The following is a 57031-nucleotide window of genomic DNA, read 5'->3' as shown; positions in this document are numbered from 1 at the left end:
GCCGGTATCGGCGGCGATGCGGTCGAGATAGCCCGAGACGATCTGTGCGGCGTTGGAGCGCCTCCCGTCGAACACCGCCTGTATGGTTGCGGGGCGGCCGGCGGTGACGTCGCGGCTGAAATTTTCGTCGAAGGCGATCGCGGCTATAACCTTGCGCGTGTCGATCGCGCGAGCGAACTCCTGCGGCGAACGCACGGCCACGATGCGGCGGACATTGGGGCTGCCGGCAAGCCGCTGGGTGAACTCCTGGCTCCAGACCCCGCTGTCGCGATCATAGATGGCGATGTCGATATTCTTGACCTCGAGCGTCGTCGCGAAGCTGAACAGGATGAGCTGGAGCAGCGGCGGCACGACGAGCACGATGCGCGCGTGCGGATCGCGCAGCACCGCGAGCAGCTCCTTGATGATGATCGCGCGGATGCGGGCGAATTTGGGGCTCATGCGATCCTCCGGCGCGTGGCGCGCACCGCGAGCGTGAAGAACAGGAGGCCGAAGCCCAGCATCGCCGCGATATTGGGAAGGAAGAGGCTCCAGATATCGCCCGCGACGAACACCGTCTGGAGCGGCGGGATCAGGTAGCGCGCGGGCACCGCATAGGTCAGATACTGGATCCATGTGGGCATCGAGGAAATCTCGAACAGGAAGCCCGAGAGCAGCATCGAGGGCAGGAAGCCCGTGATGAGCGCGACTTGGCTTGCCACGAACTGGTTTTTGGTGGCGGCCGAGATGAGCAACCCCTGACCCAATGCGGGCACCAGAAAGGCCGATGCGATGACCAGCAGCGCGAGCGGCGAGCCGCGAAAGGGCACGCCGAAGACGAAGATCGCGAGCAGCGTGCACAGCGTCATCGAGCCGAGACCGAGCAGGAAATAGGGGATGACCTTGGTCGCCAGGAACTCGCCCATGCCGATGGGCGTCGCCATGATCGCCTCCATCGTGCCGCGTTCCCATTCGCGCGCGACAACGAGCGCGGTGAGCAGCGTGCCGATCATCGTCATCACGATCGCGATCGCTCCGGGGACGAGAAAATAGCGGCTGGCGAGTTCGGGATTGAACCAGAAGCGCCCCTCGATGCGGATCGGCTGCACTGGTGGGCGCGTGCCGCGCTCGGCCGCCTGTGCGATCGCCCAGTTGGCGCGCACGCCCTCGGCATAGGCGGCGACGAAACCCGCGGTGTTGGGCAGCGCGCCGTCGGTGACGACCTGGATCGCGGCATTGCCGCGGGTGCGCGCGACCTTTTCGCCGAAATCGGGCGGGATAACGATGATGCCGCGCACACGACCGGCGACGAGATCGTCCTTCAGCGTGTGGACGTCGCGCGCCTCCTTCACCTCGAACCAGCGCGAGTTGCGATAGGCGGCGGCGAGGCTGAGTGCGGGGGCGCTCGAATCCTGGAGCGCGAGGCCGACGCGCGTCCGTGTCGTGTCGAGCGAAACGCCGTAGCCGAAGAGGAAGAGCAGCAGCAGCGGCAGCACGAAGGCGATGAGAAAGGTCGAAGGATCGCGCAGGATCTGGAGCGATTCCTTGACGAGCATCGCGCGGAAGCGGCGGGGGTTGAAGGCAGTGCTCATGCTGCTTTCCTCCTTCCCCCTTGATGGGGGAAGGATGTGGAGACTTGGCGGCTTTGCCGCCTAGGCGGCGTGGACGAATTTGATCCAAAGCCGGATGGCAGCGAGATGGACCATGCCGAGGAAACTTGAGGGCGTTTGATCGTAGCGGGTGGCGACGGCACGATTGATTTTCAGCTTGCCGAACATTCGCTCAATGCCGTTTCGCTGCCTGTAGAGCTGCCGATCGTGCTCGATCCTTTCTCGGCGATTGGAGCGCGCCGGGATGACAGCCTGTATGCTGCGGCTCGCGAGATCGGCGCGAATGGCGTTGGTGTCGTAGCCTTTGTCGGCCAGCAGAGCCGCCGGAGCGCGGTCCGGCAGGCGGATCAGCGTGTCATAGGCCGTGCAGTCGGCGGCTTCACCACCAGTCAGGTGGAAGGCGACGGGGCGTCCTCGGGCATCAGCCAGACAGTGAAGCTTACTGGTGAACCCGCCCCGCGAGCGGCCAAGAGCGCGTCGACAAGTCCCCCTTTTCCGCCCGCTGCCGAGACATGGGCGCGAAGGGTGGTGCTGTCGATGCTGTAGTGTCCGGTGTCGGCCATGATCTCGGCAAGCGTCACCGACACGGCCTCCCAGACCCCGGCCTCGCTCCAACGACGGAACCGCCGGTAGATCGTGTTCCAATTGCCGTATTTTGGCGGGACATCGCGCCAAGCAGTCCCACAGCGCAGCCGCCAGAGTATGCCGTTGACTATCGAGAGATTCTGCTCAGGCCTGCGGCCGCGCCCTCGGTTCTCTGGCTCGATCGGCAGCAGACCCTTCAGAACGCGCCATTCTGCTTCGCTCAGATCGCCCCGGCTCAAACCTGCCTCCAAAAGGCAGCCTTGAATCAACCCACACCGTCCACGTCAACCAATTCGTCCACGCCGCCTAGTCGAAGCGGGATGAGGGTGATGTTTGGCATTGAATGCCATGTCGGGCATCACCCTCATCCAACTCCGCCTAACTCGCTCCGCTCGTAAGGCTGCGTATCCTTCTCCCATCAAGGGAGAAGGGAGGTGGAGCGTCAGCATCACGCCGCCTCCTCGCGCAAGCGGTCCGACTGCTCGATCAGCGCGATGAAGGCGTCCTCCATCGTCGGGTCCTCAAGACCCGCCTCGGTGGCGACGCGCGCCTTGAGCTCATCGGGGGTGCCGATCGCGATCTCCTCGGCGCGGTAGATAAGCGCAATGCGGTCGCAATATTCGGCTTCGTCCATGAAGTGCGTGGTGACGAGCACGGTGACGCCGCGTTCGACGAGGCCGTTGATGTGCGTCCAGAATTCGCGGCGGACGATCGGGTCGACGCCAGAGGTGGGTTCGTCGAGGAAGAGCACCGGGGGCTCGTGCATCACCGCGCAGGCAAGCGCGAGGCGCTGCTTGAAACCCAGCGGCATCGCGCCGCTGTTGGTGCCAAGATAGTCGCGCAGGTGAAAGATTTCGGTGACGCGCTCGATCGCCTCGGCCTGCTCCGTGCCCGTCAGGCCATAGACGCCCGAGAAAAAATCGAGATTCTGGCGGACACTGAGATCGCCATAGAGCGAGAATTTCTGCGCCATACAGCCAAGCTGCTGACGCGCATCGGCGCGCGCGGTTCTGAGATCATAGCCCGCTACGTGTCCGTTACCCGAACTGGGGGTGAGCAACCCGCAGAGCATCTTGAAGGTGGTCGACTTGCCCGCGCCATTGGGGCCCAACAGTCCAAATATCTGGCCGCGCGGGATCGTGAAGGTGATGTCGTGCGCGGCGGTGAAGTCGCCGAAGCGCCTGGTAAGCCCCTCGGCGACGATCGCGGGCTCGTCAGTTTCGGGAATGGTGCGGTAATGCGCGGCGAGTGCGCTCGTGCCCGGCGGGCCGCCGCCAAGAATGTCGACAAAACTGTCCTCGAAGCGCGGCGGCGCGCGGTCGACATGCGAGCCCGCGGGCGCGCCGAGCGCGGTAGGCGAGGGCGGCTTTGCGCCGGGCTTCATGACGAGGCGGAGCGAGGCGCCCTGGATCGTCCCGTCGGTGACGTCGTCGCGATCGAGCGCGCGTTCGAGCAGTTCGCGGCGCCCCTCGGCGCCCGTGAACATGCGGAAGGTACGACCTTCGACCTTGCCCGTGAGATCGTCGGGCGGGCCCTGATAGAGCAGCTTGCCTTCATTGAGCAGGAAGACGGTGTCGCATTTCTCGGCTTCGTCGAGATAGGCGGTCGACCAGAGCACGCCCATGCCCTCTCCGGTCAGTTCCTTGACCATCGCCCAGAGCTCGCGGCGGGAGACGGGGTCGACGCCGACGCCGGGCTCGTCGAGCAATAGCAGCCGCGGCGCGCGGATCAGCGCACAGGCAAGGCCGAGCTTCTGCTTCATCCCGCCCGAGAGTTTGCCCGCAAGCCGGGAGCGGAAGCGCTCGAGATCGGTGAAATCGAGCAGCCGGCGGAAATTCTCGTCGCGCTCGTCGGCGGGCAGGCCGCGCAGATCGGCGTAGAGCGTCAGGTTCTCGATGACGCTGAGGTCTTCGTAGAGGCCAAAGCGCTGGGGCATATAGCCGATCATCGAACGGTCGGTGGCCGTCGCGGGGTGATCGAGCGCGGTCACTTCGCCCGCGTCGGGATCAAGCAGGCCGCAGAGCAGGCGGATAAGCGTGGTCTTGCCCGCGCCATCGGGGCCGACCAGCCCCGTCATCTTCCCCGCGACGATGTCGATGTCGACATCATCGAGCGCCGGCGGCGCTTCGGGGGCGAAGCGCTTGACGACGCCGCGCGCGCTGGCGACCGTCTCCATGGTTCAGCTCTTTGCTGGCCGGGCGTCGGGGATCTTGACCGTCACGGGCTGCCCCTGACGGAGCGCATCGTCGGGATTGGTGACGATGATGCGCAACCGGTAGACGAGATCGGTGCGCAGATCCTCGGTCTGAACCGATTTGGGCGTGAATTCAGCGGTGGGGGAGATATAGCCGATCGTGCCCTGATAGGTCCTGGGGTTGCCGTCGCTGGTGACAAGCACCTTCATGCCCGGCGAGATGCGGCCGAGATCGGGCTCTGGAACATAGGCGCGGACGCGCATCGGGCGGTCGATCGTGAGCGTGAACACAGCCTCGCCCGGCTGGACGATGGCGCCGGGTTCGCGTGCGCGGGTCAGGATCGTGCCCGTCGAGGGCGCGGTGATCGTGGCGTCGGCAAGGTCGGTCTTCGCCTTGTCGCGCTGCGCTACCGCTGAGGCGCGCTGTGCGCGTGCGGCGTCGATATCCTCGCGGCGCGCGCCCGCGCGCTGGAGCGAGAGCGCCTGTTCGGCAGCGCGGAGCTGCGCCTGCGCCGAGAGATATTCGGCGCGGCTGGCGTCATGGAGCGCCTGGCTGACCGCGCCCGTCTTCACGAGGTCGGAGCGCCGCTGATAGTCCTCGCTGGCTTTGGCAAGCGCGGCCTTTGCCGCCGCGACCTGCGCGGCTGCCTGCGCAATGTCCTGCGGGCGGTTGCCCGTGACGCGCTTGTCGAGTTCGGCGCTGGCGACGCCGATCTGCGCCTCGGCGGCATTGAGTGCGTCGGTCAGCGGGCGGGCGTCGAGGCGGGCGAGGACCGTGCCTGCCGCGACCTTGCTGCCCTCTTCGACGGGCATCTCCGCAATGCGTCCGGGAACGCGGAAGGCGAGATCGACCGACCGGATGTCAACATTGCCACCCAGCGTCAGTTCACCGCTGTCCCGGTCGAACAGGCCGAAGCCCTTTGTCAAAATCGCCACAATTATGAGCGCCGCAACGATGACGATCGGGATCAGACGACGGCGGTTCATGCTCGGTCTCCGCGGATATTTTCGAGAATGGCGATGGTGTGCGCGCGCACGGTGTGGCGAATCTCGGCGGCTTCGACGGACGTAACGTCGGTCCAGCCCGTCACGCGCAGCACCGTGGCGCGCGCGACGCGAAAGACGAGAACCTGGCCAAACAGCGCAAGCGCCTTCACGCGCGCCTCCGCTTCATCGAAGCGGCCACCCCCAATGCGTTGGAGGAGACTGGTGACAAGATCTGCGCGCTGCTTCATCAACTCCGAATAGAGGATGTCGAAGGCGGGGCCGGGGTTCATCTGCTCTCGTACGATGAAGCGCGCCCAGGGGGTGCTGCGGTCGCTGGTCATCAGTTCCGCGAAACCGTCCAGGATGCGCGCAATCGCCTCGACCGCACCGTCAATGCCGGGGTTGGCGTGGAGAAACGCTTCGGCTGCGGCGCGTGATGCCTCGGTCCCTTCGCTGACCTGTCGTGCAATATGGTGCGCGGCCGCGAGATAAAGCCCTTCCTTGCCGCCATAGTGATAGGTGATCGACGACATCGCAGTCTCTGCCGCAGCGGCGATCGCCCGCGTGCTGGCGGCTTCGAAACCATAGCGTCCGAACTGGTCGATCGCGGTGTCGAGCAGCCGATCGTCGATCGGCGGTTTTTCGAGTCGCTTGCGCATGATGTGATATTAGTTCGTTCGAACGAACAAATCAACGACGATGGCAGTTCAGAGGTTTCTTCAGTGCATCGCGCGCAAAATCGGGTGCCCGGAGTACCCCGGCGAAGGCCGGGGTCAAGGAGTTCCAAACGCCGAGCGCTGCCGTGACTGGACCCCGGCCTTCGCCGGGGTACTCGGTGGACGGATTTAGGGCGAAGTGCTCGAGGCGCTTGCGAAACCGGATGCGTCTTCCATCAGGATGCTGTTGGAAGCTTCTCTGCAATCTGTTCGAGCAGATGGATGAGCAGTGGCTTGTTGAATTCGCCCACCACTTCGTCAAGCCAGCGGCCGTGCTGATGCGCGTGGACGGTAAGCTGCGCCAGATAGTCTTCGCCCGCGGGAGTCAGCTTGAGAAGAAAGGCACGCCGATCGATCTCTGAACGGGTGCGCGTGATCGCTCCTTGCTGCTCCAGTGTCTTGAGCGCGGGCGTAAGCGTGGATTTGTCGCGGCCGGTTGCCTGGCTGAGCGCGGTCTGATTCAGTCCGGGATTTTCACCGATGATCGTCAGAATCGTGAAATGGCCGGGGCTGAGATCGGCGCGATCGACGAGGCTCGCAAATGCCTGGAATGACGCGTCCTGCGCGCGGCGCAGATGATAGGCCAGATGATCCGCGAGCAGCCCCAACCTTACATCGCCCGACCTTGCCGCGGGCGCGGTCTTCCCTTGTGTCGAAAAAGTCACCCTGTCTGTTCCCCCAACAGATTGCGGTCGCCCACCGGTCGCCGCGCTTGTGCGCGACCCCCTTTCCCGGCTGGCGTCCGCTTCAATCCTTCGCAGAAATGACGGCCCGCACAAGCCCGTCAATCAGTAATTCGCATGCGATCATGGTGTATGGCCGAACAGACACGAACGATAAATTTGAGCCTTCCACTGCAATCCGACGCGGCTGATGCAGCGTCCACCGTGAAGCGAGCCAAATCACGGTTCATCCGAATTCCTAAATCCTTTCCATGCGTTGACTTGTCATGACGCCACGTGATGTTGCGCCGCAGCATTGTTGTGTAACGGAGTATCTCATGGCGCAAATCCGCAAGGCCGTCTTTCCCGTCGCTGGCCTCGGCACTCGCTTCCTGCCCGCCACCAAGGCAACTCCGAAGGAGATGCTGCCGGTCGTCGACAAACCGCTGATCCAATATGCGGTCGAAGAAGCGCTGGAGGCCGGTATCGAGCAGATGATCTTCGTAACGGGGCGCGGAAAGAGTGCGCTTGAGGATCATTTCGACATGGCGTTCGAGCTCGAAACGACGATGCGTTCGCGCGGCAAGGCAATGGATCTGGTGGAAGGCACGCGGCTGGCGCCGGGCGCGATCACCTATGTCCGTCAGCAGGAGCCCTTGGGATTGGGGCATGCGGTGTGGTGTGCCCGGCACATCATCGGCGACGAGCCTTTTGCGGTGATCCTGCCCGACGATTTCATGGTCGGCAAACCCGGTTGCCTCGCCCAGATGGTGGCCGCCCATGCGCGCGTTGGCGGGAACATCATCTGCGCCGAGGAAGTCGATCCCGCGCGGACGGGAAGCTATGGCATATTGACGCCGGGCAACCGCACCGGCGCGCTGGCCGAGGTCACGGCCATGGTCGAGAAGCCCGCGCCCGCGGATGCGCCGTCCAATCTCGCAATCGTGGGGCGCTATATTCTCCAGCCCGCGGTGATGGAGGCGCTCGCCGACCATCAGCGCGGTTCGGGCGGAGAGATCCAGCTCACCGATGCGATGGAGAAGGTCATGCGCGACCAGCCTTTCCACGGATATACCTTCCAGGGACGGCGCTACGACTGTGGTGACAAGGCGGGTTATGTCGAGGCTACAATGGCGATGGCGCTCGCCCGCCCTGAACTTGCGGCCACAGTGCGCGAATTCGCCGCTTCGATCATAGAGACGCGTGTGGCCGCCTGACGCGGATGGCCTAAGCACCCCCCTGTTCAGTTCCCGCCTATCCCGTTAGCCTGTCAGCATAATAGGCTGCAGGCGAACGACAAAGGGAGGAAGGGCGATGGCGGATCAGGGGCGGAACACGACCGAATCGATCGATCGGCGCACGATGATGAAAGCGGGGGGCGCGGCGGTCGCACTGCTCACGCCCGGGCTGGCACAGGCAGCCTCCGCCGATGCCGATCGTGCGGCGGTGCTCAAGGCGATTGATGCCGATCAGCCGGCATCGGTGCAGCGGCTCGCCGACTGGATCAAGCTCCCTTCGATCGCCGCTGAACAGCGCAACATCGACGAAGGCGTCGCGCACATGATCGCGCTCGCCCGCGATACCGGCTTCCAGACGGCGAAAGCCATCCCGACCGGCGGCGTTCCCTCGGTTTTCGCGACGCTCGATGCCGGCGCGAAACATTGGGTGGGCGTCTATTTCATGTACGACGTCAAGCAGTTCGATCCCGCCGAATGATCCTCGCCTCCGCTAGAGGCGCGGCTCGTCGACCGGCCCGGCCTCGGGCAGGTGATGGTCGGCCGCGGCGCGGTAAACCAGAAGGGGCCCGAAATGGCGTTCCTCGCCGCCGTCCGTGCCTTCAAGGACAGCGGCAAGAAACTGCCCGTCAACATCGCCCTGATCGCCGAGGGCGAGGAGGAAATCGCCTCGCCTAATTTCTCGAAAGCGATCAGTCATCCCGAGGTGCTGCCGGCGCTGCAGCGTTGCGTCGGCGTGTTCATCCCTTCCGCCAGCCAGTCGCCGGACGGCAACAGCACGATCACGCTGGGCGCGAAGGGGGCAGTGGAGCTCGAGCTGATCTCGAGCGGCGAACGCTGGGGGCGGGGCCCGACCAAGGACATCCATTCGAGCAACTTTGCGCGCGTGGACAGCCCCGCATGGCGGCTGGTGCAGGCGCTCGATACGCTGATGAAGCCCGATGGCCATACGATCGCGGTCGAGGGCTGGTACGACAATGTCCAGCCGCTCTCCCCGCGCGAAAAGGCGCTGATCGCCGAAACCGCAAAGCGCACCAGCGAGGCGGAGGTGAAGAAGCAGCTCGGCGTGAGCCGCTGGATCAACGACGAGCCCTGGCAACGGGCGCTCGAACGTCTTGCCTCGCAACCCACGATCAACATTCAGGGGCTCGTCGCAGGCTATACTGGTCCTGGGGGCAAGACGATCCTGCCGCATCGGGCGGTAGCGAAGATGGAGTTCCGCCTGACGCCCGCGATGACCAGGGAAGAGGCGATCACCAAGTTCAACGCCCATCTGAAAAAACACGGATTCGATGATCTCGAGGTCAAGGTGACCGGCGGCTACGGCCCGACCAGCACCAAGGAGGACAGCGCGCTCGTCCGCGCCGAAAAGGCGGTGATGGAGCGGCTGGGGGTTGCCTACACGATCATTCCCCGCAGCGCGGGCTCCTGGCCCGGTGTGATGTTCTCTGGACCGCCGCTCAACCTGCCCGCCGCGCAATGGGGCATGGGTCACGGCAGCGGCGCGCATGGCCCCGACGAATATTTCCTGATCAAGAGCACAAATCCCAAGGTCATGGGCATGGCGGAGGCCAGCAAAGCCTATGCCGAGCTGCTCTATGAAATCGCCAATCAGGCTTCCATCCGCGCGTGATGCCGGTGCCGTAAGCTGGCTATTTCGCGGTCCGGATCTTTTGTGCGGACCGCTCGGGCACCCATTTGATCCTGGGAATCTGCTTTCCGCCCGCGACCATCAACGGTGCTCCGGGGGCGTCGATGTCGGCGTTGTGGATTTCGATGATCGCAGGCGCCTTGGTATCGAACAGAAAGACGGGCGCCTTGTTCGCAGGATCGGCACGGACCACGGGGCGGTCGATCACGTAGCGCGCCTCGGGCCCGTGGAACGAGAAATGCGCGGGGCCGCCAACGCCTCCGCGCCACCTCGGATTCTCGCTCCGGCAGCGCTCCAGCCGGCCATTGCCCCACAGGCGAAAGTTGCGCTTGTTGTCGTGCGCCGTGCAGCCGATCAGCATTGCGTCGCTCGATTTCAGGTCGAAGCCGCCGTCGCTGCAACCGCTCGCGACGCAATCGAGATAGCGGATCGCGCGGTTGCCGCGCTCGTCGGTGAAGCCGTCGCCGTTCCAGTATTTGTCGCGCGGGCGCGCGCTTTCGGCGAAGCCGTGCGCCTGGACACGGCGATAGATGATATCGTGCGCCTCGTCGTCAAGCGCGAAGCCGACGCAATAATTGGCGCCGTTTGAACCGCCATAGGCGACAACGTCTTCGATCAGGCCGTCATGCGATGTGTGGCGGATGCGCGTCATGCCGCGCTGGAGGTCACGCGCGGTGATGCGCCGGAGCACGAAGCGCGTCAGTGGCGCGGGCGGCGCACCCTTTGCAGCGGTGTTCTCAAGGAAGCGATAGAGCCGCGCGGCTTTCACATCCTCAACGATCAGCCCATTGACCGGCTTGTCGACGATGACCGCGCCATTGCCCAGATCGACAAAGCGGGCCCCGCGGATCCTCTGTCCCGAGCGGACGCGCTGGCCCGGCGGGCCGGTATTTCCGGGTTGAGCGAATGCGGTAACCGGCGCCGCAACCGCTGCGGCCAGGATCGCACGTCGGGTAAACTGGGTCATTTCACATTCCCTGCATGGTGACGCCGGCCATCAGGCGATGACGCGCAAACTCGCGGCCGGGAAAGGTGCCGGCGGCGTCCTGATCGCGAAAGTCGTACTGCATGCGCAAGGCATAGCGCGGGCCGAGCTTGTAATCGGCCGCCAACATGGCGCCCCAGATGTCGTAGCGGCGGTCAATGTCCTGGAAATCGTCATGCTCATAGTTCGCACCCGCGCTGAGGATGAGGTTGCGGAACACTTCGTAATCGGCCTGGAGCGACGCCGATGTCGCGACATAGGCGCCTGTGCCGATGGTCGATGCTTCCTCGACACCGCGATTGGCGTTAAGCGTCCAGGTGAGCAGCGGCGTCATGAAATATTCCAGCTTCGCGCGCGCGGCCAGCCCTTTCACGGTGTCATAGGCGGGACTTTCGAAATCCTGCCGGAAATAGCCCAGGCCGACCTGCCCGCGCATGACCTTGGTCAGTTCGAAATTTGCGCCCGTGGTGATCCGGTAGCCGTTTGAATCGCGCGATGGTTCGAGCAGTGACTGTGCCGGGTAGTTCCGCTCGTTGAACGTGACGTTGACAAACGCCGAGGTGTCGGGGCTGAAGGCGTATTCGGCGGCAATGTCGCTCGTCAGCAATGTGCGGCTGCGAAAGTCCTGATCGACGAGATTGCCGAGCCCGTCGCGCCCGTCCTGATAGTCGCGGTCTTCGACCCCGATGCGCCCCGCGATGCGCAGGCGGTTGAAGCTGTGCGCCGCACCCAGATAGCCCGTGACATAATCGTACTGGACGGGCGCGCGCAGGTTGAGCGGGGAGTCGGGATCGGCGCGGTCCTCGGTACGCCTGCCGTTGCGCGTGCCCGCATAGATCTGCGTGTCGCGGCTGATAGTGTAGCGCCCCGCAAGGCCGAATGCGACGTCGGTGGTGCTCTGGTTGCCGTGCGAGAGATATTCCCGGCGGTCGAGTTCGACCGCGCTCGTGACATCGAGGCTGCCGAGCAGCGCCGAGGCGGTCATCCGCGGACGGACGCGAAGCATCAGGTCGTCGATTGCATCGGACGTGGCAAAGATGTTGCTGTCATAGGTGGCGTCCGCGCTCACCCTCGGCATCACCTCGATCCCGTCGATCCGGTAGGGGACGGGGTCATAGAGCGGCTGGGGCCGGTCGCGCACGGCCACCGCGCCCTCTCTCCGGAACTGGAGGTATTCGCTACGGAAGTCCTCCAATATATCGGCCTGTTGGGCGGAAGCGGGAAGCGCGGTTCCCAGGATGAGGGCGGCACCACAGGCCGGACGCAAACGCAATATGAACATCACCGCCCACAAGCGTTCGAACCCGGCTTTGGATGCGTTGCAGCAACAACGGACGGGTCACCGCGTTCAACGCGCGCGATGAGCCGCGCCCGCGCTTGTCAGCGTCCCACCGCCGTGTAGGAGAATCCCGCATTCTCAACCTGATCGCGCGGATAAATGTTGCGCAGGTCGACGAGTACAGGTGACTTCATGATCGACTTGGCGCGCGCAAAGTCGAGCGCACGATAGGCGTCCCATTCGGTGACGATCACCGCCGCGTCGGCGCCTTCCATCGCGTCATAGGCGCCGCTGCAATATTCGACATTTTCGAGCACCAGCCTGGCCTGCTCCTCGCCCTCCGGGTCGGTGGCGCGCACGATAGCGCCATTGTCCTGGAGCACTCGGATCACGTCGATTGCCGGGCTGTCGCGCATATCGTCGGTATTGGGCTTGAAGGTCAGGCCGAGCACCGCGATTGTCTTCTTGCGCACCTCGCCACCGAGCGCGTCGATGACCTTGCGACCCATTGCGCGCTTGCGCGCATCGTTCACCGCGACGACCGATTCGACAATGCGCTGCGGCACGCCCGAATCCTGAGCAGTCTTGAGGAGCGCAAGCGTGTCCTTGGGGAAGCACGAACCGCCATAGCCGGGGCCGGCGTGAAGGAACTTGGCGCCAATGCGGTTGTCGAGCCCGATGCCGCGCGAGACACCCTGCACGTCGGCGCCTACTTTTTCGCAGAGATCAGCGATCTCGTTGATGAAGGTGATCTTGGTCGCAAGGAACGCGTTGGCGGCGTATTTGGTGAGCTCGGCGGTCCGCCGGCTCATGAACAGCATCGGCGACTTGTTGATGAAGAGCGGGCGGTAAACCTCGCGCATCACCTCCTCTGCGCGCGCATCCTCGGTGCCGACGACGATGCGGTCGGGACGCTTGAAGTCGCCGATCGCAGCGCCTTCGCGCAGGAACTCGGGGTTGGAAACCACAGCGAACTCGGCCTCGGGATTGGTTTCGCCGATGATGCGCTCGACGTCATCGCCCGTACCCACGGGCACGGTCGATTTGGTGATGACGACGGTATAGCCCTTGATCGCGCGCGCAATGTCTGCGGCAGCGGCGTGGACATAGCTGAGATCGGCATGGCCATCGCCGCGGCGCGAGGGCGTGCCCACGGCGATGAAGACGACGTCCGCTTCGGCAACTGCGTCGGTCAGATCGGTGGTGAAGGCAAGGCGCCCCGCCTTGACATTGCTGGCGACCAGCGCGTCGAGACCCGGTTCATAGATCGGCATGCGGCCAGCGTGCAGCGCGTCGATCTTTTTCTGATCCTTGTCGACGCAGACCACGTCGTGCCCGAAATCGGCAAAGCAGGCGCCCGATACAAGGCCCACATAGCCCGAACCAATCATCGTGATACGCATGAAATCTCCAAAATTGTGGTGAGGTTTAGTTTGCGTGCCCCGGCTGGGGTCCATCTAGCGCCTGCTCGATGACGCGCCAATAGCGCCGGGCGGCATTCTCGGGCGCAAAGGCGCGCGCGCGATTGAGCGCCGCGGTCGCATAATGTTCGCGGACCGTCTTGTCCTCGAGCGAGCGCATCGCGCCTGCCATTGCGGCGGCATCGTTGCACGGCACGAGAATTCCATGTTTTGCGCGGGTCACGCCCGAAATATCCTCGCGCGCAGCCTCGGCGAGTATCTCGGATGGACCCGAAAGGCAGTTGGTCGAGACTACCGCAACGCCCGTTGCCATCGCCTCGACTAGCCCATTTGGGAAGCCCTCGGCATTTGAGGGTAGCACGAAATAGCGCGCGCCAGCGACGAGCGGAAAGGGGTTTTCGAGGAATCCGGCAAGGATCACACGGCTCTGAAGCCCCAGTCGCGCGATCTGAGCCTCGAGCGCGCCGCGCAAGGGACCGTCGCCGCCGATGACCAGCTTGCCTGCGACGCCCGAGGCAGCGAAGGCATCGATCAGCATAGCGAAATTCTTGTTCTCGACGAGACGGCCCATCGCCGCGACATAGCGGCCATCGACCGCGATCGGCGGTGGCTCGGTGGCGCGCCGGGCAATGAAATCGACGTCGACCGGATTGGCGATCGCAGTCACGCGCGCGACGGGCACCGCGAAGTTGTGGACGAGGTCATCGGCAACACCATGCGACACCGCGATCACCGCGCTCGCCTTTGGGTAGGTGTAGCGGACGAGCATGCGGCCGAACTTGCCCGCCGCGTCGTTGCCGAGATGCGCGCTGGTGTTGACTCGCTCGCTGATGATCCAGGGGCGACCACGCCCGCGCATTGCATAGGCATTCGCGACGTTGGCGCGGGTTAGGAAGCTTAGCGTGGCATCGGGACGAATGCGCCCGACGAGCCTGCGCAGTCGCAACGCGCTCCGGGCAAGACTGAAGCCGCAGTCCAGCCGGTGAACCGTCACCCAGTCGGGCACGGCATAGGCCTGTGGCTCGTTGTCGAGCAGCGCGAGCTCGATCTCGAAACGCTCGCGCCAGCCTTCCGAATGGCGCAGCAGCGTCGCCATTACGCGTTCGGCGCCGCCGCCCGTCAGCGAGTTGATGATGAAAAGGATCTTGCGGCGCAAAGGGGCTGATTTCCGGACTGAATCACTGGATCGATCAATGGACGATCCATCCAATGCTGCAAAGCACAATGAGTTCCGGAATCGGCGGATATGCGGCCGTCCGGCCGCTTTGGAGGATCAGCCGAAAAGCAACCAGGCGGGGATCGCCACAACCACCCAGGCAACCAGACCTGCGGCAAGGATGGTTCGCATTTTGCCGGGCAAGCCACGCGCCTTTTCCGCGGCGGTCGGCGCGTTAAAATCTTCGCGCGGCAATGTCTCGGGCGCGTCATGCTCAAGCGAGTGTTCGGCGCCAAGTGCGGCGCGCGCGCTTGCTGCAACGACGGCAATCGAGGAGTCCTCCTTAAGGACGGCACCGGGCGCGGACATGTCGAGACTCCGTTGTGAGGCGTGCTGTCGCTTATCGTCCACCTACGGTTTCCCGTTCCTTAAAAAGCCTATGCCCGGGCGCGTCTGCTCCCGACCTGATATCTGGGGGCCCCCGCCTCCACTGCGGAGAATAACGAATATCCACAGACAATGGCATAGAGAATTATGCCCTCCACCTGCCACAGCGCCATTGTCGCCAGATTCATGAGGATGAAGGAGAGGTGCGCGAAGACGAGGTCATAGCGGACGGCACCGCGTGCGCGCAGCGCCTGGCCCAGCATCGCGGCCCAGAAGAGCAACAGCGCGGCAAGACCCGCCACCCCGAGTTCGAAGAGGAAAGCCACGAGCGTGTTGTGCGGATAGACCTTGAACCAGTTCTCCCAGCTATCGGGACCAAATCCGAAAAGGTGGCGCAGCGTCGAGGCATCCAGCCAGGTGAAGATATAGCCCGACCAGATATAGGCGCGGCCTGAGAGAAGACGGCGCTCCTCGATCGAGAATTCGTGCTGCGGCTTGATGAACTGCCCGGGATCACCGAGAAACAGCGCCAGATCGGCAAAGCGGTCCGACGCCTGCAGCGCAAGTATGGCGATCGCGGCGAACGCCACCACCGCCATGACGAGGAAGAGGATGACGCGCTGGTCGCGCCGGAAGGACAGCACCGTGCCGCTGACCGTCTGGAGAGCGGCGAGTGGGAGCAGCGCTATGATCGTCGTGCGATAATTGGCAAGTGCGATGCCGATGATGAGGATCAGCAGCAGCGCAGCCTTTAGCGGCTTGCGCAATGTCTCGGTGAAACAGGCGACGACGAAGAAGGTAGCGAGCGCGACCGAAAACGCGGCCTCGTGGTTGTAGCCGCCGATATAGCTGACCGATCCGTCAAGCTCCGACGCCTTGACCGTCCCCGTCGCGATCGAGAGCAACTGGAAGACGAGCAGCGGCGCGAAGGCCCATAAGAGAGGGCCGAAGAAGCGTTCGGGTCCGTTCTGGCGCAGCGCCTCATAGGCGGCGACCATAACGACGATGAAATAGCCATATTTCACCACGCTATCGAGCGCGGTGACGATCCCCTCGTTGAGGGCGGCGCTGGTGAGGACGAGCAGGATGATTGCGTAGACCGGGAACAGGGCCTTCAGCATGAGATGACGCGGCTGGATCACGAGGAAGCCCGCGGCGGTGATCGCGATCGACCCGATCGCGTTCCAGCTAAATCCCGCAAAGGCCTGGTCATAAGTGACTGTATGGAAGACGCTGAGGATATAGCGCGCCCACACGGCGGCAATCACGAAGCGCGCCGCGCGGCCCTCGACACGACGCAGCGCGGCGAGCAGCGTCGCGGCGAGCAGCGCGGTGACGACAAACAGGATCGGAATCGGGAAGGACGGTGCGCCGCCCATCAGCACACCCTTCCGCTACGCAGATGCGCCATTGCAGGCCGCCTCAGGAATAATATTCCTTGTAACGCCCGAAATAGAGGCCGGCATCGCCGAAGCCGCTGCGCGCCTGTTCGCGGACATCGACGCGGCTGAGTGCGACGCCCGCGACATGCGCGCCGACCGCGTCGAGATGCTTGAGCGCGATCTCCGCTGCCTTGGCAGGCGTCTTTTGCCACTGGACGAGCATCAGCACGGTATCGGCAAGCGACGCGAGCACACGTGATTCGGCCACGGGCAGGACGGGCGCGGTGTCGAGCACGACGAAATCGAAGCGGTGGCGCAGCTCCTCGAGCACGCGCCGCATTGCTTCGGATCCGAGCATGTCGAAGGGCACTTCGCTTCCGGGGCGTTGCGCGATGCACCAGGCGCCCGAAGCTTCGTCGCGAATAAGCGCCTCATCCAGGTTGGCGCGACCTTCAACCACATCGGCAAGCCCGGCCGGGATGGCGTCGGACAGGAGCTTGGAGGAGGCACGGCGGCGCGAATCGCAATCGATCAGCACGGTGCGCGAGCCCGAAAACGCTGCGGTACGCGCAAGGCAGATCGCGGTATTCGTCTTGCCCTCACCCGGAAGCGCGGACGTAATCGCAACGACCTTCACCTCACGCGCTGCGGGCGCGAACAGCAGCGACGTCTTGAGCGCGCGGAACGCCTCGGCAAAGGCCGAGCGGGGATTTTCGATCACGAATTGCGGCGGCCACGCCGCCCCGCCACGCAGCTTGCGGCCCTCAGGCAGCGTGCTGAGCTCAGGAATTGAGCCGAGGGCAGGAACGTCGAGGCGTTTCTCGATGCCATCGGCGGTTTGCAGACCGCTTTCGCGGAACTGCATGATCAGCACGACCGCCACCGACGCCACAACTGCGCCGACGAGGGCGATGCCGAGGAAGATGAGCGGATTCGGCGACATCGGGATAACCGGCGCCTGTGCGCGGGACACCTGCTCCGCGCCGCTGGTTTCGGTGCCCTGACGTGCGACCGCTTCCTTGTAGCGGTCGAGAAAGGCACGATAGAGCACGCGCGCGGACTCCGCGTTGCGCTCGAGTTCGCTCAGCCGGACTGCCGCCGTGGTATCCGTCGCGAGCCGGCCCTCGACGCCGCCGATCGACCCGGCGATCGACGCAGTCCGCTGGCTGGCCACACGGGCTTCGGCGGAAAGGCTGGCGACGACGCGGTCCACTTCGGCCTGGATCTGGCCGTCGATATCCTTGAGCTGGCTTTGCGCCTTCACAAGGTCGGGATGCTTCGGCCCGTATCGCGTCGAGAGATTGGCGACCTCGGAACTGACCTGCGCGCGCTGTGAACGGAGCGCTGACACGGTCTGCGAATTGAGCGCCTCACCCAGGCTGTCACCGCCACCGCCGCGCGCGATCTGCCCCTGTGCCGTGTTGAGGCGCGCCTGCGCCGCTGCCTGCTGGGCACGCGCCTCGGCGAGTTGGGTATTCAGCGTCGAAAGTTCCTGCTGCGTGACCGAACTGACGTCCGACGCGGCGAACAGGCCGTGCGACGCGCGATACTGCGCGACCGCCGCTTCTGCGGTCAGAACCTGACCGCGCAACTGGTCGAGGCGCGTGCCGAGCAGCGCTGCGGCGCGCTTCGAAGCGCCCGACTCTGCGTCGAGATTGGCCTGGATATATTCGTCGATCACACCATTGGCGACGCGCGCGGCCAACTGCGGGTCCGCAGAAGCATAGCTGACGCCGATCGCGTAGGAGACACCCTCGCGCTTTACCTCAAGCCTCGAAAGCAGAATGCGGATGGCGCGGTCGCGTGTCGCCGCCGCCTGCGCGGGCCGCTGGTCGGGGTTGAATTCGACGTTCTGCGTGAGCTTGAGCGCATCGACCACCCGTCCCGCCATCGCGGGCGACTGCAGCACATGTACCGCGGTATCGACCGAGGGGGAGTCGGTTGCGAGCGGCTGGGAAGCGTTGGCCTGCGGGATCAGCTCCTCGGCCTGGCGCTCGACAACCATCGTAGCGGTGGCGACATAGCGCGGGTCCGAAAGGACATAGAGCAGCGCGGTGAGCAGGAAGGCTGCGAGCGATGCGATCGCGATCGGAATCCACCGTTTGCGGAGCGTGCGGCCGATCGCGCGGAGGTCCAAAAGTTCGCCGCTGTCGTCGCGCGGGACGATGCTGCGGGTTTCGGCGGGGACGGGGACAAGGCGGTTCATCGAGGACCTCCCGATAGCGTGCGCGACGGGGTTGAACGGAAGACGCAAGAGAACACCAAGATATTAGACCCTTTTCACCGAGCGGTAGATGCCCTGGCGCAATTTCGCCGGCATCAACCGCAGCCCCTCGATCAGGAGGTAGAGCCCAACACCCTCGGGCAGATAAAGGTTCCGCGCAAAGCTGGGCGGAATCCGCTCACCCTTGAACGAAAAGCGCGCGTAAAGGCCGATCTGCTGGTTGATCAGACGCCGCAGCAATGCGCGTTCCGCCGCATTTGCCCCACGCATCATCGCGCGCGCGGTCTCGACGATCAGCGGCAGCGTGTCGGGATTTGTCTTCTTGCTGACCTTGTTGTCTGAATCACGGTGGAATTCCGCGGAGGGGCGCGTGACATAGGTGAAGGGCGCGGCGCGGACCGCGCGCAGCCACAGGTCCTTGTCACCGCCGCGCACGCCCTTGCCCGCGGGGAACAGGCCCGCGCGCACCAGCACGTCACGACGGAACGCCGCGGCCCCCGTCCAGATCGGACAATCGCGCGTCTCCAGCCACAATTGCAGAAATCCGGCGAGCGACACGCTTAGTCCCTCGGTCGCCGCGAGCGTCGCGGGCATGTTGGAATTGTGCCGGCAATCTTCAAAGACATGCTCATAACGCGTCGAGACGCAGCCGACCTCGGGGGTCCGGGCGATCGCTGCCGCAATATCGGCCAGATGCGTCGGCGCCCACATATCGTCGGCGTCGAGAAATGCGATCCAGTCACCATCCGCCTTGTCGATGCCGAGATTGCGTGCCGCATAACCGCCGGGACCGGGGGTGTCGCGGAAGAGCAGGCGGATGCGCGGGTCCTTGATCGCGGCGATGATCTCGGTGCTTCCGTCGGTCGACGCGTCGTCGATCAGGATCACCTCGTGCGGAGAAAGCGTCTGGGCGAGCGCGCTCGCAACGCTCTCGGCGACATGACGCGCCTTGTTGTGGACGGGAATGATTACGGAAAAGCGCGGGTTGGTCATTTTGCCCCGTTTTTTGCAGCGCCGAAGGCGATCAGGTCAAAATCGCCGACGAGTTGAAACAAACTTCCAGAAACAGGCCTTTTTCCGGGATTTTATACGGCCTAGCCTTATTTGTGTGCAATGCAGCATGAAGTCACTTGTCTGTCGCAGGGAACGCATCGACGCGGATAGGGTTTCACAGTTTCATGCAACGCCGGGCGACAATGACAGAAATGATGAAAAAGGATGCCGAATGACGCCCCGACCCGTACGCACGCGGATCTTCGTCGTCAGCATGGCAAATGCCGGGGAACGCCGGCGCACCTTTGCTTCGGGCGCGGGCGCGGCCGGCGTCAAATGGGACTTCTTCGATGCCTGGGATCGGCTGCATCCCGAGTTGAGCTATGACGAGGATGCGGCGATCGTCGCCAAGGGGCGGCCGCTGCGTCAGGGCGAACTCGGCTGCTATTCCAGCCACTTTGCGCTGTGGATGCAGTTGATCGCCGACCCTGACGCCGATCAGTATGTCGTGCTGGAAGACGATGTGATCGTCGACTGGGACTATCTCGCGCGTTTCGCGGCGGTCGATCACGGCCTTTCAGGGCATGACTATATCCGGCTCTATTACAAAAAGCCCGCGCCCAGCCGTGTAATCGCCAAGGATTTCGTCTGCCGGGCGACGTGGCTGACAGAGGTTTCAGGATATTGCTTCGGCACGCAGGGATATCTGATCACGCGGGCGGGCGCGCAGCGACTTGCCGGACATTGTCGCGAGGTGCGTCGCCCGATCGACGACGAATTGGATCGGAGCTGGATCCATGGTGTCCGCAATTTGTCGGTTTTCCCCTTTCCGTTGATGGAGCGAAAGGTGGAGAGCGGGATCGGGCTTCAACGCTTCGAGCGTTTCCCGGTGCCGCGACGCCTGAAGCTCCAGCGTTTCGTTGCGCGGACTCGCGAACGCGCGGGTTATCAGCTCTTCGGCCGTCGCCGTTTCCGCTTTCAACGCTGAGGGACGTTGAGCATGGCTGAACGTGACCCTGGCAGCGCCAGCGATGCCGTATCCGGCTTCGACGCGGATCTGCGCGACAAGACGACACGCTCGATTGGCTGGACGATCACGCGGCAGGTCAGCGACCAGCTCTTTTCCTTCCTCGTCTTCGTCATTCTTGCGCGGCTGCTGACCAAGGAGGCGATTGGCATCTACGCGATGGCCTATGTCTTCGCGGAGATCGGCCGGATCATCGCGACGGCGGGGTTGATGCAGATCATCGCGCGCGCGCAGATTGCGGATGCGAAGCTGAAGGACACCATATTCTGGAGCAACATCGCGCTCGCCATCGCCTATGTCGCGCTGGTGTGGGTGACGGCACCGTGGATCGCGCGCTGGGTCGAGCAGCCCGGGCTCGTCGCTCCATTGCGGGTGCTGGCCCTTGCGCTCCCCATCAACGCGCTGGGCGCAACGCACATGGCGCTGCGGCTGCGCGAGTTCGGGCACAAGACGATCGCGCTGCGTTCGTTGCTGGCCGGGATCATCGGCGGCGGCGCGGCGGTCGTGGCGGCCTTTGCTGGCGCGGGCATCTGGGCGCTCGTCATCCAGCGCTGCCTGACCGAGGCGGTGGGCGCGGTGCTGGCATGGACGTCATATCGCTGGGTGCCCGGGCGCGCCTTCGACTGGCAGCAGGCCAGGCACAATCTCGGCTTCGGCGGTAATCTCACCATCGCGCAGCTCATCTTCCTCATGATCGTGCGCGTGCAGGATTTGCTTATCGGCGCCAATCTGGGCGCGGCGGCGGTCGGCACCTATCGCGTCGCATGGCGATCCAACGAGATCTTCGCCAACGGCGCGATCCAGCCCTTCTCCTCGGTTGGGCTGCAAACCTATTCCCGGCTTCAGGGCAATCCCGAAGGATTGCGGCAGGCCTATCAGGCGATGCTCGGCACCTGCGCGGCGCTCTCTTTCCCCGCGCTCGTCGGCTTCGGCGTGTTGTCGCCCGAAATCGTGCCGTTGGTCTTCGGCGCGAAATGGGCCGAGGCCGGGGCGCTGGGCCAGATCTTTGCGTTCATGGCGGTTCCCTACACGCTCAACTATTTCGCTTCGCCGGTGCTGACCGCGATGGGGAACAGCCGCCGCCAGCGCACGCTCGCGGTGGTGCAGTTGCTCTCCACGCTGCTGCTTACATGGCTGGCACTGCCCTTCGGGTTGATGGCGGTAGCGATCGCTTATGTCGCACGATCCTACCTGACCTTACCGCTGCAGATCCGTTTCCTTAGGGAAACATCAGGAATCCGGTGGCGCGACACCGTCGTTGCCGTCCGTGCTCCTTTCATCGCCTCGACCGCGATGGGCGTGCTGCTCTGGAGCGCCCTTGCCGCCATGAAGGCCACAGGATGGCTCGCGGTGATCGCCGCGATTGCGCTTGGCGGCCTCTTCTATCTCGGGGCGTTGGCGCTTCTGTCTCGCTTTCATCGCCAACTCGCGGCAAAACTGCTCACACGAAAAGGCCTTGTCCTACCATGACCGAAATGCTGACCGTACGGCCCGCCACACGCGATGCGCTGATCGCAGACCTGAAGCACAGCATCGACGCGCAGCTTCTCCCGCTGCTCGACGATGCGCCGTTTGCACTGGTCGATTACCCCGATCACAGCAATGTCGGGGATTCGGCGATCTGGTTGGGCGAGACCGCCTTCTTCTCCGCGCATCACCGGCGGCCCGCCTATGTCAGCGCGCTCAAGAACCACGTTGATGACGAATTGGCCGCGGCGATCGGCGACGGCACGATCTTCCTCCATGGCGGCGGCAATTTCGGGACGATCTGGAAGGCGCACCAGGATTTCCGCATCGCGATAATGCGGCGGTTTCCCGACAATCCCATCGTGCAATTGCCTCAGTCGATCCATTTCGCGTCCGAAGACTCGGTGGAGGAGACCGCGCGCGCAATCGAGGCGCATGGACGTTTCACGCTGATGGTGAGGGATGTTCCCTCGCTGGAATTCGCGCGCAGGCATTTTCAGTGCGAGGTGCTGCTTGCGCCCGACATGGCGTTCTACATGGGCGCGCTCGACCGGGGTCCACCGAAACATGACCTGTTTTACCTGTTGCGCACCGATCTGGAAAAGTCGGTCGAGGGGCAGGTGCGCGCGGGCGGGCGTTCGATCGCCGTGGCCGACTGGCTGGCGGAGGACCGGATGCAGATCCGGTTGGTGCTCGCGGCGTCCAGGCTGCTCACAATCGCTGACAATCCAAGGGTTGCGCGCGTGAAGACCTATGACCGGCTGGCGCGCGCGCGGCTCGATCGTGGCACTGTCATGCTGTTTTCCGGCCGCGCGGTAGTGACCGACCGGCTGCACGGCCATATCCTGTCGACGCTGCTCGACCTGCCGCACGTGGCGCTCGACAACAGCTATCGCAAGCTCGGCAATTTCATCGACGCCTGGACAGGCGGGTTCGATCGCCTGCGCACAGCCGAAGCACTGGACGAGGCGTCGGCGCTTGCCGGCGACCTGCTGGGAGGCGGGCGGCGATGAAGATTGCCGTTACCGGATTGCGGGGTATCCCGGGCGTGATGGGTGGCGTCGAGACGCATTGCGAAGAGATGCTGCCGCGTGTGAAGCATATCGCGCCCGACGCCGAGATCATGGTTTTTGCGCGTGCGCCCTATATGCGTGAATCGCGCTACGCCTATCGCGGCATTGATGTCATTGCGGTGCCATCGCCAAAGTCGGTGTCGCTGGAGGCCATTGTTTCCACGTTCAACGCGATTTTGGCCGCACGGCGCGCGGGTGCGGATATCGTACATATCCACGCGATCGGTCCTGCGTTGCTCGCCCCGATGGCACGGATCCTGGGGCTGCGGGTGATCGTGACGCATCACGGTGAAGACTATAACCGCGCCAAATGGGGGCGATTTGCCCGAACGATGCTCAAGCTCGGCGAACGCTTCGGGACGGGGTGGGCGCATCAGGTGATTGCAGTGTCTCCGTCGCTCGCCGCACGGCTGCGTGCGAAGTTTCCGGGCGCGGCGAGCCGGATCACCTATATCCCCAACGGCGCGCCCGAGCTGCCTGTGGGGGCAACGGGAACGCTTGCGCGGCTGGGTGTGGCGCCTCAGGGCTATCTGCTGGCGGTTGGCCGGCTTGTGCCGGAAAAGGGGCTTCACGACCTGATCGACGCGCACGCGCTGGCGGGTGACCCACGCAAGATCGTGATTGCAGGCGGCGCCGATCACGCGAGCCCCTATTCGCGCGCACTGCTCGAACGCGCGAGCGAGTCCGTGATTTTCGCGGGGCTTCAGGATCGCGCCAACCTGCGCGCGCTCTACGAGAATGCAGCACTTTTCGTAATGCCGTCCTATCACGAGGGACTGCCGATCGCGGCGCTCGAGGCGGCATCATGCGCGACGCCGATGCTGCTCAGCGACATCCAGCCCAATCGCGACCTCGGGCTGCCCGTTGCGCACTATTTTCCGGTGGGTGACGTAAAGGCGCTTGCCGTGGCGCTCGGCCGCTCCGCGGACGAATTCGCGGTCGACGCCGCGAGCTTGCGCCGGCGCTTCGACTGGGAGGCTATCGCACGCAGCACGTCTGAGGTGTATCGCGCAGCGGCGGCGTGAACCGATAAAGTATCCTGTTCAGATTGAAGCAGTGCCGTCACCCTGAACTTGTTTCAGGGTCCATGCCTGGGCCTCCGCGGGGCCACCGGCATCAATGGATGCTGAAACAAGTTCAGCATGACGATTCAATCCTTTCAGGACAGACGCTAGAACGCGTTCTTGTGAATAACCACGCCGAAGGTGCGGAACAGGATCGCGATATCGAGCCAGAGTGACCAATCGCGGACATATTCGAGGTCGGCCGCGAGGCGGTTCTCGAGGTCGCTGGCATGTTGCGTCGCGCCGCGGAAGCCGCGCACCTGAGCAAGGCCGGTAAGCCCCGGCATGCAGGCGTGACGCAGCCAGTAGTTGCGGTCGATGTCCCAGAACAGCTTGCTGCTTGCGGTTGAACCGAGCGCATGCGGCCGAGGTCCGACCAGGCTCATATTGCCGATGAGCACGTTAAAGAGCTGGGGCAGTTCGTCGATACTCGTTGCGCGGATAAAACGGCCGACGCGCGTGACGCGATCATCATCGCGGCTTGCCGATGTCGTGCCTGCAGCGTCGCCGCGATCTGCACGCATTGAACGGAACTTGTACATTCTAAACAGCCGGTTACCGTGGCCCAGCCGCTGCTGGACGAACAGCACGGGGCCGGAGCTTTCGAACTTGATCGCGATCGCGACAAGAATCAGGAGCGGCAGCGCGAAGAGCAGTGCAGGGATCACGATCGTCAGATCGAGCAGCCGTTTCAACGTCAGGTCGACCATGCTCAACGGGCGAATATGGTCAGGATTGACGGCCGCGCGCAGATTGCCCCGCAGCATGGCGTCGATATCGGTGCGTACCTCACCCGCGACTGCTGCGCCTCTCAGCGCCAGCGTCCAGTCATGCCGCCGCTCTGGCTGACACGCCACCGTGACCTTGTCCACCGCGCGGAGCAGGTGGCCCAGCCGGTCGAGCATGATCGGATCGCCCATGTCGGGCTGGATACCGGCCTCTTCGGCGTGTAGTGTTATGACGCCGGGGCTGGGCACGTGGGGAACGCCGTCGACAATCATCAATTCGCTGACCGGATTGTCGTCAAGCACGCGTCGCGACACAGTATCCGCGATAGCACGCGCAAATACGAGAAGCAGCGCGCCGCTGCCGATGGCGGTCGCGATGAAGGCGGGATGATGCTCCCTCAGCAGCCCGAGCCCATAGAGCATGAACAGCACCAGCGCGGAGGCGGCGAGCAGCGACATGATCGCGCGCATCGTCCCGCGCACGGGATCGGTGAGCGCGTCGAGGACATAGGCGCGGTTATTGAGCGCAATGCCCGAAAACACCGGAAGCACCAGCCCTGCGAGCTTGAGCCCTGGCGACGCGAGCGGATTGTCGAGGATCAGCAGGTTGGCAGCGAGAAAGCCGAGCAGTACGGCGCCCGCATCGAACATCACCATCGAAGCGTAGATGCCGAGACGGCGCGATCGCTTGGTCAATGTGAAGGGCGCGGGTGCAAGCAGTGCAGCCGCAACAAAAGGCTTGCCTTGAACCGAACCGACTGGGGCGTTCATTACAGCTCCTAACGCTTTCTAAAATCGTCAAGGCAGTTTTGGCCGGTCCTCTCCCAGTCGCAGCCAACTCATGCCTATTTATGCTGCAACGCAACCATGGAGCGACGTACGGTATGATTTTCGAGGGGAATTGATCCAACTCATTTTCAAGCCAGCCCTTTTTTCCTGACGCAAACCCGCTCTCGTCATACAGCAGCCCGTCCAGAACCCCGCGTCCCTGCAAGGGTTCCGATGACTAGAGCCAAAATGTGCATCCAGCGCGATCAGAGACTTGATAAGGGCCGGAAATGCGTTTTTTCTCGACGGAACTGTTGGCGCGCGCGTGCATTTTGTGTGGCGCTGCAGCATGGTGCAGCTTCCAGGGAGCGACGCTTGACGAACCACACCGCCGAAACTGCACGGCCCCACAGCTTTCGCCAGATCCGCGTGCTGATTGCGTCTGACCTCTATCGCTATGCCGGCGCGACGGGAATCGGGCCCTTCCTGAGGCACTATCTCTTTACGCCGGGGTTCAAATATTCGACGGTGATGCGGCTGTGCGGCTATCTGAAGCGCCGACGCGCGCTGCGTTGGACACTCTATCCGCCGTTCAAGCTGCTGCTGCTGCGCTATCGCTACAAATACGGGATCGCGATCCCCGAATATACGCGGATCGGGCCGGGTTTCTTCATCAATCGCTTCGGCAATATCATGGTCAACGGCGATGCCGTGATCGGCGCCAACTGCAACATCACGCACGGCGCGATGCTGGGACAGATGAACCGCGGCCCCAAGGCCGGGTCGCCGATCCTGGGCGATGACGTGTTTCTGGCGGCGGGGTGCAAGGTGATCGGGCGGATCCATCTCGGCGACCGCTCGGCGGTGGGTGCGAACGCCGTGGTGACCAAGGACGTACCCGAGGACGGTGTGGTGGGCGGCATTCCCGCCAAGCTGCTCTCCACCAACGGCTCGGAGGGTTATATCAACCGTCGCGTGAACCCCGATATCAGCAAGGGCGTGCGGCCTGGCTAGAGCATCGAGCGTTGAATAGGGTTCAGTGCTCCTGCGAAAGCAGGAGTCCATTTTCGCGGGCGTACAGTCGTTTCCGGCATGGGCTCCGGGTCAAGCCCGGAGCACGAATATGGATCAGGTATAGCGCTCGGTGCTCTAGAAGTAGCGCTCGGCGATGCGGATCGTGTCGCCGGGCAGGATTGCAACCGAACCTTTGAGCGCGAGTTCGCGTTCGGCGCTTTCGCCGGCGCGTTTGATGAAGATCTTTTTCTGCTGCGCGCGGTAAGTGAAGCCCTCTGCCTTGGCGACCGCAGCAAGGGCGGTCATGCCGGGTATATAGGCATACTCGCCGGGCTTGTTGACTTCGCCCAGCACATAGACGGGCTTGTAACTCTTCACCTCGACCGTCACGCGGGGATTGAGGAGGAAGCCGTCGGCAAGCCGCGTCTGGATCGCCGCCTCGAGCTGCTGTGCGGTCTTGCCCGCTGCGGGGATAGCGCCGATCAGCGGCAATGGCAGGTTGCCGTCGGCATCGATCGTGAAATCGCCGGTCAGCGTGGGCTCGCCAAAGGTGGTGACCTTGAGCGCCTCGCCCGCGCCCAGCGTATAGGCTGGAACCGCGGCGGCAGGCGCGGGAGGGGCTGGCTGTTGCGCGGCACAGGCGGCAAAGGGCAGGGCGATGGCGGCCGCATGGCCAAGGACAACACGACGCAACGACATCAAACGCTCCTCATACGCAAACAAGCGGGTGAGGACGCAGCGGCCCCCCGGGAGCGAATAATGCAGTGGCGACGATCGGGTTCCGACATCGTGCAAGATCGCCGGTCGGAAGGCTGCACATGTGAGACCGGACGTATTGGCGCTTGCACTCGACACTCCAACTGCTGCATCGCCTCGCGCGACTTGCCACACCCGATCGTCAGGAAGGCCATATTTCCATGTTCGACCAGTTGAAGCCGCAGCCGGCCGATGCGCTGTTGTCGCTGATCAAACTCTACAATGCCGACCCGCGGGATTCGAAGATCGACCTGGGGGTTGGGGTCTATCGTGACGAGACGGGCGGCACGCCGGTATTCGCAGCGGTGAAGTCCGCCGAGCGCCGGCTGATCGAGACGCAGGACAGCAAGGCCTATCTGGGCCCCGAGGGCGATGTCGGTTTTGTGGCGGCGGTGTGTGATCTGGCGCTGGATGGCGCGGTTGCGGACGATCGGGTCGCAGGATTGCAGACCCCGGGCGGCACGGGGGCGCTGCGGCTCGCGATCGAACTCGTGGTGCGCAACCTGCCCGAGGCGACCTTCTGGGTCGGCACGCCGACCTGGCCCGTTCATATGTCGATCCTGACGGGGCTTGGCGCCAGGGTCAGGACCTATGAGCATTTCGATGTGCAGCGCCAGGCGTTCAACGCCGATGCGATGCTCGCCGCCGCGCGCGAGGCGGGGCGTGGCGACATCTTCCTGCTCCATGGCTGCTGCCACAATCCGACGGGCGCGGATCTGGCGCCCGAGCATTGGCGCGAGGTCGCGCAAATCCTCTCGGCCAATGGCGCGGTGCCGCTGATCGATCTGGCCTATCACGGTCTGGGTGAGGGGCTCGGGGCGGATGCGGCGGGTGCGCGCCACATGATCGGCGCGCTGCCCGAGGCGCTGATCGCCTATAGCTGCGACAAGAATTTCGGCGTGTATCGCGAGCGCACCGGCGCGGTCTTCGCGATCGCCGCCGACTGCGCCGCGGCCGAGGTCGCCGGATCGAACCTCGCGACGATCGCGCGCAATAACTGGTCGATGCCGCCCGACCATGGCGCCGCGGTGGCGCGGCTCATCCTGACCGACGCCGAACTGCGGGTGCAGTGGCAGGACGAGCTTCAGGGCATGCAGGCACGGCTGTCGCGCATCCGCCAGCGCCTTGCGGCCTGCGGGAAGGCGGGCGACGTCGATTTGTCGCACATCGCTGCCCAGCGCGGAATGTTCGCAACGCTGCCGCTATCACCCGCCGCGATCGCGGCGCTGCGCGAGCGTCACGGCGTCTATATGGCGGGTTCGGGCCGCATCAATATCGCCGGGCTCGCCGAGCGCGACTGCGACCGTTTCGCCGCCGCGCTTGCCGACGTCGAGGGGCTCTAGACGCCCCGACCGATCGCTGCCTTCAGCAACCCCATCTGCTTGCGGTAGAGATTGGTCATCGCGGCGAAATCGGCCTGAACCTGGCCCATTTTCAGCAACTGGTCCTCAATCGTGACATTGTTGCCGTCGGGCTTGGTCTCGCTGATGTCGGTGTCGGCGATGATGCCCATGCCGCCCTGTGGGGGCGTCGCGCCCAGTGCGGCCATGCCGCTGGTGATCTGGATGCGCGGCCGCCCGACCCGCGGCTTGCCGTTCACAGTGCCCTGAGCGGCAAGCAGCGCAGAGAAGTCGGGCGTTTCGACTTCCTGCGCCTTGAAACGTGGTGTTTCGCTGTTCGCGATGTTCTCGGCGATCACGCGCTGCCGCTGCGCGAGATGCTTCATCTGCTGGTGGATTCCCGCCATCAGCGGAGAGGTGGTGGTCATCATGCGTTTCCTTATGCAGCGCTTCCGCCGAGGCGATCGAGCGCGGCCTGATAATTGGCGAGCTGCGCCTGTTGATAGGGCGAGCCGACGCCCGTGACGGTGCCGTCGACCAGCCCCGCCTTGGCCGAATCCCAGTAAAGCGAGCGATAGGCGGTCTGGGTCATCGACAGGGCAGCCTTGATCGTGCCGAGTGCCGCCGCTGCATCGGTAGCGCTGTTGAGGCTGAGCGCGCCCGACAGGCCGAGGCCAAAATTGCCGCCGGGCTTGACCTTGGGGTCACCGTCCTGGGGCAATGGCGACACGACGAGCCTGGTGGGAGAGAGGCCGAGCTTGCCAAGCGCGTCCTTGCCCTGCGCGCCTGGTACCAACTCTATCGGATAGCCCTGCTTGGCCATGATCTGCAGCGTCGCCTGACCGTCCAGCTTGGGTGTGGTGATCGTCGCGTTCTTGCCCGTGATCTTGCGGACCTTCTCGGCAAGCGAGGCGAGCGTCTCGTCTGCGGCGATCGTGATCTTCTTTTCCTTGTCGCCCACCCGGATGCTGAATTCATCACCCGCGCGCAGCGTTGTCTGCGCGGTCAGGCTGATCGAGTTGCCCGCATTGATCTGGCCGCGGTGCAGCCCGAGCGCGCCCAGCGCGGTGCTGCCCCCGCTGGCCGCCGAAATCCGGACGGGTTCAGTGCGATGCGACGCGCGACCAAATTGATTGATGTCCTCGATCGCGCCCGTCGCGGTACCAACCCGGCCGACGAACCCGTCCACAGCGCCGGCGCGCGCACCATCGAGGGCGCCGGTGGTGCGGCCGCCGACATAGAGTTCGCCGTTCATGAAGGTGACGCTGTCGATCTGATCGTCGTCGGCCGAACCGATATAGGAGGTGCTCATGCCCGACAGCGCGCTGTCGATCCGCGTGACGAAGCCGTCGCGGCCGCCACTGATGCCGTTGACCTGTGCGCCCGAGATCGCGTCGGTGGTCGCGCCGGCGACTGCGATCTCGCCCGAAGCCGAAACCGAGATCGCGCGGGCATCGGCAGCGCCGAGGTTCAACTGGCCGAGCTGGGTGCTGAGTGCGCCACTGTCGAGCAGGCGCAGCGTAGCGGTTCCGTTTTCCCTGGTGAGCGCCAGCAGTTCGCCTGATCCGTCGATGGCAAGCGCCGTGACGCTATCGCTTCCGCCGCTGTCGATCGTGCGGCGCTCCTGCAGTTTGCCCGTTGCGTCGAGCCGCGCGACGAAAGCGTCGCCTCCACCCGTTGCCGACTTGCCGCCAACGTAGATCGCGCCGTCATTGCCCACGGTCACTGCGCTTGCCGTGTCATTCCCGAGGCTCCGAACGGTGGTCGCGAACAGTTCGTCGCCATCGGCGTCGAAACGTGCGACGAGCATATCACTGTCACTGCCAAGGCTGCCGTTGAACGGCCCCTTGACCGTGCCCGCGACGACCACTTCGCCATTGGCGGCGATGCTGACCGCGGCGCCTTCAGCCTCGCCGGCCACGCCCAGCGTGCGTTGCCATACGACCTTGCCCTCGCTGTCGACCTTGGTGAGGAACAGATCGTTGCCACCATCGGACAGATTGGCGCCAAGGTCGCCGGCGGTGGTGCCGACGATGTAGCTGAAGCCCTGCGCATCCGTCGCGATCGCGCGCGCATTGGTCGCGGCGAAAACGGTCGGATCGACGGGTTTGGCATCCTTGGCGGTTGTCTTGGTCTTTGCGCTTTGCGCTGCCTGCGCCGTGGCGCTCCGGTCAACCGCGTTGATCGTGCCCAGCGTGACACGCGTGCTGCTTCCCGCAGGATCGTCGATACGAAACATCTGGGCCGACGTTGGCGCGTCGAGGCCGGTCACGCCGCTGGCGACCATCAGCGCATCCTTTGCACCCACCTGGTCGATAGAAAGCCGTTCGCTGCCCGGCGTGCTGACGACCAACCCCCATTTGTCGCCGCTCTTTTCTACGGTTACGCGCGACTGCCAGCGGGGAATGGGATTGCCTCCGGCGTCGGTCACGGGATCGCCATTGGCGTCGCGCATCGGTACCGCGGTGATCGCGGCGTTGATGGCGGCGGCAACTGAGTCCAGCGTGGGCGGCTGCGTCGTGGTGGATAGATCGACAGTCACGCTGTCCGTCACGCCCCCAGTGCGCGCGAGATCAATCTTGAACACCTCATTGCCCGTGAGCCCCGGGATCGCTGCGGCGCGCGTTGTGACCACGCCTTCGCCCGCGGTTTTGCCAGTCGCCGCCGGGTTGATGCCGACGGTCTTCACGCTGCGCGCCGGTTGCGCGAAGGCCAGATTGAGCTTGTCGGTTTCGGCCTGGCCCAGAAATGCCTGCAGATCCGCCAAACCCTTGGCGAAAGTCTGCTGTAGCGACTTGCGTTCGGTGGCCGAGGTTCCGGTCTTGGCTGCGCTATCGGCCAGCAGTCGGAGCCTGTCGAGCGCCTTATAGGCGGTGAAGGCGGTCTGCACGTCGGGCAACGAGTCGAGCGAACGGCTCCAGTCGGCGTCGACGATCGAGCGCATCTTCTTGATTGCCGCGATCTGCGACGAGACCGGCAGGCGCGATCCTGCTTCCTTCCAGGGCGGCGTCGTTTCAGGCGTGGTGAAGGCCTTCTTGGCCAGGATCACGGCTGCGCTGTCGATATTGGCGCCCGAGAACAGCCCGAGATAGCTGCTGCTGCCCGACAGCATTGTCAGCCCGATCAGTCCGCTCGATAAATTTGTCACCAAACTCGCCTCCACACGCCGGTCCATCCGGTCTTCTCCTATAAGATAGAGGGAGCGCGGCCCTGACCGGCCCGAATGCGCGAATATTTTGGGGATAGTGCATGAGCGTAATGACGCCGGTCGGCGAACCGCCGGAGTTGAAGAAATACTCGGGCGTTCAGCGCGCCGCTGCGCTGATGCTGGCGCTCGGCCGCGATCATGGCGGCCCCATCTGGGAGCAGCTTTCGACCGACGAAATCAAGGAACTGTCCTCGTGTATCGCCTCGTTGGGACGCATACCCTCGGCGGTGGTTGAGCATCTGCTCGTTCAGTTCTCGGGTGAGGTCTCGAGCATGTCGTCGCTCCACGGATCGTTCGAGACGACCGAACGATTGCTCGAGGGCATATTGCCTCTCGATCGCGTGAAGGAAATCATGGAGGACATCCGTGGCCCGTCGGGGCGGACGATGTGGGATAAACTCTCCAACGTCAGCGAAACCGTGCTCGCGGGCTATCTGAAAAACGAATATCCGCAGACGGTGGCAGTGATCCTCCACAAGCTGCGCTCCGACCATGCCGCGCGCGTGCTCGCCGAGCTGCCCGGCGATCTCGCCACCGATGTCGTGATGCGGATGCTGCGCATGGACACGGTGCAGAAGGATGTGATCCTGCAGGTCGAGCAGACGCTGAAGAGCGAGTTCATGACCAATCTCTCGCGCGCGCAGCGCCGCGATCCGCACGAAGCCATGGCCGAGGTGTTCAACGCACTCGATCGCTCGACCGAAGAGGCGATGCTGACCGCGCTTGACGATCGCGCGCCGGAATCCGCGGAGAAAATTCGCGCGTTGATGTTCACCTTCGAAGATCTCGCCAACCTGTTGCCCGCTGCGATCCAGACGATCGTCCGCAACTGCAACAAGCGCGAGCTGGCGCTGGCGCTGAAGGGCGCGCCCGAAGAGATGAAGCAGATGTTCTTCGCGGGGATGACCGAGCGCGCCGCCAAGCTGATGCGCGACGACATGGCCGCGATGGGGCCGGTGCGCGCGCGCGAATGCGAGGAGGCGCAGACCAACCTCGTGCGTCTGGCGAAGTCGCTCGGCGATCGCGGCGAGATTATGCTCGTCGATCCCAAGAGCGACGACGCGATGATTTACTGAGCCTGCCCGCAGACAGGTGCTGAAAATTGAAAGGTCGATGATGGAGGCCGCCATCCACGTAAAGCCATTCGGGTTCGATCGCGTCTTTCGTTTCGCCTCGAGCGAGCCGGCGGCCGCGAACAATGCCGAGCTGCTCAAGCAGATCGCGGCGCTGCAGGCGGAGGTCGACAGGCAATCCGTCACGCATCAGGCCGAGCTCACCAGAGCGCGCGCCGATGGCTTCGAGGCGGGATTGGTCCAGGCGCGGAGCGAACGAGAGACCGCGGTGCTCGCCGCCACCGATGCGCTGCACGCCTCGCTCGACGAGATAGCTGCGCGCCTGTCCGAGACCGCTGATACGATGATGCGTGACGCCGCCGAAGTCGCGCTCACCGCAGCCGACGCACTGGCCGGGTTCGCCGTCGATAAGGCGCCGGGCCGTGCCATCGACGAGGCGTTGGGTCGTGTCCTCGAACAGATCGGCCGCGGCACGCGGCTGGCCATCCGCGTCAATCCGGCGCTGGCGACCGAGGTCGAGCGGCAGGTCGCAGCCCGCGCGGGCCAGGAACGGCGAACGCTTTCCATTTCCGTGATTACCGACGAGGCGATCGCGCCGGGCGATGCCGTGATCTTCTGGGATGAAGGCGGGTTGGCCGTCGATGCTGCTGCGCGTCGTGCCGCGGTGGCCACGGAACTCCGCGCGCTCCTAAACGACCGACGCGGCGCATAAAAACTTTCGACCCGGCAAGAGTTGCCTAGCCTGATCATCCTATAATGAAACAGGCAAGGGCAGAGGGCCTTTGTTGTCAGAGCCTGACCGGTTGAGGACGAAGCGCTGCGCGCTTCGATCGAAAGCGTAAATCAGGCTCTACCCAGATAGTTGAGACCTTGATTCACGTTTCAGGCCGTTCAGCCTGAAACGATCAAGGTCCAAGTACGCGAGGCTTGCCTTGAACGGATTGCGGAATTTGATCACGCAGCTCGGGCCGCGACGGTTGATGATCATGGGCGGCGTTACGCTTGCCCTGCTCGTCGGACTCGGTGCGCTCGCGCTCAGAAGCCCGTCTTCAGAGATGGGATTTCTCTACACCGAGCTTGACCCTGCGCAGGCGCAGTCGATCACCGAAAAGCTCAGCGCACAGGGCGTCGCTTTCCAGCTTTCGAGTGACGGCACGTCGATCATGGCGCCCGTCGAGAAACTCGCCGAACTGCGCATGGCGATGGCCTCGGAGAAGCTGGGCGGCAAGATTGGCTATGAGGTCCTCGATGCCGAGGAGCCTTTCGGTGTATCGTCCTCGCGCGCCAAGATGAACGAGACACGCGCGGTCGAGGGCGAATTGGCGCGCTCGATCGAGAGCCTGGAGCGAGTCAGCAAGGCGCGGGTCCACATCGTCATGCCCGAACGCGCCATGTTCGCCGCCGAACCGCGCAAGGCGACCGCCGCGGTGACCGTGAAGACCAACGGTCGACTGACCGGTGAGACCGTGCAGGCGATCCGCTATCTGGTTTCTTCCTCGGTGCCTGAACTCTCGCCGGAAAGCGTTTCGATCGTCGACCAGTCGGGCGCGCTGCTGGCGCGTGCGGGAGAAGGCGGCGGCGCGGGGTCTTCCGAAATCGAGGAACGCCAGACCGCTGTCGAGGCGCGGCTGCGCTCGCAGATTGAGGCGATGGTCGAACCGATCGTCGGCGCGGGCAAGGTACGCGCCGAGGTGTCGGCGGTGCTCGACCGCGACCAGACGCGCGAGGAGGCCGAGGTCTTCGATCCCGATACCCAGGTGATCGCGCATCAGGTGACCGTCGAATCCAGCGACCAGAGCGACGAAAATGCGGCAGGGGCCGAGGGTGTCACCGTGGGCGCGCAGCTCCCTGAAACCGAGGGTGCGATCGACGGCACCGGAGGGGATTCGCGCCGCTCGGCACGCAACGAGTCCTCGGAGGACATCACCTTCCAGAACAGCAGCAAGAAAACCGTGAGCGTCCAAACGCCGGGCAAGATCAACCGCCTGACCGTCGCGGTCATGGTCGATGGTGGCCCCAAGGGCCTGCCCCAGCCGCAAATCCAGCGGCTGACGCGTCTGGTCGAGAATGCGGTGGGCTTCGATGCCGAACGCGGCGACAGCGTGGTCGTCGAGAGCATGGCCTTCGCGGCGTCCGAAGATATGGCCGCGAGTGAGTCCGTTCTGCCTTTCGGACTGACCACCGACCATCTGTTCGATCTGCTCAAGATTGTCGTGCTGGCAGGGGTCGTGCTGCTCGCGGTCCGGATGTTGCGGCCCAGATCGGCTGCGCCTGGACCCGCGATCGAGGGCGGGGAGCTTATTGCTGCCCCGACCGCAGAGGATCCCGAGATGCTGGCGCTCGCGCAGCGCGCCGCGGACGGCGACCCCGAAGCCATGAAACAGCTTGAGGCGATGCGCGAGGGCGATGTGCCGCTGCTCGATCAGGAGATCGCTTTGGCGCAGGTCGACGGCCGCATCAAGCTCTCCGCGCTGCGCCGCATCGGTGATGCGATCGCTGCCAGCCCCGCCGAATCCGCCTCGGTGATCCGCCAATGGATGAACGCATGAAAGAAGAAACCATGACCAACGATGCCGAACCGCGTCAGCTTGCTCCAACGCAATTCGCGTCCGACGGCGCCGAAAGTGAAGGCGTGCACGAGGAAATGTCCTGGACGCCCGAGCGCCCGTCAACACCGCCGACCGCGGATGATCTTCAGGCCGTATTCGATGTGCCCGTAAAGGTGCAGGCGGTACTCGGCCGGTCGCGCATGGACATTGGCGAGCTCCTGAAACTCAAGCCCGGCCATGTCGTCGAGCTCGACCGCCGCGTGGGTGAACCCGTCGACATATTCGTCAACAACCGGCTGATCGCACGCGGCGAAGTCGTCCTGATCGACAGCGCGCTGGGCGTGACGCTCACCGAAATCGTACGGCAGGACCGCTGATGGCGACGTCTTCCCAGGACGCGGTGTCGATCAATGTGCCCGCCGTGCTCGCGCGGCTGCGCGGCGAGTATATGCCCGCGCCCGAACTCGCGGAACTGATCGAGGGCCTGGTGGGCCGAACCGTCGCCGATGTCGAGCGCGCGCTGATCCTGCAGACGCTCGCGCATTGCCGCGGGAATCGAACCACGGCTGCGATGATGCTCGGCATCTCGGTGCGCACGATGCGCAACAAGCTCAGGACCTTCATCGAGGACGGCATTGCCGTCTCGCCCGCGCTTCAGGCGTAACGCTCGCATCCGGAGCAATCCATGCCAACCCAGCTAGACCAGTTTCTGAAGAAGCTCGGCCCCGGTCGCGACCTCGCGCTTGCGATGAGTGTCGTCGCTATCATCGCGATGCTGATCCTGCCGATGCCGGGTTGGCTGCTCGACCTTGGGCTCGCGCTGTCGATCACCGCATCGGTGCTGATCCTGATGACTGCGTTGTTCATCGACAAGCCACTGCAACTATCCAGCTTTCCGACGATTCTGCTGATCGTGACGATGTTGCGGCTTGGCCTCAACCTGGCGTCGACGCGGCTGATCCTCGGGCATGGCCACGAGGGGCATCATGCCGCGGGCGGCGTGATTGCGGCCTTTGGCGAGTTCCTGATGGGCGGTGAGACCGTGATCGGCCTCACCATCTTCCTGATCCTGATCGTCATCAACTTCGTCGTTATCACCAAGGGGGCGGGGCGCATCGCCGAAGTCGGCGCACGCTTCAGCCTCGACGCGATGCCGGGCAAGCAGATGGCGATCGACGCCGATCTCTCGGCGGGCATGATCACGGAGACCCAGGCGCGCGAGCGTCGCACCGAAATCGAGGCCGAAAGCGGTTTTTACGGCGCGATGGACGGTGCCTCGAAGTTCGTGAAGGGCGACGCGGTCGCTGGCCTGCTGATCACCGCGATCAATATCGTCGTCGGGCTCATCATCGGCGTGGTCATTCACGGCGTGCCCTTTGGCGACGCCTTCCAGAGCTATACGACGCTGACGGTCGGCGAGGGGCTGGTCAGCCAGATCCCTGCTCTCATCGTTTCGACCGCTGCGGGCCTGCTCGTTTCCAAGGGTGGTATTTCGGGCAAAACCGGGGCGGCGCTTGGCGACCAGCTTGGCCGCTATCCCAAGGCGTTCGGGATGGTCGCGTTCCTGATGATTTCGCTCGCGCTTGTTCCCGGCTTGCCCTTCATCCCGTTCGCCGTGCTTGGCGGTGGCTGCGGCTGGCTGGCGTGGAAGATGTCGCAGAAGGCCGATGCCGAAGCGGCCAAGGCGCGCGTCGAGGAAGCAATCGCGCAGCAGCAAGCAGAGCCCACCGAGGAACCCATCGCGCGCACGCTCGCGATCGACGCGGTCCGCATCGAACTCGGCTACGCGCTGCTGCCGCTCATCAATGACTCAAGTTCCGACCCGCGGCTCGACGATCAGGTCCGCGCGCTGCGCCGCCAGATGGCGATCGACTTCGGCTTCGTGCTGCCCGCGGTGCGCATTTTGGACAATATGGCGCTCAAGGCCAACGAATATATCGTCTATGTCAAGGAAACCGAGACAGCGCGCGGCGAGATCCGGCTCGACAAGCTGCTCGTGATCAATCCCGGCGGCGGCAATGCGGGGATCGCGGGCGAAGAGACGCGCGAACCCGTGTTCAACCTGCCCGCGATGTGGATCGACCGCGACTTGCGCGAAGAGGCGGGGTTCCGCGGACTGACCGTGGTCGATTGCGGCACGGTGATTACCACGCACCTGACCGAGATCGTGAAGGACAATATCGCAGATCTGCTCTCGTACAGCGAGACGCAGAAATTGCTGACCGAAGTTCACAAGGAATCGGAAAAGCTCGTCGCGGACATCATCCCGTCCAAGATCTCGATCTCGGGCGTCCAGCGCATCCTTCAGAATCTTTTGTCCGAAGGCGTCTCGATCCGCGACGTCCCGACGATCCTCGAGGGCATCGCCGAGGCATCTGCCTTCACGCAGAATCTGACACAGATGACCGAGCATGTCCGCAGCCGGCTCGCGCGTCAGATCTCTGCCCAGCAGGTGCATGACGGCACGATCCCAATCGTCACGCTGGCAGCGCGTTGGGACAACGAGTTCGCTGAGGCGATCATGGGGCAGGGCGACGATCGTCATCTCGCCATGGCGCCCTCGAGCCTGCAGAGTTTCATCGCGTCGGTGCGCGAGACCTACGACAAGCTGGCGTCCGATGGCGAAATTCCGTGCATGCTGACAAGTCCGGCGATCCGACCTTTCGTCCGATCGATCATCGAGCGCGTTCGCCCGGCGACCGTCGTGCTGTCGCAGAATGAGATCCATGCGCGCGCGCGGATCCGCACGCTTGGTACGATCGGCTGAGATCGCCACCGCGCTGAGTTTCCGTTCTATAATGTCATGAGAACGGCGCGCTGCGCCCAGGGGAAGACTATTTGATGAACATTTCGATGATCCCGACCATAGCGGCACCCGCGCGCGCGTCGGATGCGTTGCCCGGGGCGGCGTTGCCGGGGTTCGGCGATCTGCTGCAGGGCGCGGCGGCGGGCATTGTCACGATGACGACCGCAACCGCTGCGGATGCGCGCGTCGCGCTGGCCCAGCCTCAGTTAGCACCCGGCATGGCGATCGCCGCCGATGCTCACGATGCGACAGCGCCGGCGACGGGAGATATCGCGTCGCTGCCGGACGCGATGGGGACGGCGGGTCAGCCGGAGGCGGCCGAGATGGCGACACAGTCTGAACTGCAGATTGAGGCTGAAAACGACGTGGCCGATGGCGCTTCGGAGCATGGGGGCGAACAGGGTTCGACGCTGTCTCGTGAGACCGAAGCCAATGCGAAGCCAGTATCGCTCGAGCAGCGCCACGCGCTGCCCGCGCCTGAGCAGCAAACCGCCACGCTTCCTAGTCAGTCAGCAGCCGCTGAGCGGCTTGCGCTTGCTGCCTTGCCCGAAACCGCGGCGCCAGCGTTTGAAGATGTGGCGCCCGAAGAATCCGAGGCGCTGGCCGCGCCTGACAACACGAACATCGATCTTCCGGTCCCGACACTCCCGGAAGCTGCGCGTCCGGCCCAATCCGGGTCGGACGCGATTATGCCGATTTCGACACCGATCGTTCCGTCGCTGTCGATCGCGCCTGACACCACGTCCAATGCCGCCGCGCGGGATATCGCGCTGGCTGACAATGCTGCTGCGCAGAAGGCCGAGCCGGCCGCTACGGGCGGCGGCGCGGGAACGGCAGCGGCCGATACCGCCAAGCCGATGACAGGGGATGGCGCTTCCGAAGCGCTCCCCTCGCAGCTTTTCAGCCAGGCGCTCGCTACCCCTGCGCCACGGCCGGCGGGGCAACCCTATCCTGCCGCTGCTTCTCATATGCCGCACCAGCCAGTGGTCGCAGCTCAACCGGGGCAAATCGGGCGTGACATGGGCGTAGAGATCGCCCGGCACGTCGCCGCCGGCAAGGAAGAGGTGCTCATCCGCCTTGATCCTGCCGAGATGGGGCGGATCGATGTCCGCCTGTCGTTCGATCGTGAGGGGAGCCTGCGCGCGGTGATGGCCGCTGACAGTCCCGCTGCGCTCGACATGCTGAGGCGCGAGGCGGGCGATCTGTCGCGCGCGCTCAACGACGCGGGCGTGCGCGCAGATCCTCAATCCTTCCGCTTCGACAGCCGCGGCGGTGACGCCGGCCAGGCGTGGCAGCGCGGCCAGCAGGGCAGCGACACGCGTGGCGGGCAGGGGGGGGCCACACATAATGGCGGCGAAGGCGCTGCTGACGAACCCGTCTACCAGTCGCTCCGGTCGAGCGGCCGGGTGGACCTGATGGCATAAGGATCCGAACACATGACCACGATCACCGGCAACGAGGCCGCGCAAGGCGCAAACGGGACAGGCGCGGTTCCCAAGGCGACCATCGCGGCGGATTTCAACATGTTTCTGAAGTTGTTGACCGCGCAGATGCAGCATCAGGATCCGCTCGATCCGATGGATACGTCCGAATATACGCAGCAGCTCGTGCAATATTCGCAGGTCGAACAATCTATCCAGCAGACGGGCAAGCTCGACGAGATACTGTCGCGGATCGCCTCGCAAGACATGGCGCAGTCTTCCAACTTCATCGGGCGCGAAGCCCGCTTCGATTCACCGGTTGCGGGGCTGGGCAGCGATCCCGCCAAATGGACCTATTATGCGGACCGCCAGCCCAGTTCGATCGTTGCCACGGTGAAGGATGCGAGCGGCAATGTCGTCAGCGAGACCAAGCTCGATCCCAAGGCGCAAGGCCAATATTCCTGGGATGGAATCAAGACGGACGGAACGCGTGCCACCGACGGCGCCTATACGCTATCGCTGACCGCGCTTGACGCCGAAGGCAAGGCGATCCCGGCCACCATCAATTCGGTCGCGATCGTGAAGGACATCGTCACCGACGGCGCCAATGTGATGCTCGGTGTCAACGGAATCCGGATGCCGCTGAGCGGCCTGGTGGCGGTCTCCGCTCCGTCCTGAACGCCGTCCTATCGGCGATTCCGCCCCGCGTCGGCTCCGGCTGGCGCGGGGCTTTTGGTTTTACGCGAGGCGAGAGCCTGATCGTTTGAGGTGGAAGCGCTGCGCGCTTCCGCCGAAAGCGTGAATCAGGCTCTATTCCAATAGTTTAGACCTTGATTCACGTTTCAGGTTGATTCAACCTGAAACGATCAAGGTCTAGAAGCGTCAGCTACGCCAGATCAGTCCCGATGCGCCATCGTCGCCCGAAAGGTGCGGTGCGCCGCCAAGATGCGGTGCATCAATGCGGAGCGAAAACGAACGCGGCTCGACTTCGTATTCGCCGCTGCGGAGCTCCGCCCCCGGTCTGCCGGCCTTGCGCAGCGCGACATCGATCATACGGCATCCCGCGATCGGTGCGGGCAGCGCCACCATCGCAAGACAATCCTCGATCGATGGATCCTCGCGGGGCCCGATGGTTTCATCGATCTCGTCGGACGTCCAGTCGAGGCAACGCTTTGCGGCGAGATTCCATAGCTCGCCGGCGTCGTCTACGACCAGTTTCAACGTGAAATGATACTCTGAACCAGTTCTGCTCTTCTCCGCGGCTACATCGTCTGCCGCGGAACTAACGCGCACATCCATCAAAGACCTCATTCGCAAACCCAACAAATTCTGGTCTCATCTTTCCCCCGAGAGATGGATGGCGCCGGCCCCCCGTCGCAGCATCGTCAATCGCTTTGAGTCACGGGGAGGCAATATCCAACTAAGGAATTCCCCTTAGGGCGCGGGTTCGAAAAGAATCGTCTGAAATAGTTCCTTTTTACGCCGCTTCCTGGCGTGGTGCGGTTGCGCGGCCCGCGGTGCAGCCTGTGATTGTCCGGACAAAAAAAGGCCGGGATGGCGAACCATCCCGGCCTGTATGTGATCCACCCCGTCGGGGAACAGGGCGGTCGTCTTCCTTAACGGAAGAGCGACAGGATCGTCTGCGGCGCCTGGTTGGCGATGCCCAGAGCCTGGACGCCCAGCTGCTGCTGGACCTGCAGGGCCTGAAGCTTCGCCGATTCCTTCGCCAGGTCGGCGTCGACGAGGTTGCCGATGCCGCTCTCGACCACGTCGGACAGCTTGCTCGAGAACTGAAGCTGGCCGTCGATCTTGCGCGAAGCCGAACCCAGCGTGCTGAGGCTCGTCTTGAGCGCGGTCGCGAAGGTCTCGACGTCGGTCGCCAGCGTGCCAGCAGCCGCCGCCGTGCCGAGCGTGATGGCGGCGCCGGCGGCGCCGACGGTGCCCGCCGCGAACGCGGTGTCGAGGGCCTGGTTGGCAACGGTCAGCGGGGTGGCGCCGGTCGCAACCGACTGGAGCGCCGACACGCTGCCGCTGGTGGCAGTGCTGAGCAGCAGGTTGCTGCCGTTGAAATCCGACGAGGTGATGATCGTGTTCACCTGCTCCTTCAGAGCCGTGAGGTCCTTGGCGATCGCGTCGCGGCTGGGCTGGTCGAGACCAGCGTCAGACGCTTCGAGCGCCTTCGACTTCATCTGGTTCGTAAGGTCGGAGATCTGCTCGGCACCCGCGACCGCCACGTCCGTCACGCTCTTGGCGTTGCTGAGCGAGGAGGTAACGGCCTTCAGGTCACCCAGGTCGCCGCGAAGCGTCTGAGCGATCGTGTACTTGGCCGAGTCATCCTTGGTCGACGCAACGTTGAAACCGGTGTTGATCCGGCTCTGCGTGGTGGACATGCTGCGGTTGGTCGCGTTGAGGCTCTGCAGAGCCGCCATTGCACCGACATTGGTGTTAACCGAAAACGCCATTGTTCATTCCTTCTGGATCTGAGGCCGACTTCTGCGGCCTGGGCCAGTTTCGCTGGCCCCCGACGATCTGAACTCATCAGCTCGCCTTTCATTGTGGGAAGAAATCCTGACCCGCCAAAGCAACGCGGCACAATTATTTATGGATAACAATAGCTTAATGAAATTCGACGTCAGACATGCGAAGGCGCCGCCGGGGACGGGCCCGACGGCGCCTGTTCGCGCGGGAAGGTGTTTCAGAAGGGAAAGAGGGCGTCGTAGATCTGCTGGCCCCAACGCGCCTGTTGCGCGTCGGTAAGCTGGCCGCGCCCGCCATAGCTGATCCGCGCTTCGGCGATCTGGCTGTGACGGATGCTGTTGTCGCGCGCGATGTCCTCAGGACGGACCACGCCGGAGACGATCAGCTCACGCAGCTCGAAATTGACGCGCACTTCCTGGCGGCCCCGGATCAGTAGATTGCCGTTGGGCAGCACGTCGGTGACGAGCGCCGCCACGGTCATGTTGATCTGTTCGCTGCGTGACGTGTTGCCCGCGCCCGCCGATTGCGAATCTGAACTGGTATCGACGAGGTTCGCGGGATCTGGATTGCCCGGAAGCACCTTGTCCAACTGCGATTCAAGCCCGAACAGCGAGGCGATCCCGGCGCTTTCCGAGCCCGTGCGCGAGCGCGTGGTCGAGTTACCCACGACCGCGCGGTCCGAAATGTTGATGCGGATCGTCACAATGTCACCGATCCGTGATGCGCGCTGGTCGCGCAAGAACGCGCCCGCGCCCGTGCGGAAGAGCGATGCGCTGGGTGCCGCCGTCTCGACGGGTTTGCCCGAGCGGTGCGCCGCCGCCTGATTGCCGAGCGAGGGTTCGATCAGCGGCGCAGATGGATTGTCCATCGGCGTCAACTTCGGCGCGCGGCCGACATTGGCGAGGCGATCGGTCACGCCGCAGCCCGCGACGAGCGAAGCGAGCACGAGTGCGGATGCGATACGTTTCATGGCGCGTTACTCCTATTGGCCGGTCACGCGGACGCGGCTCGAACCCTCGATGACGGCATCGAGCGTGCGGTTGGTGCTAAGGCTGACCACGCGGACGGGATCTCCCTTGCCGCCGCCTGAAAGCGCGCGGCCCGCAGTGGTGATTGAAAGCGCGCCCGAGCGAAGCGCGATCGTCACGGCCTCGCCGCGGCGGACCATCTGTGGTTTTGCCAGATCGGCGGCGCGGACCGGCGCACCGGCCATCAGCCGGCGTGCGGCCTCAAGGCCGGCTGCTTCGATGGGGGCGATCGCGCCGCGTGCGACACTTGCCGGACGGGGTTCGACCGCGAAATCGCCGGGGGAGATTGGCTCTCCCTTTTCGATGACGCGGACGAGCACCGGCGTGTCGACGGTGGCGGGCGCGACCTGCGCATGCAGCGCGCCGGGCGCCGCGACCAGCACTGCGGAAAGGAACAGACGCATCGCGGCTTAGCGGAGCTGGCTGGTGGTCGAGAGCATCTCGTCCGCGGTCTTCACGACGCGGCTGTTCATTTCATAGGCACGCTGCGCCGTGATGAGTGCGGTCACTTCGGCCACCGGGTTGACGTTGGAGGCTTCGAGGAAGCCCTGGGTCAGCGTGCCAAAGCCTTCGGCTCCGGGGAGAGCGACTGTGGGCTGGCCGGAAGCTGCCGTCTCGATAAACATGCTCGATCCGATCGCTTCGAGCCCCGCTTCGTTGACGAAGGTGGCGAGTTCGAGCTGGCCGACGGTCTGCATCTCGGGCTCGCCCGACATCTTGACCTGGACCTCGCCCGTCTTCGACACGACCACGTCGATCGCGCCTTGTGGAATGGTGATGTCGGGCTGGACCCGGTAACCGTCGGTGGTGACGAGTTCGCCCTGATCGGAGAGCTGGAAGGAGCCAGCTCGCGTAAAGGCGACCTCACCCGAAGGCAGCGCGATCTGGAAATAGCCCGGCCCATCGACCGCGATGTCGTAGCGATTGCCCGTGTTGGTCATCGCGCCCTGATCGGTGATGCGATAGACCCCGCCTGTGCGCACGCCCGCGCCAATCTGGATGCCCGACGGGATGCGCGTACCGTCCGCGCTTGACGAGGCGCCGGGGCGGGAGACCTGCTGGTAGAGCAGGTCCTGGAACTCGGCGCGCTGCCGCTTGAACGCGGTGGTGTTCATGTTGGCGATGTTGTTCGAGATCACGTCGACATTGGTCTGCTGGGCGAGCATGCCCGTGGCAGCGATGGAAAGCGAACGCATGACAATCCTTTCAGATGGATACTGAGTTACTTATAGGTCAGTTGACGCGACCGAGGCGGCCGATGGCGCTCTTGCGCATCTCGCTGAGGCTCTCGGACATGCGCTGACTGGTCTGGTACGACCGCAAAACCTCGACCATCGCGGTGGTCTCGACGATCGGCTGAACGTTGGACGCTTCGATGCCGCCGATCCGCAGCTTCGTTTGCGCCTGCGTCAACGCGGTTCCTCTCGTGCCGGTCATCATCCCGTCCCCGCGCGGCGAAACCATATTTTCATCGGCGAAGCTGGTGACCGCAATCCGCCCGACTTCGCCGTCGCGAGTCATGACGGTGCCGTCCTGGGCGATCGTGACGGTGGCCTTCTGGTCGGCCGGCACCGCGATCGGACGCCCATCGGCGCCCAGGATGCGCTGCCCGCCCGAGGTGGCGAGTTCGCCCGTTTCCAGGATCTTGATGAAGCCCGCGCGCGTATAGGCGACGCCGCCTTCGGGCGTCTCCACATTGAGATAGCCCGGGCCGTCGATCATCACGTCGAGCGGATTGCCCGTCGCCTGAAATGCGCCCTGGCTGATGTCGTGCACCGCGCCATAGTCGAGCACGTAGGAGGTCTTCTTCGCGTCTTCGACCGGCGCTTCCTTCGTCTGCTCGACATATTCATGGAACAGCGGCTGCTCGCGCTTGAAGCCCACGGTGTTGCTGTTCGCCATGTTGTTCGCGGTGACGTCGAGCCTGCGACGAAGCGCCTGCTCGTGGCTCAGCAGCACATAGGTTGAGACGTCCATTCGACACACCTCAGAAAAATCGGCGATAAATGTGCGCCAGGCAAAATTTGCCGAGCACTCATCCTATAATAGAGGCGAATGGACGAGAACGGACGCTGGCCCCGTATTTCGATGGGGACGCGCCGACGGCTCAAGGGGGTGATGTGCGTGTCGACCAATGCAATCAGTGAAACGGCGCCCGCGAAGGCAGAAGAGGGCCCGGCGCCGAACAGGCGCAAGATGATCATCGTCGCTGCAATCGGCGCGGTCGTTCTGCTCGGCGGTGCGGGCGCGGGTTTCGCGCTGATGGGCGGCGACGAGGGCGAGAAGCCTGCCGGCGCAGGCGTGCAATCGGCATCCTATGTCGAGGTGCCGCCGCTGATCGTGAACCTGCGCAGCAGCGATGGTCAGGCGCGGTTTCTGAAGCTGCGCTTCATCGTCGTTGCAACCGATCCCGGAAAATCCGAAGAGATCAAGGAAAAGCTGCCCGTGATCCTCGATGCGCTCCAGCCGTTTCTGCGCGAGCTTCGACCCGAAGACCTCAATGGATCGGCGGCGGTATTTCGCGTGAAGGAAGAAATGATGGCGCGCGCGACGGAGGTGCTCGGCGGGGGCGTGGTCCGCGACGTGCTGATCCAGGACCTGGTTCAGCAATGAGCGACGATTTCGAGGATTTCGAGCTGCCCGAGCCGCCGATGCTGATGCCGGGCGGGGATGCAACCTTCGACCAGGCGGGCATCGACGCGCTGTTCGGCTTCGACGGCACCGCGCCCGCGCCGCAGAAAAGCGGATTGAAGGCGGTCATTGAATCCAACGTTATCAGTCATGAGCGGCTGCCGATGCTGGAGGTGGTGTGCGAGCGGATGATCCGCACCTTCGCGACAAGCATGCGCAACCTGACGTCGGATGCGATCGACGTCAGTCTCGAGGAAATTACGTCGCACCGCTTCGGCGAATTCATGAACCGCGTGCCGCTTCCCGCGATGTTCGGCGTGTTCAAGGTCCGCGAGTGGGAGAATTTCGGCGTCGTCACCGTGGATTCAGGTCTGATCTACGCGGTGGTCGACGCGTTGCTCGGCGGGCGCAAGGGCAACAGCTCGCTCACGATCGACGGGCGCGCCTTCACCACGATCGAGACGATGCTGGTGTCCAAGATGGTGCAGCTCGCTCTCGACGATTTCGCGGGCGCGTTCGAGGCGATCGAGCCGGTCGGGATCGAGCTCGAGCGCGTCGAGACCAGCCCGCGCTTCGCCGCGATTGCGGGGCCGACGAACATAGCCGCGGTTGCCACCTTCCGCGTCGACATGGAGGGGCGCGGAGGCAAGTTCAGCATTCTGCTGCCCTATGCCACGATCGAACCGGTGCGCGAGAAGCTGCTCCAGCGCTTCATGGGCGAAAAGCTCGGACGCGACCGCATATGGGAAACGCATATGGCATGCGAACTGCACAATACCGAGGTGCTGGTCGACGTCGTGCTCGGCGAGAAGCACATGCGCGTCCATGACGTGATGAGCATGGCAGTGGGGCAGACGATCGCGCTCAACCGTGGCCCCGACGACCCGCTCGAGGTGCATTGCGGCGGCGTGCCACTGGGCCACGCCCATATTGGGCAGCGCTGCAACAATATCGCCATCCGGCTTGTAACCGACATTTCAAAGGGGTTCCCCAAATGACATTCGCGACCTTCACCAACCTCGTCCTCATGGCGCTGTGCGTTGCGGTGCTGATTCAGTGCGCGCGGATGATGCGCAGCTTCAACGCCATCAAATCGGGGGATCTTGGCGAAACGGTCAAGCAGCTCGATCGGGCAACTGCGCAGGCGCGGTCGGTTCTCGCCGAACTGAAAACGATCCTCGCCACTGACGGCGCGGCGACAACGCGGACGATCGCGTCGGGAGAATCGCTGCGCGACGAGCTGTCGGTGATGGTGGGAATCGGCAACGCCGTCGCCGAACGGATCATGGACGCCGCCGCCAATGCGGGTGAGCGAATGAAGGAGGAACAGCAGGCCGAGGCAAATGCCAGGGCCTCCGTAAAGCCTGCGCAGCGCAAGCGTAACGCCAGGGCCGCGCGGGTCGTGGCCGGCATGGATGCGGCGTAATGACCGCGACCCCACAGCCGCTGTTTGGCGGCCTCGACAAGCTCGTCCCTGCGGCGCCCGATATGCTGCGGAAGCTGGGGCGACCGTCGCTGCTGATGCTGACGGCAGGGGTCGCCGGATTATCGGCAATCGCCAACGCGGTTGCGGTCGCAGCGCCCGCCGAGCAGGTGCCGGCCACCCGGCTTGGTACGTCGATCCAGCAGAGCGTTCGCGAGCGCGACCAGGCGCTGGTCCAGCAGAAGCGCGCGCTCGAACTGCGCGAGCAGGCGGCGCGCGCGAGCGAGGAAAGATTGAAGGCCGACATGCAGGCGCGCCAGTCCGAGCCCCCGCGGCCGGCCGGTTCAGCCGGCGCAGACGCAGCGCCCCAATTCGAGCCCTATGACGAACTCGCGCGCATCTATCAGACGATGAAGCCTGCCAAGGCGGCGCTTATCTTCGAACGACTCGATCTTGACGTCCAGACCGAGGTTGCTCGGCGGATGCGCGAACGTTCCACCGCGCTGATCATGTCCAACATGAGCGCAGGGGCGGCCGTGCAGCTCAGCATGGCGCTGGCGGGCAAGAAGGTGGTGAAGCCAGTGCAGATTGCTGCACGTCCAGCAGCAGAGCCGTCGCGACGACAGGCGACTAAAGAAAGGGATGTCGGGGAGGAGAAGCCCTCCAGGACATCCAAGGCATCCAGAGCCGACGGCGCGCGGAAGCCGGCGCGATAACAAGGCGCGAAAAAGCCCGCCGTTTCAAGGGACGGCGGGCGCTCATGCACGCGACGATCAGTCGGGCAGGGCAGAGACCTTCACGATCAGCACCCGGGTCAGTCCGGGATGAACGGGCTTCAGCGCCGCAGTGAGATCCGCGCTCAGTTGTTCGGCGTTTACCGGCGCGAAACCCGACGCGTGAAGCCGGGAAAATTCGAGCGTGGCGGCCAGCGAGGCAGCGCGCATCTCGGGTATCCGTGCCCGCATCGCCGCGGCCGAGGCAGAACCGCTGGCTTCGAGCACGACCGCGAGGTCGAGTTCTCCCTCGATCCGGCTGGCCCCGAAAATCGGAGTGGTTATCCGGTCGAGCGGCACGAAATGCGGCGTGTCGGCGGCAACGCCGCTTGGATCGGCGGCACCCGCCGAAGGACTCATCGCCAGTACCGACAACGCGGTTGCCGCGGCGATCATTTTGCTACGCATTACGTGTCTCCGAATCCTGCACTGTCCGCGCGATTCTCCAGGAGAACCGCCGCGTCGGACCTTTTCTTCCTATAATAGGATGAAGATCACGTTAGCGGGGTGCACCCAGAATGAGCCGCGACCAGCGACCCGGAAGGGTCCGCGTATTTAATTCGGGCCAGACGGCCGAATCGCCCCTAAGGCGCAGAGGCGACCCCGACGTGCAGGAAATCGAGAGCGAGGTTTCGCGCGCCGCGCAGACGCCGCAGATGGCGATCCGACCCGACGCGCCGAAAACCGTCTCGTCATGGGTGCTCGCGATGCTCTTCGTTGTCGGCTGCGGCCTTGGCGGCACGCTGATTGCCGCGCTCGGGCTGTTCAAGGCGCCGCTCTGATGAAGACCGCGTTGCTGCTTGCCGGCGTCGCTGCTGTCGCTGCGTCCGCCGCTCCAAATCCACCTGCGTCAATTGCGCAGACCATCAATCCGGCGATGCCTGCTGCGAATGCGGCGCCCGCCGCGCCCGCGCCGGTGCGGTTGCCCGGCTTCGCCGCCGCGCTCGCCCAACAGCCGGAAGCGGCGATGCCGTCTGTGTGGCGCGTCATCCCCGACGAAGCTGCGTGGAAGCTGCTGTCGAAGGCGAAGGGCGTGCATCGTCAGCGAGCGCGGTGGAACTATGTGCGCAGCCTGGTCGGGCGCGGTCGTGGCCCCGAGGCCTGGGGCGTGCTTGAAGTGATGCAGCAGGACGATCCCGACCTGATGATGGTCGACGCCTTCCGGCTGGCGCGCGGCGCGGCACTGACGCTGATGGGGCGTCCGGCCGATGGCTTTGCCGAATTGTCCGGGCCCGGCCTCGTCAACAATGCGGAGGCCTGCGCCTGGCGCGTGCTCACCCTGGCGCAGACGGGTTTCGGTGAACAGGCGATGGCGCATGTCAATTGCGCGCTTCCAGCGATCAATGCGCGCAAGGGTGCCGATCGCAGGCGCTTCATCATCGGCATGGCGCGCGCGGCCGTGGAAACCGGAAAGCCCGAACTGGCATCGCGATGGCTGGCGCAGCTTCCCGATCGTGATTCCGCCGCGAATCTCTATCGCGGCCGGGTAAGTCTCGCACTGGGACAGCCGGCGGAAGCGCGATTGCGTTTCGCCCGCGTGGAGCAGAGCGGCACGATGGCAGAGCGGATGGACGCCCGGTTGAGCCAGATCGAAGCGAAGGTCGCCAATGGCTCGATCAGGCCCGCCGCGGCGCTCAAGGAGCTGGACAAGCTGCGCTATGTCTGGCGCGGCGACCATATCGAGGAACGCGCGCTCCAGCTCAGCTATCGGATGAGCGCTGAAGCAGGCGATCTGCGCGGCGCGCTGGGCGCGGGCGCGACGCTGTTCCGCTTCTTCGAGCCGGGTCGCCAGGGACCCGATTTTGTCGCGGGACTCCAGGCGCGGCTCTCTGCCGCGCTCGATCCCGCAAGCAAGCTGCCGCTCGATCAGGCTGCGGGACTCTATTGGGACTATCGCGACCTCGCGCCAAGCGGGGCGGCGGGTGATTTTCTGGTCAACCAGCTTGCCGAGCGGCTCCAGATTGCCGGGCTTTATGGTCGGGCGGCCGACCTGCTCGAGCATCAGCTCTTCGTGCGCGCCCGCGATCTTGCGCAGGGGCCGCTCTCCGCTAGGGTTGCTTCTCTGCACATTCTTGCCGGACGTCCTGATCGTGCGCTCTCCGCGCTGCGCAAGACCGCTGGCAATGCCTATCCCGACGACATGATCAATGCGCGCAAGCGCGTAGAGGCGGTTGCGCTCAGCCAGATCGGCAAGGTGGAGGAAGCCTTTGCCGTCCTTCAGGACGTGCCCGGCGCGTCCGTGTTGCGCGCCGAGATTCTGTGGAAGAACCGCGACTGGGCGGGCCTTGCCATCGAGAGCGAGGCGCAACTCCCCGCGGCAAACGGCCGCATCAGCGACGTCGATCAGGCGGTGGTGCTGCGTTACGCGATCTCGCTTGCGATGCTCGGTCGCGAGGATGCGCTGGCGGATATGCGCGTGCGATATGGCGCATCGTTCGCCGGACTTTCCACCGCACCGGTGTTCGACATGCTCACCGCGGCGGTGGGAACGGTTGATCCCGCTGCGGTAACGCGCGCCATGACGTCGATTCCGAGCGTCAGCCCGGCTGGCGACCTCGCCGAACTGATCGAAGCAGGCCCCGAAGCCGCGCCGCCCAAGCGCGGGTGAGCGCCCGCTTAACTTCGCAAACTTCGCACAAACGCGCATGTTGATTCGGCCTCCGCGGTCGCCGCGCTGATGCGGCCCTGCGGAGAACATGACAGGAACATTTCGTGTAGGACAGAGGTCTGTCTCGCGACTGCACCGGTGTTTGACGTTCCGACCGCTGCGGTATGGCAGGCCGCGTACCCCGGCGCAGGCCGGGGTCCAGAAGTGGCAGGCTTCGGTGCTCGGGACTCCTGGACCCCGGCCTTCGCCGGGGTACTCAGTGCGATTTTACTGCACCGGAAAAGGGCGCCCCGCATGGTGCGGAGCGCCCCGGCCGGCAACCTGAGCTATGGGGATCAGTTCAGGAAGTTCGCCAGCGAAAGCCCGGAGAGTTGGGCAAACACCGAATAGGACGCCTCGAGCGTCGATTTGCGCTGGGCGAGGTCGATCGCGACCTGGCCGAGATCGGCATTTTCAACCTTGCCGATCACCTCCTCAAGAAGGATCGCGCGGTCTTCCGCACGCGTGCCCAGCGTTTCGATCTGGTTCTGCTTGCGGCCAAGCTCACCGTTGACCGAGCGCAGATCGACCAGCGCGTCATCGAATTCGGTGACCGCCTGGGACAGTGCGATCATTTGCGCCCCCGTCGGGACTTCGCCGATCGGGCCCGCTTCGGCGAGCGTACGGAAGGCGCGGATGAAATTGGGGCCGAGATCGCTTGCGACGATACCGAACTCGACATCGATCCCGTCGCCAACGCGCGCCGAGAGACGCGACTGATCATTGGCATAGGCATTGGCGGGATTGAGGCCGATCGTGTCGGCCAGCACGCCGGGCACGAGCGGCGTCGAATTGGTCTGGGCGCCGGCAAAGAGCGGCAGACCACCTTCTGAGGCATTCATCGCGTTGCGGAAATCGTTGAACGCGGCTTCGATCGCTTCTTGCAGTCCGGGGCCCTGCTTGGTGCCGACTGCCGTCAGAAGCTGCTCGCGCAGGTCCATCGTGCTCTTCTCGACCTGGTTGATATGCGAGGCATAGAGATCCAGCGTCGTGCCCACGCGGCTCGCGACCGACTGGTGCGCCTGTTGCTGGGCGAGCATCGCGCGCGCCGAAAGCGTGCGCACGGCATCGGTGCCGAGCCCCGCATAGTCATGCGCCTTCTTGCCCGTGTTGAGCTGGATCTGGCTGGCGGCAAGGCCCTGTTGCGAACGCTGGATGGCGCCCGACAGCGTTCGCTGAAGCGGAATGGTGGCTACGCGGGTCATGGTTTTACTCCCTTATTTCAGCATCGCGATCAGCGTGTCGTACATCTCGCTGGCGGTGGTCATGACGCGCGCCGCCGCCGAATAGCTGTTCTGCAGCACGACCATTTGCGCGAGTTCCTCGTCGACATTGACCCCGGCGAAGCTGTCGCGGCGGTTGACCGCATCATCCATGCGCGCCGCAGCGTCCTCAAAGGCGCTTTGCGCCTGTGCGGCCTGTGTGCCCGCGCGGCCCAGCAACAGGCTCGAGAAGCGCTCGACGGTGACGACACCGTCCTTGCCCAGATCGACGGCCCTGGCGAGCTGGTCGACAAAGGCAGTTGCGCCGGTGACATCGCCCGCGCCGATCGCTTTTTCGCCGATCGCGGCGCCGAGCTGGAGCCGCGCAAGCGGCAGTCGTGTGGTGCTGGCGAGAATGTCAGGCCGGACCTCGGCGTTCGAAAGCCCGCTTGAGTCACCGCTCAGTCCCGACAGCGTGGAGAAGGAGCGGCCCGTGCCGAAACGGTTTGTCGAATCCGAGGGGACGGAGACCGTCGCGCCCGTGGCGGCGACGGTCGACTGGAACTGGATGCGGCCTCGGCCATCGATCGCAAAGCTGCCGAACGCGCCAAGAGGGCTGGTGTTGAGTTCGGTGACGAGATCGCCATAGCTCGGGCCGACCGAACCCGTGAGCGTGTAGCTCGTGAGCGTGCGCCCGGAAGAATCACGCAACACGATCTCCGCGGTCTCGCCCGCGCCGAAGCCGTGCGGGTCGGATGCGATCAGGCCCGAAGGCACAAGCGCGCTTGAATCGCTGCGGATGATGTCATTCAGACCAAAGAACTGCGAAAAACCCAGCCCTGCACGGTTGCTGGGATTGGCCGCGTCCTGTGCGATAGCCACGCCTGTGTTGGCTGCGGTCGCCGAGATGGACAGCCTGCCGCCCACTATTGAGGCGGTCGCATTGGGGCCAAGGCCCGCGTTGATTGCGGTGATCGCATCGTCGACCGTGGCTCCCGCACCCAAGGCGGTGAAATCGACCGTCGTCCTGGCGATCAGAGTGCCGTCATTACCCAGAACGGCAAACGTGGCTGCGCCCGTAAAGCCGAGACGGTCGGTGCCGATCAGGCCGCTTTCGCGGCCGACGAGCGACGCTGGCGGGGGCAGGGTGGTGCCCGCGTTCGAGACCGCGTTCAGCGATTCTGCGAGGCCGGTGAAGAGCACGCCCAGTTTCTCCGAAAATTCAGGAAGCGCGCGATCGCGCAGGTCGATCAGGCCGCCCAGCTTGCCCCCTACGGCCGCGGAATCGATCTTCTCTCCGGTCGCTGCGCCGATATTGCCGTTTGCGTCGGCGAAGCGGATGTCGACCGGCGGATAGGTGGGTTGCGACGCGCCCGATCCGCCGGGATAGCTCAACTGGCGCAAGCGGCGGTCGAGCAGTACCTGGCCTGAGGCGGTGTCGATGGTGACGCGACCATCGGCCTGTTCGCGGATATTGACCTTCATCAGGCCGCTCAATTCCTCGAGCGCGATCATGCGCCGGTCGGCGGCGCCCGCCGAACTTCGGCCAAGCCCGTCGAGACGCGCAACCTCGTCGTTCAGGTCGTGAACCTGGCGGAGCAGGACATTGGCGCGTTCGAGCGTATATCCGAGCTCGGTCTCGATGTCGGCGCGCAGCCCGGAGACGTCGCGGTCGAGCTGGTTCAACTGGCCGATCGTGTCTTGCACATTGCCCGTAAACCGCGCGACGGCCTGCGCCGAACCCTGGAGCCCGGTCATCTCGCTGGCCGAGGTCGTGATCGCGCTGAGCCGCGCGGCCAATCCCGATTCCGCGCCCGGTGCGCCCAGCAGCGACTGCAACCGGTCCATATAGGACGCCGCAGCCTCGGATCGCCCGATATCGCCTGCGCGGCGATAGACCGCGCTTTCAAGGAACTTGTCGGCGACGCGTTCGGGCTCGCCGATCACCACGCCGCTGACCCGCCCGCTGGTCACGCCGGTGCTGAGCGACACGCGCTCGCGGGCGTAACCGGCGGTGCCGACATTCGCGATATTGTTGGATACGGACCGCATCCCCGCCTGCGACGCGGCGAGGCCGGACATGGCGGAACCGAGGATCTCGTTCAATGACACGGACTATATCCCTTGAATGGCGAATGTCGGGAGGGCGGGAAAGCGATCAGCGTTTCAGGTTGCTGACTTCCTGAAGCATCTCGTCGACCGTGGTGATGATCTTCGACGACGAGCTGTAGGCGCGCTGGAAGCGGATCATGTTGGTGAACTCCTGCGCCAGATCGACGTTGGAAGCCTCCAGCGTGCCCGCTGCGATCGCGCCCGAGCCGAGTGAATTGGGCTCATTGATCGCGACGTTGCCGGAATCCTGCGACATCGCGTAAGCGTTGCCGCCGAGGCGCGTCAGGCCATCGGGATTCTGGAAGGTAGCGAGCGGAAGCTGATAGATCGCGCGCGCGGTGCCGTCCTCGAAGATCGCGCTCACAATCCCTTCTTCGGAGATCTCGACCGATGCGACGGTGCCGAGCATGCCGCCGTCGACATTGGAGGAGAGCAGCGCGGATTCACCGCTAAACTGGGTCAGGCCATTGAGGCCGCCATTGGTGCCGAGCGAAAGTTGGATCGGGCCGGAGCCTGCGCCGTTGGTCCAGATGGGCGTGATGCTGCCGAACAGCGCCGCCGTGGAGCCGGCCATGTTGAGGCTGCCGTCGCCATTGAACGCGATCGTTCCGCTGACGAGAACGCCGCCCGGCGCGGTCACGTCGCCTGCGGGCACGGCATAGGCCTCACCGACCCATTGATTGGCGGCGGTCTTGACGAAGCCGAAGGTGACGCGGTGCGCATTGCCCTGCGCGTCATAGACGTCGACCGAGCGCGAGAATTGCGGCGTGACCGCGCCTGACGCCATCTGGCCCGCGACATAGGGGCCCGCGATCGGCGCGGTCGTTGACTGCAGGTTGGCCCGCAGTTCGATCCCGGTTGTCGGCAGCGCCGCACCCGTCAGCGCGCCGGGACGGATCGGCTCGAGCGCGTTGAGATTGCCGGTGTTGACGTAATTGCCTTGCGCGTCGAGCGGCCAGCCCTGAAGATAATAGCCGCTGGTGTTGCGCAGATAGCCTGCGGAATCGGTCTTGAACGAACCCGCGCGCGTGAAGGCGACCTCGCTGTTCGGATCCGAGCTCGAACGGACGACGAAGAAACCCGCGCCATCGATGCCGATATCGGTGAGGCTGCTCGAAGCCTGGAGCAGACCCTGTTTGGAAATCATCGCCTGCGGCGCGGCGGTGACGCCGCCCGCCGAATAGCTGCTGCGTACGCGGCCGTCGGTCACGAGCGTGCGGAACTCGGCCGACACGCCCTTATATCCTACGGTGTTCACGTTGGTGATGTTGTCGGCGACAGTCGCCATCGCGCTGGCCTGGGCACTCAGGCCCGAGACGCCGGCATAAAGAGCGGAATAAAGGCTCACAAACTTCTCCCATGCGTGGTGACCGGCGCACTGCGTCCTGGTCCAGATGCATTGTAGGATGGTGGGGAAGCCGACCAAATATAGGCAAAATTTTCCTAGTCGAAACGCAGCTTCCCAGTCCTCCTCCTATAATATGGGAAACAACCCAAGGGGGATCAGATGACGCTCCGCATTTCGCTTCGTGATGGAGAGAAGGTAATCGTGAACGGCGCGGTGCTTCGCGCCACGGGTCGCACGCAGTTGCGCGTCGAAAACAATGCCGCAATCCTCCGCGGCCGCGATGTGATGAGCCCCGAAGAGGCCGATACGCCCGCCCGACGGCTCTATTTCGCGTGCATGATGGCCTATATCGATCACGAGGATATCGGACGGCATCAGAATGCCATCATTGCACGTGTCGGCGAATTGATGGGTGCGCTGCAGGCGCCCGAGGCAAAGGCGGTCTGCATCGAATTCGCACAAAAGGTTGCGGCCTCGCAATTCTATCGCGCGCTCGCTGATTGCCGCTGGCTGATCAATTATGAAGCTGAAGCGGTGGCGCGCACCCCCGTCGCGGCCGAATAAGGCTGCGCTGATGCTCACACTGGCTTCCGCCGCGGCAGGTTTGCGCGCGCTTTCGCCCGATCGGCGCTATGGCCGCGTGGTTGCGGTGCGTGGCGCGTTGATCGAGGTCGAAGGGCTTGTCGGCGCGGCTCAGATCGGCTCGCGGGTCAGCATCGCATCCCCCGGTGGCGTGGTCGATGCCGAGGTGACCGGACTTGATCGCAGCATCGCGCATTGCCTCCCTTTCAGCGACCCACAGGGCATTGCCTCGGGCGCGCGTGCGGATCTGGCTGCGGGTCAGCTCTCGCTGCGTCCGTCCTCGGCGTGGCTCGGGCGCATGATAGATGGTCTTGGCCGTCCGGTAGACGGGAAGGGCCCGCTGTTGTTCGGCGCCGAGCAGCGGCCAATCAAGGGTATGCCGCCCCAGGCTTCGGCACGCGCACGCGTGGGCGCCAAGGTCGAGACCGGCGTGCGCGCGCTCGACATCTTTGCGCCGCTATGCCGCGGGCAGCGGCTCGGCCTGTTCGCGGGTTCGGGCGTTGGGAAGTCGGTGCTGCTGTCGATGCTCGCACGCTGGACCGAATGTGACGTGGCGGTGATCGGGCTTATCGGTGAGCGCGGCCGTGAGGTTCAGGAATTCGTCGAGGACGATCTCGGCCCCGAGGGACTGGCACGCAGCGTCGTGGTTGTCGCGACCTCGGACGAGCCCGCGCTGATGCGGCGTCAGGCGGCGTGGACCACGCTCGCGGTGGCCGAGCATTTCCGCGATCAGGGCCTGAACGTATTGTGCCTGATGGACTCGGTCACACGCTTCGCCATGGCGCAGCGTGAGATCGGACTTGCGAGCGGCGAGCCGCCAGCGACCAAGGGCTACACGCCCACGGTCTTCGCCGAACTGCCTCGTCTGCTTGAACGTGCGGGGCCGGGATTGCCCGGGCAGGGCGCCATCACCGGGCTGTTCACCGTCCTCGTCGATGGCGACGACCATAACGAGCCCGTCGCCGACGCGGTGCGCGGCATTCTGGACGGCCATATTGTCATCACGCGGCGGATCGCCGAGCGCGGCCGCTATCCCGCCATCGACATCCTCAAATCGGTTTCTCGCA

Annotated in this window: 54 protein-coding genes and 1 pseudogene (2 of these 55 running past the window's edge); 25 read left to right on the top strand and 30 right to left on the bottom strand. The window is 64.4% G+C overall.

Annotated features, from left to right (window positions below; translation table 11 throughout):
- The 8 genes and pseudogenes from D3876_RS18035 to D3876_RS18005 all read right to left on the bottom strand — a co-directional run.
- Nucleotides 1–441, bottom strand: partial view of an ABC transporter permease gene (locus D3876_RS18035; RefSeq protein WP_119764864.1) — the 5' portion only. Its footprint begins 669 nt before the window's first position; 441 of the gene's 1110 nt are visible here — the first part of the coding sequence; its start codon is at nucleotides 439–441; the stop codon falls past the left edge of the window.
- Entirely contained in the window at nucleotides 438–1571 is a 1134-nt protein-coding gene (locus D3876_RS18030; RefSeq protein ID WP_119764862.1) for an ABC transporter permease, read from the bottom strand. The genes D3876_RS18035 and D3876_RS18030 overlap by 4 nt, the downstream gene beginning before the upstream one ends.
- 60 nt (nucleotides 1572–1631) lie before the next feature.
- Nucleotides 1632–2204, bottom strand: coding sequence for an IS5 family transposase (locus D3876_RS18025; protein ID WP_238475177.1), 573 nt, complete (start codon nucleotides 2202–2204; stop codon nucleotides 1632–1634).
- Nucleotides 2205–2233: 29 nt separating this feature from the next.
- A pseudogene (locus tag D3876_RS20955) lies at nucleotides 2234–2413 on the bottom strand (transposase); the annotation flags it as partial.
- Between the two features lie 209 nt (nucleotides 2414–2622).
- Nucleotides 2623–4350, bottom strand: a complete 1728-nt coding sequence (locus D3876_RS18020) for an ATP-binding cassette domain-containing protein (protein WP_119764860.1) — start codon at nucleotides 4348–4350, stop codon at nucleotides 2623–2625.
- Between the two features lie 3 nt (nucleotides 4351–4353).
- Nucleotides 4354–5355, bottom strand: a complete 1002-nt coding sequence (gene hlyD, locus D3876_RS18015; protein ID WP_119764858.1) for a secretion protein HlyD — start codon at nucleotides 5353–5355, stop codon at nucleotides 4354–4356.
- Complete coding sequence (locus D3876_RS18010) at nucleotides 5352–6014, bottom strand: CerR family C-terminal domain-containing protein (RefSeq protein ID WP_119764856.1); 663 nt, start codon at nucleotides 6012–6014, stop codon at nucleotides 5352–5354. The genes hlyD and D3876_RS18010 overlap by 4 nt, the downstream gene beginning before the upstream one ends.
- Before the next feature lie 233 nt (nucleotides 6015–6247).
- Complete coding sequence (locus D3876_RS18005) at nucleotides 6248–6736, bottom strand: MarR family winged helix-turn-helix transcriptional regulator (protein WP_182912063.1); 489 nt, start codon at nucleotides 6734–6736, stop codon at nucleotides 6248–6250.
- Nucleotides 6737–7071: 335 nt separating this feature from the next.
- Here D3876_RS18005 and galU point away from each other — a divergent pair, with 335 nt between their 5' ends.
- The 3 genes from galU to D3876_RS17995 all read left to right on the top strand — a co-directional run bounded on the left by galU (nucleotide 7072) and on the right by D3876_RS17995 (nucleotide 9601).
- Nucleotides 7072–7950 (top strand): UTP--glucose-1-phosphate uridylyltransferase GalU, encoded by an 879-nt coding sequence (galU, locus tag D3876_RS18000; RefSeq protein WP_119764852.1) that lies wholly within the window; start codon nucleotides 7072–7074, stop codon nucleotides 7948–7950.
- A gap of 97 nt (nucleotides 7951–8047) precedes the next feature.
- Nucleotides 8048–8449 (top strand): hypothetical protein, encoded by a 402-nt coding sequence (locus tag D3876_RS21145; RefSeq protein WP_338014344.1) that lies wholly within the window; start codon nucleotides 8048–8050, stop codon nucleotides 8447–8449.
- 54 nt (nucleotides 8450–8503) lie between these two features.
- Nucleotides 8504–9601 carry a M20/M25/M40 family metallo-hydrolase gene (locus tag D3876_RS17995; RefSeq protein ID WP_338014343.1) on the top strand — a complete coding sequence of 366 codons (1098 nt, stop codon included), beginning with the start codon at nucleotides 8504–8506 and terminating at the stop codon, nucleotides 9599–9601.
- Between the two features lie 19 nt (nucleotides 9602–9620).
- Here D3876_RS17995 and D3876_RS17990 read toward each other — a convergent pair whose 3' ends face one another.
- From D3876_RS17990 to D3876_RS17955, 8 genes are all read right to left on the bottom strand, one after another.
- A complete protein-coding gene (locus tag D3876_RS17990) occupies nucleotides 9621–10586 on the bottom strand; it encodes a hypothetical protein (protein ID WP_119764850.1) in 966 nt (321 codons plus the stop codon).
- A gap of 1 nt (nucleotide 10587) precedes the next feature.
- A complete protein-coding gene (locus tag D3876_RS17985; RefSeq protein ID WP_182912062.1) occupies nucleotides 10588–11751 on the bottom strand; it encodes an outer membrane beta-barrel protein in 1164 nt (387 codons plus the stop codon).
- Nucleotides 11752–11984: 233 nt separating this feature from the next.
- Nucleotides 11985–13286: a UDP-glucose dehydrogenase family protein gene (locus tag D3876_RS17980; RefSeq protein WP_119764846.1), complete on the bottom strand. Its 1302-nt coding sequence runs from the start codon at nucleotides 13284–13286 to the stop codon at nucleotides 11985–11987.
- 25 nt (nucleotides 13287–13311) lie between these two features.
- Nucleotides 13312–14460, bottom strand: coding sequence for a glycosyltransferase (locus tag D3876_RS17975; RefSeq protein ID WP_119764844.1), 1149 nt, complete (start codon nucleotides 14458–14460; stop codon nucleotides 13312–13314).
- Between the two features lie 117 nt (nucleotides 14461–14577).
- Nucleotides 14578–14829 carry a hypothetical protein gene (locus D3876_RS17970; protein ID WP_119764842.1) on the bottom strand — a complete coding sequence of 84 codons (252 nt, stop codon included), beginning with the start codon at nucleotides 14827–14829 and terminating at the stop codon, nucleotides 14578–14580.
- A gap of 68 nt (nucleotides 14830–14897) precedes the next feature.
- Nucleotides 14898–16226, bottom strand: coding sequence for an O-antigen ligase family protein (locus D3876_RS17965; RefSeq protein ID WP_119764840.1), 1329 nt, complete (start codon nucleotides 16224–16226; stop codon nucleotides 14898–14900).
- 43 nt (nucleotides 16227–16269) lie between these two features.
- The gene (locus D3876_RS17960) at nucleotides 16270–18435 is read right to left on the bottom strand and encodes a GumC family protein (protein WP_119764838.1); all 2166 of its coding nucleotides are present in this window, start codon (nucleotides 18433–18435) and stop codon (nucleotides 16270–16272) included.
- 63 nt (nucleotides 18436–18498) lie between these two features.
- Nucleotides 18499–19446, bottom strand: coding sequence for a glycosyltransferase family 2 protein (locus D3876_RS17955; RefSeq protein WP_119764836.1), 948 nt, complete (start codon nucleotides 19444–19446; stop codon nucleotides 18499–18501).
- A gap of 232 nt (nucleotides 19447–19678) precedes the next feature.
- On the opposite strand from D3876_RS17955, the gene D3876_RS17950 reads away from it, so the two are divergent.
- Genes D3876_RS17950 through D3876_RS17935 form a run of 4 tightly spaced genes read left to right on the top strand, consistent with a single transcriptional unit; the run spans nucleotide 19679 to nucleotide 24038 of the window.
- Nucleotides 19679–20434 carry a glycosyltransferase family 25 protein gene (locus tag D3876_RS17950; RefSeq protein ID WP_182912061.1) on the top strand — a complete coding sequence of 252 codons (756 nt, stop codon included), beginning with the start codon at nucleotides 19679–19681 and terminating at the stop codon, nucleotides 20432–20434.
- 12 nt (nucleotides 20435–20446) lie between these two features.
- Nucleotides 20447–21943, top strand: coding sequence for a lipopolysaccharide biosynthesis protein (locus tag D3876_RS17945; protein WP_119764832.1), 1497 nt, complete (start codon nucleotides 20447–20449; stop codon nucleotides 21941–21943).
- Nucleotides 21940–22953 (top strand): polysaccharide pyruvyl transferase family protein, encoded by a 1014-nt coding sequence (locus D3876_RS17940; protein ID WP_182912060.1) that lies wholly within the window; start codon nucleotides 21940–21942, stop codon nucleotides 22951–22953. Before D3876_RS17945 ends, D3876_RS17940 begins: the two co-directional genes overlap by 4 nt.
- Nucleotides 22950–24038 (top strand): glycosyltransferase family 4 protein, encoded by a 1089-nt coding sequence (locus D3876_RS17935; RefSeq protein WP_119764828.1) that lies wholly within the window; start codon nucleotides 22950–22952, stop codon nucleotides 24036–24038. The genes D3876_RS17940 and D3876_RS17935 overlap by 4 nt, the downstream gene beginning before the upstream one ends.
- Nucleotides 24039–24184: 146 nt before the next feature.
- On the opposite strand, the gene D3876_RS20950 is transcribed toward D3876_RS17935, so the two are convergent.
- Complete coding sequence (locus tag D3876_RS20950; RefSeq protein WP_119764825.1) at nucleotides 24185–25576, bottom strand: sugar transferase; 1392 nt, start codon at nucleotides 25574–25576, stop codon at nucleotides 24185–24187.
- Between the two features lie 372 nt (nucleotides 25577–25948).
- Here D3876_RS20950 and D3876_RS17925 point away from each other — a divergent pair, with 372 nt between their 5' ends.
- Complete coding sequence (locus D3876_RS17925; protein ID WP_238475436.1) at nucleotides 25949–26587, top strand: serine acetyltransferase; 639 nt, start codon at nucleotides 25949–25951, stop codon at nucleotides 26585–26587.
- Nucleotides 26588–26722: 135 nt separating this feature from the next.
- Here the strand turns inward: D3876_RS17925 and D3876_RS17920 are convergent, their stop codons facing one another.
- Nucleotides 26723–27286, bottom strand: coding sequence for a polysaccharide biosynthesis/export family protein (locus D3876_RS17920; RefSeq protein WP_147417688.1), 564 nt, complete (start codon nucleotides 27284–27286; stop codon nucleotides 26723–26725).
- Between the two features lie 143 nt (nucleotides 27287–27429).
- Between D3876_RS17920 and D3876_RS17915 the strand changes: the two genes are divergently transcribed.
- Entirely contained in the window at nucleotides 27430–28686 is a 1257-nt protein-coding gene (locus D3876_RS17915; protein ID WP_274378992.1) for an amino acid aminotransferase, read from the top strand.
- Here D3876_RS17915 and D3876_RS17910 read toward each other — a convergent pair.
- Nucleotides 28683–29111: a flagellar basal body protein gene (locus D3876_RS17910; RefSeq protein ID WP_119765671.1), complete on the bottom strand. Its 429-nt coding sequence runs from the start codon at nucleotides 29109–29111 to the stop codon at nucleotides 28683–28685. The two genes, D3876_RS17915 and D3876_RS17910, sit on opposite strands and share 4 nt — an antisense overlap.
- Before the next feature lie 11 nt (nucleotides 29112–29122).
- A complete protein-coding gene (locus D3876_RS17905; protein WP_338014342.1) occupies nucleotides 29123–31831 on the bottom strand; it encodes an NHL repeat-containing protein in 2709 nt (902 codons plus the stop codon).
- A 101-nt stretch (nucleotides 31832–31932) separates the two neighbouring features.
- Between D3876_RS17905 and D3876_RS17900 the strand changes: the two genes are divergently transcribed.
- The 8 genes from D3876_RS17900 (at nucleotide 31933) to D3876_RS17865 (ending at nucleotide 40418) form a co-directional block, all read left to right on the top strand.
- Nucleotides 31933–32967, top strand: coding sequence for a flagellar motor switch protein FliG (locus D3876_RS17900; protein ID WP_119764817.1), 1035 nt, complete (start codon nucleotides 31933–31935; stop codon nucleotides 32965–32967).
- Between the two features lie 37 nt (nucleotides 32968–33004).
- Entirely contained in the window at nucleotides 33005–33676 is a 672-nt protein-coding gene (locus D3876_RS17895; RefSeq protein WP_119764815.1) for a FliH/SctL family protein, read from the top strand.
- A 268-nt stretch (nucleotides 33677–33944) separates the two neighbouring features.
- Nucleotides 33945–35513, top strand: coding sequence for a flagellar basal-body MS-ring/collar protein FliF (gene fliF / locus D3876_RS17890; RefSeq protein ID WP_119764813.1), 1569 nt, complete (start codon nucleotides 33945–33947; stop codon nucleotides 35511–35513).
- On the top strand, nucleotides 35510–35890 hold the full coding sequence (gene fliN / locus D3876_RS17885) for a flagellar motor switch protein FliN (RefSeq protein WP_119765667.1): 381 nt from the start codon (nucleotides 35510–35512) through the stop codon (nucleotides 35888–35890). The genes fliF and fliN overlap by 4 nt, the downstream gene beginning before the upstream one ends.
- Nucleotides 35890–36177, top strand: a complete 288-nt coding sequence (locus tag D3876_RS17880) for a helix-turn-helix domain-containing protein (RefSeq protein ID WP_119764811.1) — start codon at nucleotides 35890–35892, stop codon at nucleotides 36175–36177. Before fliN ends, D3876_RS17880 begins: the two co-directional genes overlap by 1 nt.
- A gap of 21 nt (nucleotides 36178–36198) precedes the next feature.
- Entirely contained in the window at nucleotides 36199–38280 is a 2082-nt protein-coding gene (gene flhA / locus D3876_RS17875; protein ID WP_119764809.1) for a flagellar biosynthesis protein FlhA, read from the top strand.
- A gap of 74 nt (nucleotides 38281–38354) precedes the next feature.
- The gene (locus tag D3876_RS17870) at nucleotides 38355–39743 is read left to right on the top strand and encodes a flagellar hook-length control protein FliK (protein ID WP_119764807.1); all 1389 of its coding nucleotides are present in this window, start codon (nucleotides 38355–38357) and stop codon (nucleotides 39741–39743) included.
- Nucleotides 39744–39755: 12 nt separating this feature from the next.
- Nucleotides 39756–40418 carry a flagellar hook assembly protein FlgD gene (locus tag D3876_RS17865; protein WP_119764805.1) on the top strand — a complete coding sequence of 221 codons (663 nt, stop codon included), beginning with the start codon at nucleotides 39756–39758 and terminating at the stop codon, nucleotides 40416–40418.
- 204 nt (nucleotides 40419–40622) lie between these two features.
- On the opposite strand, the gene D3876_RS17860 is transcribed toward D3876_RS17865, so the two are convergent.
- The 6 genes from D3876_RS17860 to D3876_RS17835 form a co-directional block, all read right to left on the bottom strand.
- Nucleotides 40623–40961, bottom strand: coding sequence for a hypothetical protein (locus D3876_RS17860; RefSeq protein ID WP_119764803.1), 339 nt, complete (start codon nucleotides 40959–40961; stop codon nucleotides 40623–40625).
- Nucleotides 40962–41356: 395 nt separating this feature from the next.
- Nucleotides 41357–42202: a flagellin gene (locus D3876_RS17855; RefSeq protein WP_119764801.1), complete on the bottom strand. Its 846-nt coding sequence runs from the start codon at nucleotides 42200–42202 to the stop codon at nucleotides 41357–41359.
- 233 nt (nucleotides 42203–42435) lie between these two features.
- On the bottom strand, nucleotides 42436–43188 hold the full coding sequence (gene flgH, locus D3876_RS17850; RefSeq protein ID WP_119764799.1) for a flagellar basal body L-ring protein FlgH: 753 nt from the start codon (nucleotides 43186–43188) through the stop codon (nucleotides 42436–42438).
- Between the two features lie 12 nt (nucleotides 43189–43200).
- A complete protein-coding gene (gene flgA, locus D3876_RS17845) occupies nucleotides 43201–43650 on the bottom strand; it encodes a flagellar basal body P-ring formation chaperone FlgA (protein WP_119764797.1) in 450 nt (149 codons plus the stop codon).
- 6 nt (nucleotides 43651–43656) lie between these two features.
- Nucleotides 43657–44442 carry a flagellar basal-body rod protein FlgG gene (flgG, locus tag D3876_RS17840; RefSeq protein WP_119764795.1) on the bottom strand — a complete coding sequence of 262 codons (786 nt, stop codon included), beginning with the start codon at nucleotides 44440–44442 and terminating at the stop codon, nucleotides 43657–43659.
- Nucleotides 44443–44479: 37 nt separating this feature from the next.
- The gene (locus tag D3876_RS17835; RefSeq protein WP_119764793.1) at nucleotides 44480–45223 is read right to left on the bottom strand and encodes a flagellar hook-basal body complex protein; all 744 of its coding nucleotides are present in this window, start codon (nucleotides 45221–45223) and stop codon (nucleotides 44480–44482) included.
- 147 nt (nucleotides 45224–45370) lie between these two features.
- On the opposite strand from D3876_RS17835, the gene D3876_RS17830 reads away from it, so the two are divergent.
- Genes D3876_RS17830 through D3876_RS17815 form a run of 4 tightly spaced genes read left to right on the top strand, consistent with a single transcriptional unit; the run spans nucleotide 45371 to nucleotide 48016 of the window.
- Complete coding sequence (locus D3876_RS17830) at nucleotides 45371–45859, top strand: flagellar basal body-associated FliL family protein (protein ID WP_119765665.1); 489 nt, start codon at nucleotides 45371–45373, stop codon at nucleotides 45857–45859.
- On the top strand, nucleotides 45856–46875 hold the full coding sequence (gene fliM, locus D3876_RS17825; RefSeq protein ID WP_119764791.1) for a flagellar motor switch protein FliM: 1020 nt from the start codon (nucleotides 45856–45858) through the stop codon (nucleotides 46873–46875). Before D3876_RS17830 ends, fliM begins: the two co-directional genes overlap by 4 nt.
- Complete coding sequence (locus tag D3876_RS17820) at nucleotides 46872–47303, top strand: DUF6468 domain-containing protein (RefSeq protein WP_119764789.1); 432 nt, start codon at nucleotides 46872–46874, stop codon at nucleotides 47301–47303. The genes fliM and D3876_RS17820 overlap by 4 nt, the downstream gene beginning before the upstream one ends.
- Entirely contained in the window at nucleotides 47303–48016 is a 714-nt protein-coding gene (locus D3876_RS17815; RefSeq protein WP_238475435.1) for a MotE family protein, read from the top strand. Before D3876_RS17820 ends, D3876_RS17815 begins: the two co-directional genes overlap by 1 nt.
- A gap of 57 nt (nucleotides 48017–48073) precedes the next feature.
- Here the strand turns inward: D3876_RS17815 and D3876_RS17810 are convergent, their stop codons facing one another.
- On the bottom strand, nucleotides 48074–48481 hold the full coding sequence (locus D3876_RS17810; protein ID WP_119764787.1) for a hypothetical protein: 408 nt from the start codon (nucleotides 48479–48481) through the stop codon (nucleotides 48074–48076).
- 200 nt (nucleotides 48482–48681) lie between these two features.
- Between D3876_RS17810 and D3876_RS20530 the strand changes: the two genes are divergently transcribed.
- Nucleotides 48682–48855, top strand: a complete 174-nt coding sequence (locus D3876_RS20530) for a hypothetical protein (RefSeq protein ID WP_182912058.1) — start codon at nucleotides 48682–48684, stop codon at nucleotides 48853–48855.
- Entirely contained in the window at nucleotides 48855–50681 is a 1827-nt protein-coding gene (locus D3876_RS17805; RefSeq protein ID WP_119764785.1) for a hypothetical protein, read from the top strand. The genes D3876_RS20530 and D3876_RS17805 overlap by 1 nt, the downstream gene beginning before the upstream one ends.
- 335 nt (nucleotides 50682–51016) lie before the next feature.
- Here D3876_RS17805 and D3876_RS17800 read toward each other — a convergent pair whose 3' ends face one another.
- Genes D3876_RS17800 through flgE form a run of 3 tightly spaced genes read right to left on the bottom strand, consistent with a single transcriptional unit; the run spans nucleotide 51017 to nucleotide 55382 of the window.
- Nucleotides 51017–51925 (bottom strand): flagellin, encoded by a 909-nt coding sequence (locus tag D3876_RS17800; protein WP_182912057.1) that lies wholly within the window; start codon nucleotides 51923–51925, stop codon nucleotides 51017–51019.
- Nucleotides 51926–51937: 12 nt separating this feature from the next.
- Complete coding sequence (locus D3876_RS17795; protein ID WP_182912056.1) at nucleotides 51938–54034, bottom strand: flagellar hook-associated protein FlgK; 2097 nt, start codon at nucleotides 54032–54034, stop codon at nucleotides 51938–51940.
- A 46-nt stretch (nucleotides 54035–54080) separates the two neighbouring features.
- Entirely contained in the window at nucleotides 54081–55382 is a 1302-nt protein-coding gene (gene flgE / locus D3876_RS17790; protein ID WP_119764783.1) for a flagellar hook protein FlgE, read from the bottom strand.
- 159 nt (nucleotides 55383–55541) lie between these two features.
- Here flgE and D3876_RS17785 point away from each other — a divergent pair, with 159 nt between their 5' ends.
- Both D3876_RS17785 and fliI read left to right on the top strand, forming a co-directional pair.
- Nucleotides 55542–55946, top strand: a complete 405-nt coding sequence (locus D3876_RS17785) for a flagellar biosynthesis repressor FlbT (RefSeq protein ID WP_119764781.1) — start codon at nucleotides 55542–55544, stop codon at nucleotides 55944–55946.
- Between the two features lie 10 nt (nucleotides 55947–55956).
- Nucleotides 55957–57031 carry the 5' portion of a flagellar protein export ATPase FliI gene (fliI, locus tag D3876_RS17780; RefSeq protein WP_119765657.1) on the top strand. It continues 263 nt past the right edge of the window, so 1075 of the gene's 1338 nt are visible here — the first part of the coding sequence; its start codon is at nucleotides 55957–55959; its stop codon lies beyond the right edge, outside the window.

The organism is Sphingomonas cavernae (genome assembly GCF_003590775.1).
Taxonomy (GTDB): Bacteria; Pseudomonadota; Alphaproteobacteria; order Sphingomonadales; family Sphingomonadaceae; genus Sphingobium_A; species Sphingobium_A cavernae.
This window is presented reverse-complemented; position numbering and strand designations above follow the sequence as displayed.

Coding starts and splice junctions, on each gene's coding strand:
- D3876_RS18030 (WP_119764862.1), bottom strand. CDS start 1,571: ATGAGCACTGCCTTCAACCCCCGCCGCTTCCGCGCGATGCTCGTCAAG.
- D3876_RS18020 (WP_119764860.1), bottom strand. CDS start 4,350: ATGGAGACGGTCGCCAGCGCGCGCGGCGTCGTCAAGCGCTTCGCCCCC.
- hlyD (WP_119764858.1), bottom strand. CDS start 5,355: ATGAACCGCCGTCGTCTGATCCCGATCGTCATCGTTGCGGCGCTCATA.
- D3876_RS18010 (WP_119764856.1), bottom strand. CDS start 6,014: ATGCGCAAGCGACTCGAAAAACCGCCGATCGACGATCGGCTGCTCGAC.
- galU (WP_119764852.1), top strand. CDS start 7,072: ATGGCGCAAATCCGCAAGGCCGTCTTTCCCGTCGCTGGCCTCGGCACT.
- D3876_RS21145 (WP_338014344.1), top strand. CDS start 8,048: ATGGCGGATCAGGGGCGGAACACGACCGAATCGATCGATCGGCGCACG.
- D3876_RS17995 (WP_338014343.1), top strand. CDS start 8,504: ATGGTCGGCCGCGGCGCGGTAAACCAGAAGGGGCCCGAAATGGCGTTC.
- D3876_RS17990 (WP_119764850.1), bottom strand. CDS start 10,586: ATGACCCAGTTTACCCGACGTGCGATCCTGGCCGCAGCGGTTGCGGCG.
- D3876_RS17980 (WP_119764846.1), bottom strand. CDS start 13,286: ATGCGTATCACGATGATTGGTTCGGGCTATGTGGGCCTTGTATCGGGC.
- D3876_RS17970 (WP_119764842.1), bottom strand. CDS start 14,829: ATGTCCGCGCCCGGTGCCGTCCTTAAGGAGGACTCCTCGATTGCCGTC.
- D3876_RS17965 (WP_119764840.1), bottom strand. CDS start 16,226: ATGGGCGGCGCACCGTCCTTCCCGATTCCGATCCTGTTTGTCGTCACC.
- D3876_RS17960 (WP_119764838.1), bottom strand. CDS start 18,435: ATGAACCGCCTTGTCCCCGTCCCCGCCGAAACCCGCAGCATCGTCCCG.
- D3876_RS17955 (WP_119764836.1), bottom strand. CDS start 19,446: ATGACCAACCCGCGCTTTTCCGTAATCATTCCCGTCCACAACAAGGCG.
- D3876_RS17950 (WP_182912061.1), top strand. CDS start 19,679: ATGACGCCCCGACCCGTACGCACGCGGATCTTCGTCGTCAGCATGGCA.
- D3876_RS17945 (WP_119764832.1), top strand. CDS start 20,447: ATGGCTGAACGTGACCCTGGCAGCGCCAGCGATGCCGTATCCGGCTTC.
- D3876_RS17940 (WP_182912060.1), top strand. CDS start 21,940: ATGACCGAAATGCTGACCGTACGGCCCGCCACACGCGATGCGCTGATC.
- D3876_RS17935 (WP_119764828.1), top strand. CDS start 22,950: ATGAAGATTGCCGTTACCGGATTGCGGGGTATCCCGGGCGTGATGGGT.
- D3876_RS20950 (WP_119764825.1), bottom strand. CDS start 25,576: ATGAACGCCCCAGTCGGTTCGGTTCAAGGCAAGCCTTTTGTTGCGGCT.
- D3876_RS17920 (WP_147417688.1), bottom strand. CDS start 27,286: ATGTCGTTGCGTCGTGTTGTCCTTGGCCATGCGGCCGCCATCGCCCTG.
- D3876_RS17910 (WP_119765671.1), bottom strand. CDS start 29,111: ATGACCACCACCTCTCCGCTGATGGCGGGAATCCACCAGCAGATGAAG.
- D3876_RS17900 (WP_119764817.1), top strand. CDS start 31,933: ATGAGCGTAATGACGCCGGTCGGCGAACCGCCGGAGTTGAAGAAATAC.
- D3876_RS17895 (WP_119764815.1), top strand. CDS start 33,005: ATGATGGAGGCCGCCATCCACGTAAAGCCATTCGGGTTCGATCGCGTC.
- fliF (WP_119764813.1), top strand. CDS start 33,945: ATGATCATGGGCGGCGTTACGCTTGCCCTGCTCGTCGGACTCGGTGCG.
- fliN (WP_119765667.1), top strand. CDS start 35,510: ATGAAAGAAGAAACCATGACCAACGATGCCGAACCGCGTCAGCTTGCT.
- D3876_RS17880 (WP_119764811.1), top strand. CDS start 35,890: ATGGCGACGTCTTCCCAGGACGCGGTGTCGATCAATGTGCCCGCCGTG.
- flhA (WP_119764809.1), top strand. CDS start 36,199: ATGCCAACCCAGCTAGACCAGTTTCTGAAGAAGCTCGGCCCCGGTCGC.
- D3876_RS17870 (WP_119764807.1), top strand. CDS start 38,355: ATGAACATTTCGATGATCCCGACCATAGCGGCACCCGCGCGCGCGTCG.
- D3876_RS17865 (WP_119764805.1), top strand. CDS start 39,756: ATGACCACGATCACCGGCAACGAGGCCGCGCAAGGCGCAAACGGGACA.
- D3876_RS17855 (WP_119764801.1), bottom strand. CDS start 42,202: ATGGCGTTTTCGGTTAACACCAATGTCGGTGCAATGGCGGCTCTGCAG.
- flgH (WP_119764799.1), bottom strand. CDS start 43,188: ATGAAACGTATCGCATCCGCACTCGTGCTCGCTTCGCTCGTCGCGGGC.
- flgA (WP_119764797.1), bottom strand. CDS start 43,650: ATGCGTCTGTTCCTTTCCGCAGTGCTGGTCGCGGCGCCCGGCGCGCTG.
- flgG (WP_119764795.1), bottom strand. CDS start 44,442: ATGCGTTCGCTTTCCATCGCTGCCACGGGCATGCTCGCCCAGCAGACC.
- D3876_RS17835 (WP_119764793.1), bottom strand. CDS start 45,223: ATGGACGTCTCAACCTATGTGCTGCTGAGCCACGAGCAGGCGCTTCGT.
- fliM (WP_119764791.1), top strand. CDS start 45,856: ATGAGCGACGATTTCGAGGATTTCGAGCTGCCCGAGCCGCCGATGCTG.
- D3876_RS17820 (WP_119764789.1), top strand. CDS start 46,872: ATGACATTCGCGACCTTCACCAACCTCGTCCTCATGGCGCTGTGCGTT.
- D3876_RS17815 (WP_238475435.1), top strand. CDS start 47,303: ATGACCGCGACCCCACAGCCGCTGTTTGGCGGCCTCGACAAGCTCGTC.
- D3876_RS17810 (WP_119764787.1), bottom strand. CDS start 48,481: ATGCGTAGCAAAATGATCGCCGCGGCAACCGCGTTGTCGGTACTGGCG.
- D3876_RS17805 (WP_119764785.1), top strand. CDS start 48,855: ATGAAGACCGCGTTGCTGCTTGCCGGCGTCGCTGCTGTCGCTGCGTCC.
- D3876_RS17800 (WP_182912057.1), bottom strand. CDS start 51,925: ATGACCCGCGTAGCCACCATTCCGCTTCAGCGAACGCTGTCGGGCGCC.
- D3876_RS17785 (WP_119764781.1), top strand. CDS start 55,542: ATGACGCTCCGCATTTCGCTTCGTGATGGAGAGAAGGTAATCGTGAAC.